Genomic DNA, 57,671 nt, shown 5'->3' with positions numbered 1-57,671 from the left:
CCCGCCAGTTTCCATGCGCTACGCAGTACCAGCAGGGAGACGACCACCGACAGGATGGGGTCGATCGGCGTCCAGCCCGTCAGGTAGATCACGATCGCCGCGCCCACGGCGCCGACCGAGCCGAGCAGGTCGCCCATGACGTGGAGCGCCGCGCCCTTGATGTTGACATGCTCGCTGTCGCCGCGCGTCAGAATCCAGAAGACGAGGATATTGACCAGCAGCCCCGCGATCGCGACCCCGAACATCGGGCCGGCAAGGATCGGCTGCGGCTCCTGAAAGCGCTGCCAGGCTTCATAGACGATCCAGCCGACGATCGCGAACAGGGTGACGGCGTTGACGAAGCCGGCGATCACCTCGAAACGCAGATAGCCGAAGGTGCGTTTGGAATCAGCCGCGCGCTGGCCGAAACGGAAGGCGGCATAGGCGAGCGCCAGCGCCGCCGCGTCGGTCATCATATGGCCGGCGTCCGCCAGCAGCGCCAGCGACCCTGAAAGCAGACCGCCCACGACCTCGACCGCCATGAAGGTGAAGATCAGGCCGAACGACAGCAGCACCTTGCGCTCATTGTCGCTGGTGATGGTCGGCGTGTGCGAATGATCGTGGTCGTGATCGTGGCCATGACCATGGTCGGCGTGCGAGTGGGCCATTATCGAGCTTTCATGACATATACATTAAACACATCAATATGTGTTCATATAATGTATGTCAATATGCCTATGTGCCGATGGATAATGACCCGGCCGACCTCTTGTTCTTTAGACAGTTTTGGGGATGAAAGCCGCATCGGTCTAGGAGCGGCCTGCATCCCATACCATCGTGTGCAATTGTCAGGCGGCCAGCCGTTGTGACGTTTCAGCTTGTGCTGTTGAGTCTTGATGGGGCGTCAGAAACCGAACCAACGCAGCCTTACGCGAGCCCCGATCAAGCGCATAATGTGTATGTGTCAGCTCAGCACCATTGAGCAGCGCATGGATGTAGCCGGACACCGTATCGGCCGCCATGACGAGGGCTGCATCGAGCGTATGCACATAACGGCTGGTGATAGAGCCGGTGGCATGGCCGAGAAGCGCCGCGATGGTGATCTCGGTGAAACCAAGGTCGTTCGCCAGGCTGGCGAAGCTGTGGCGCAGTACATGAGCGGTGATGTCCGCCAGCTCCGTCCCGGCGAAGATCTTTTCCCAATGCCGAGGGAAGCTGCCGAACGGCTTGGCCAGGTTCCGCTCGCCGGGAAACACATAGGGGCTGTCGCCGCTCATGTCCCGCTCGTCGAAATACTCCAGCACCGGCAAGCCCATCGGCCGCACGGACTGACCTTCCTTCGTATCCTCGAACCGGAAGCAACTCCCCACGGTGTCGAGTTCCGTTTTGCGCAGCTTGATGACCTCACTGCGCCGGCAACCCGACATGGCGATCTGACGGATCATCTCCACGGTGCGCGTGTAGCGTTCATCCTCGGCGGCATTGGCAAGGATGCGCCCGAGGGCGCGATACTCGTCCTCGTTCAGACGGCGCTGGCGCACGGCGTCCTTGGGCTTGCGGATGCCATGCGCCGGATTGACCTCGATGATGCCCAGGTCATCCCGTGCATAGGTGAAGATGCCACCCAGGAGACCGACGGTGCGGCTAGCGACGCCGATGCCGCCCCGTACGATCGACTTACCGCGCAGTTTCTCCGTCTTCTCGATCCCGCGCGTCTTGCCCGCCATGATGTCCTTCATCATGGTCGTCACGTCGGCCTTGGTGACGTGGGTGACGCGCTTCTTGCCCAGGAGTGGGATGATGTGGCGGTTGATCCGGCCGAGGTCGGTGATCTTGGTGCTGGCCTTCTTCGGCCGCCCGCCCTTGCCGAGGATGCGGCCGGCTTCGAGTTCCGCGATATACAGCTCGCAAAGCTCCTTTACCGAGATCGCCTTGCGCGCGCTGTTCCGGTTTTCGAGGGGATCGTTCCCCTTGGAGACTTCGGCCAGGGCTTGAATGGCCAGCGTGCGCGCTTGCTCGGCGGTGATCTGTCCGTGCCGGCCCAGCTTCATCCGCCGCCGCACATTGTTGGCGTTTCGATAATCGACGAAGTAGGTCCGGGTGCCGGAGGGCAGGACGAAGACGCCAAAGCCCTTCAGCTCGCCGCACCAAACGGTGTATTGACGGTCGCGTGGTTCGGACTTGTCCACGACGGTTTTCGTAAGTTTCGACATAAGTACCTCGCTAGTGCGGGCTCAAAAACTCACCAAAATCTCACCACCGTATCGAAAACTGTGGGTGTCGTTGGCGTAGCACAGAGAACCCTTACGATCAATAAAATGCTGTATAAACAGCGTGTTATCGTACTCTAGCGTTGGATTGGTAAGCCTGTCGTAGCGTTGTGGTTCTAGCTCCGAAGGCAGAGGCCACAGGTTCGAATCCTGTCGGGTGCGCCAGTTTTTTGCGGTTTTAGCGGTACGTCCGCTGCGAGCACGCGTCAGCGAAAATGCGGACATTGCGCCTCAATCTTCCCCTGTCGCCTCCTTGATCAATGAGGTGACCTCGTCAGGACGCGAGATCATCAGTGCGTGCGAAGCGCCCTCCACGACGATGGTCTTCCGCGCGTGGGCACGCTCGGCCATGAACTTCATCACCGCGGGAGGAATGTTCCGGTCGGCGGAGCCGTAGATCATGTAGGACGGCAAAGACTTCCATGAGGCGGTGCGGGAGGGTTCCGCGAGCGCGGATTGGGTTATCGGGCGCTGGGTCGCTGCCATGACCGCGGCCTGTGCGGCCGGAACGTCGGCGGCGAATTGCGCGCGGAACTTGTCGGTCCGGATATAGAGGTCCTGCCCGCCATCGGGCAGCGGAACGGGCATCAGGGCGCTTCCCAGCGTGCTTCCGGGGAATTTCGCGGAGAGCGTCGCGCTCGATTCGCCGACTTCGGGCGCGAAACCGGCGACATAGACCAGCGCCTTGACGTTGGCGTTGCCGTTGGCGGCTTCGGTGATGACCGGCCCGCCGTAGGAATGGCCGACCAGCACGACCGGTCCGGTCACCGACTTGACGACGGCCGAGACGGCGACGGCGTCGCTGGCGACGCTACGCAGCGGATTGGCGGCCGCGATGACGCGATAACCGTCCTTCTCAAGTCTGGCGATGACCGGACCCCAGCTCGACGATTCCGCGAACGCGCCGTGCACCAGCACGATCGTCGGCTTGGCCGTGCGAGTTCCGTCCTGCGCGGCTGCGCTCCCGGACAAGACGAGCGCGGCGGTCAGCAGGGCAGCGATGGGAATGCGCATTATGTCCTCCATTTCCTGTAGGGAATGATCCTTCTCAGTTCGCCGCCTTTGCGGCCCAAGCCGGCTGCAGGCTGTCGCGCAGCCAGTCGTCGAACCTCAGCGAGGCGATATGGGCACCCGCCCCGGGAAGCAGCGATCGTTCCGCAAGCTCGGCGCCGAAGTAGCGGGCGTGAACGTCGGCCACGATCCGGCGGCCGTCCTCATATGCGGTCGCGATCTCGGTCGCGACTTCGTCCATGCGGAACCGTTCCGGCCCGGCGACCTCGACGGCGGCATTGAACGGATCGCTGAACACGGCGTCCGCCAGCGTATCGGCGACGTCCTCGCCCGCGATCGGCTGCACCAGTGCCGGCGAAATCGGAATCTCGCGGGCGGTGCCGTCCTGTACGACGTCGGCGATGAACTCGAAGAACTGGGTCGAGCGGACGATCGTGAACGGGATCCCGGAGTCGCGGACCAGCTCTTCCTGGATCTTCTTCGCGCGGAAGTAGTCGCTGGAGAGCAGGCCGTCGACGCCCACGATCGAGAGCACGACGTGATGCCGCACGCCCGCCGCCCGTCCCGCCGCCAGAAGGTTGCGCCCCGAGGTCTCGAAGAACCGCAGAGCCGCCTCGCCGTCGAGCGACGGCGAGTTCGAGACGTCGACGACGACCTCGGCATCGGCCAGCGCCTCGGCCAGCCCGACGCGGGTCACGGTGTCGACGCCGAAGGTCGGCGACGCCTCGAACACGCGGAAATCCTCCTGGCGCAGGTTGCGGACCAGCCGCTCGCCGATGCGGCCGCTGCCGCCGATCACCACGATCTTCATGACGACAGCTCCGGAGACGCGATCTGGCTGGCGGGGCGGGCATCGGGCAGCCCTTCCTCGGCGAGGGCGCGGCGGACGGTCTCGCGCTCCGCGACCCGCTCGAAATAGCCGACCAGATCGGGCGACATGCGCACGCCGAACGCCCGCGCCCAGCGCAGCATCACGAACAGATAGGCATCCGCCACGGTGAAGCGCGGGCCGAACAGATAGAGCTCGTTGATGTGGTCGGAGATGAGGTCCAGGCGTTTCGCGATCGTCTCGGCCGCCCGCGCCTTCTCGGCCTCGTCGTCGCTACTCCACAGCGGCGTGAACGCCACATGCAGCTCGGTCGAGATCCACGACAGCATCTCGATCAGCCGCGTCCGCCCGAGCGGGCCGCCGGGCTCCAGGTCGGGGGCGCGATCGGCGATGAGCGTCAGGACGGCGATGTTCTCGGTCACGGCATTGCCGTCGTCGAGCACCAGCATCGGCACATAGCCTTTGGGATTGATCGCGGTGTAGTCATAGCCTCGCTCGGTGATCTTGGTCTTGATGTCGACCCGCTCGAAATCGGCGTCGAGCCCGGCTTCGTGGAGCGATATCCTGCCGGACAGGCTGCAAGCGCCCGGCGCGTAATAGAGCTTCATCGACGTGACTCCTCGACATGGGGTTTGGGTTGGGCGATGGCCGGCAACCGCAGCGTGACCGTGGTGCCGATCCCCGGCGTGCTGTCGATCGAAACGCTGCCGCCGGCGGCGCGGACGAAGCGCTCGACCATCGGCAGGCCGATGCCGCCAAGCCCGTCCTTCTTGGTTGTGAAGCGGGGATCGAAGACGCGCGCGATGGTGTCGCGCGACATGCCGATGCCATGGTCGGTGACACGAAGCTCGACGCCGCCCGGTGCGATCACCTGCACTCGGACAAGGACGATCCCTTTGCCGCCCATCGCATCGCGCGCGTTGAGGACCAGGTTCAGCAGCGCCCTGCGCAATCCGAGGGAGTCGCATCGCGCGTCGGGCACGCCTGGCTCGGCGCCGATGTCGAGGATCAGGCCCGGCTCGCCCATGGCCTCGACCAGCGCCGCGACGTCCGAGAGGCAGGCGGCGAGCCCGGTGCGTTCGTCGCCCGCTTCGCGGTCGCGGAGACGGCCGAGATTCTGGCGGACGAGGGACCCCGCATGCTCCAGGCAGGACCTCGCCCGATCGAGCATCGGCCCGGCGTGGACGGCGGGCATGTCCGGCGTCCGGGCGATGATGTTGATCGCCGAAGACGCGATCTGGATCAGGTTGCCCAGATCGTGGACGACGCTGGCCGCCGCGATGGTCGAAAGCTCGCCCCGTTCGTCGATCGGGGGAAGAATCTCGGCATCGACGGGGCCGGAGGCCTGAAAGAGCTTCACGGGCATCTTCCCTTCAAAAGGGGCTGCGAGGCGCGCGCGGAGGGAGCTGTCGCCACACCTCGCAGCCACCATCGGTCAGGCGGCCGCGGCCGCCGACGCCTCGACCGGATGCACGGCGCGCAGGCCGATCTGCACCCGGTTCCACAGGTTGATCGCGCCGATCAGCAGCGTGAGATTGGCGATCTCGGTCTCGTCGAACTGGCTCTGCAGCAATGCATAGTCGGCGTCCGGCGCATGGGTCTTGCCGACCCGTGTCAGCACCTCGGTCCAGTTGAGCGCGGCGCGCTCACGGTCGGTGTACAGCGGGGACTCGCGCCAGCCGTCGAGCATGTGGAGGCGGATCTCGCTCTCGCCGTTGTTGAGCGCGTCCTTGACGTGCATGTGGATGCAGAAGGCGCAGCCGTTGATCTGCGAGGCGCGCAGCCGCACCAGCTCGAGCAGGCCGTGTTCGATGCCGCTCTTTCCGATCGCTGCCTCGACGGCCATCATCGCCTTCGCCCCTTCGGGAGCGGCCTGGAAGATGTTCAAGCGGGGGGTCATGGTCTTCTCCTTGAACGGGAGCGTCAGCGCTCCGCGGGGTGGAAGGGTGAGGTCGAGGGGGTCGCCCGTCCGGCGCGGCGGTCGCCCAGAGCCCAGAGGACCAGCGCCGCCCCGATGAGCGCGGGGAGCGTTACGGCAGGGAAATCCCGCGCCAGCGCCGACGGTCCGCAGATGCCGGCCGCGACCTCCCAAAAATGGAAGAGCGCGTGGCAGGCCAGCCACAGCGTCGCCGCACTCCACAAGACGATCCGGTAGCCGGGTCGGAAGGCTCCGATCAGGAACGCCGCGCCCAGGAACAGGAAGATGATGCCGATGTCGCGGATGAAGTGCTGGTTGAACGGGCCGGTGGTGGTGACGCCCGGCACCGCGAAATACCAGCCGTCGGGCGACAGCAGCATGAAGCTGCCGTTCGCGACGGCGGCGAGGCCCATGATCGCGGCCAGCGAGATGCAGATCTGTTTCAGCATCGCGCGCCTCACTTCTTCGCCGGCGGAGGCACGTTGGCGATCCACCAGTCGAAGCTGGTGGCGCCGAGGCGCGCGCCCGGTCCCGGCATCAGCGAGGCGTCGTCCAGCCGGACGCCGAAATAGGGCGCCTCCGGATCGGCGATCACGCGCCGCGGGTCCTTGTCGTGGTCGAGCACGCGGGCAACCAACTCGTCGATGCGGAAGGCCTCCGGGCCCGCCACCTCGATCGTGCCGTTCGCGGGTGACGCGAGCGCTGCCTCGGCGACCGCCGCGGCGACATCCTGCGCCGCCATCGGCTGGAAGCGCGCGGGAGACAGACGGACGGTGTCACCCTCGGTCGCGGACGCGGCGATCCCGCGCAGGAACTCGAAGAACTGGGTGGCGTGGAGGAGCGTGTAGGGGATCGACGATCCTTTGATCAGCTGCTCCTGCGCGAGCTTGGCGCGGAAATAGCCGCTGTCCTGCAGCCGCTCGGTGCCGACGACCGACAGCGCGACGTGATGACGGACGCCCGCCGCCTTCTCCGCATTGGCGATGTTGCGGCCCGTCGTCTGGAAGAAGTCCATCGCCGGCTGGTCGTCGAACGAGGGCGAGTTCGAGACGTCGACCACCACCTCGGCACCGTCCAGCGCACGGTCGAGGCCTTGGCCGGTGAGGGTGTCCACCCCCGTGTTCGGCGCGGCGGCGAACGCGTCGTGGCCGTCTCGGGCCAGTGATGCGACCACCTTCGACCCGATCAGGCCGGTGCCGCCAATCACCACGATCTTCATGCGTTATTCCTTTCTGTCGTTGAAGGGCGTCAGGCCGGCGCCAGCGATCGCCGAAGCCAATCCTCGAATCCGGTCCCGGCGATCCGCGCACCGGCGCCCGCGGTGAGAGATGCGTCGTCCAGCCGCGCGCCGAAGAAGGACGCACCCTCGTCCACCAGCACCGGGCGATAGTCCTCGTCGGCGGTCAGGATCTGCTCCGCGAGGGTCGAGAGCAGGTAGCTGTCCGGGCCGGCAACCTCGACGATGGCATTCTCCGGAGGCCCCAGCGCGACGCGCATCAGTGCCGCGACCGCATCGTCCGCGGCGATCGGCTGAATCCGCACCGGCGGCAGCCGGACGGCATCCTCCTCGCGACCGGCATCGACGATGTTGAAGACATATTCGAAGAGCGGCGCCGAGCGGACGATGGTGAACGGGATGCCCGCGTCGGCGACCAACGCCTCTTGCGCGTTCTTCGCCACGAAATAGCCGCTGCTCACCCGGTCGGAGCCGATCGCGGAGAAGATGACGTGATGCCGGACCCGCGCTTGGCGTTCGGCGGCGAGCAGATGGGCGCCCGACGCCTCGAAGAACCGCAGCATCGCCGCGGGATCGGCATAGCCGGGATTGGAGACATCCACGACCACCTCGGCGCCGTCGAGAGCCCTGGCCAGCCCTTCTCCGGTGACCGTGTCGACACCTGTCGAGCGCGCAGCGACGACCGCCTCGTGGCCCGCTTGCTTCAGTTGCTCGACGAGCTTCGATCCGACCAGGCCGGTGCCGCCGACCACCACGATCCTCATGACCTCACCTCCCCGTGAGCGGCGCCGGCATGGCGCCTTCAGGAACGGGAGGAGGATCGCGGATCGGGCCCCTCGCCTCTATCGTGCCGAGGAATGCATGGGACTCGCCATTCGGCAGGAGACCCTCACCCAAGGTGCAGGTCCCGATACGCCGCGCCACCCGCGGGACCGCGCATAGGCACCGGACTCGTGCCGGATGCGCCGACCGCCCCATCCTCCGGCGGTCATGACCACACCCCAGGGAGAGGACTCCCCTCCCCTGGGTCCGATCGATCGCGAGGATGCCTCACCCTACCCCGGACGGGCGCCGGACGCGGTGGGTCGCGCGGCGCTCATCAAAGGAGGTTTTCCATGCCGACGATCACCACCAAGGACGGACACGAGATCTATTACAAGGACTGGGGCGAGGGCCCGGTCGTGACCTTCTCGCATGGCTGGCCGCTGAACTCCGACGCCTGGGGCATCCAGATGCAGTTCCTGGCCGAGAACGGCTTCCGCACCATCGCGCACGACCGGCGCGGGCATGGGCGTTCGGCGCAGACCGCCACGCGCAACGACATGAACGGCTATGCCGACGATCTCGCCGCGCTGATCGAGGCGCTCGACCTGCGCGATATCACGATGGTCGGTCATTCGACCGGCGGCGGCGAGGTCGCCCGCTACATCGGCCGTCACGGCACCGGCCGCGTCGCCAAGGCCGTGCTGCTCGGCGCGGTGCCGCCGATCATGGTGCGCAGCGACGCCAATCCCGAGGGCCTGCCGATCGAGGTGTTCGATGGCCTCCGCCGCGACATCCTCCGCAACCGCTCGCAGTTCTACAAGGACTTCGCGATCCCCTTCTACGGCGCCAACCGGCCGGGTGCCGACGTGGCGCAGAGCCTGCTCGACGAGTTCTGGCTGCTCAGCATGCAGGTCGGCCTCAAGAACGCCCATGACTGCATCAAGGCCTTCTCGCAGACCGACTTCACCGAGGACCTCAGGAAGTTCGACGTGCCGACGCTCGTGGTCCATGGCGACGACGACCAGATCGTGCCGATCAAGGACTCCGCCCATAAATCCGCCAAGCTCATCAAGGGGGCGCAGACGATTTTCTACCCCGGCCTGCCGCATGGCCTGACCGCGACGCACGCGGACCGGTTCAATGCCGACCTGCTCGCGTTCCTGCGCAGCTGAACACCGAGCCCGGCGGCGCTCTCGAGGCCGCCGGGCGTCACGCCTCAAGCGCGGGAAGCGTGAACTCGAAGCGCGCGCCGCCTTCATGATGATTGGAGGCGGAGATCGAGCCGCCATGCGCCGCGATGATCGACTGGCAGACGGCAAGGCCGATCCCCATCCCGTCCGCCTTGGTGGTGAAGAAGCCGTCGAAGATGCGATCGAGATTCTCCTCGGCGATGCCGGCGCCGTTGTCGCGGATCGAGAAGCGGATCGTGTCGTCGGCACCGGTTGCGGTGGTCAGCGCGATGCGCCCCTCCCCCGCGCTCTTCTGCGCCAGTGCCTGGAGGCTGTTGACGAGCAGGTTGACGATCACCTGCTGGAGCTGGACACGGTCCCCCAGCACGCGCGGCAGGGTGATGTCGAAGCGCACCGAAAGGACGATCGCGCGCGCCTCGATATCGTGACAGACGAAGAGCAGCGCCTCCTCGACCACGCCGTTCAGGTCGATGGGGACGCTCTCCGGCACATGCCGCGCCACCATCCCCCGGATGCGCTGCACGATCTCGCTCGCATGGCGCGCGCTGTCGGCGATGCGGGTGGTGAGCTGCGAGACCTTGGCGAGGTTGGGATCGTCGCGCGACAGCCATCGCAGACAGGTTTCCGCGTTCATCGCGATGGCGGACAGCGGTTGGTTGACCTCATGCGCGATCGAGCTGGCCATCTCGCCGAGCGTCGCAATCCGCGCCGTCCGGCTATAGTCCGCCTGCAGCTGCCGGAGCTGCGCTTCGGTGCGCAGCCGCTCGGTGATATCCTCGAGGGTGAGCAGGGTCACGTCCAGGCTTTCCGGCGGAGTCGGAAAGGTGACGGAAAGCTCGACGTCGATCAGGCGGCCATCGAACGTCCTGAGCTTCATCCGCTCGACATGGCTGCGGCGCCCTTCGAAATGGGCGACGACGATCCTTCGCGCGGCCTCGGGGGCGTTGGCGAACAGATAGGCGACCGAACCGACGAGATCCCCGACGCCGGCGACGCCGAACAGCAGCGCGGCGCCGCCGTTGCCATCGGTCACCCGCACGACCTCGCATGCGGTGGCGACCAGCTCGGGATGCTCGTCCAGATAGGACGCGATGTCGGTCACGCCCTCCGACCGCAGCCGGTAGAAGATCGCGCCCATCGGCCGCGCATCGACCTGCAGGAGCGCGCCGGGGAGATGGTGGATCAGCCTGCGGTAGCGCTGCTCGCTCGCCCGTACCGCCCAGAAGGAGCGGTCGTCGGCGATCTCGCCGTCGACCGCGATCCACAGCGTGTCCGGCGCCGCGCCCCCTGCCGCACCCCACACCATCAGGACCGCATCGCGCAGCAGGAACGAATTGACCCGGCTGGTCCTGACGGCATGATCCGGCCGATCCGACGCGACCGCGACGATCAGCTCGGCGAGGATGGGCCAGCTTTCGGGCGGGCAGAAGCTCGCGACCGGCTGGCCGACGATGATGTCGCGCGCGATCGGCGAGCCGACGAGCTCCAGGGCGCGTGCGTTGACCTCTATGATGCGCGCCCCGTGCAGCAGCGCTGCCACCCAGTCGATCCACGCGCCGCCATCGGCGACCGTGTCGATGAGCGTGCGGACCTGCGACAGGTCGACCCGCCAGCACGCCGCGGACTCCGCGGCCACGCCCATCGGCATGACGGTCGCGTCCGGGTCGGATATCGCGGCGGAGGACAGGGACCTCATGTCAATGGGCCAGGGGCAGCACCGTCCGCAGCGTGTGCAGCAGAGCCTCGTTGTCGACCGGCTTGGTGAACCAGGCGGTCGCGCCCTCTCGCAGCGCACGCGCGCGCGTCGCTTCCTCGGTGGAGGAGGTGATGAAGATCACCGGCATCGACGAGCCATAGGCGCGCAGGCGCCGCTGCAGCTCGGGTCCGTCGATCTCAGGCATCCGCACGTCGGTAATCACGCAGTCGAAGCCCCAGACGGCCATGTCAGTGAAAAAGGCGGCCGCGCAATCGAAGGTGCACGCCGCCAGGCCCTCTACCTGAAGGAAGTCGAACAGCGCCTCGCGCACGGCTTCGTCGTCATCCACGATCGCGATCACCGACGTTTTGGACAAGCAGAGGGCCCTTCTCGACGCGGCCGGCGCGGCCTCCTCCGGATGTCGCTGAATATCCAGCGGATTGTAACCATACCATGGTCTAGGTCGCCTCCCCGCGTAGCTCGGCGGGCAGCGTGTCCCAGGCGCGGATGAGCTCGCCGACCGTCGTCGCCGCCATCTTCTTCATCACGCCGCTGCGATGGAGCTTGACCGTGACCTCGGTGATGCCGAGATCGAAGGCGATCTGCTTGTTGAGGCGCCCCTGCGCCACCTGCCGGAACACCTGGCGCTCGCGCTGCGTCAGTGTGGCATAGCGGTCCGCATACTGCCCGATCCTCCGCGCGCCGATGCGCTGCGCGAGATCACGCTCGATCCCAGCGGCCACGGCGTCGAGCAGCGACTGGTCGCGGACCGGCTTGGTCAGGAAATCGATCGCGCCGGCCTTCATCGCCTGCACCGTCATCGGGATGTCGCCGTAGCCGGTGAGGAAGACGATCGGCTTCGCGTTGCCGCTGGCGGCGAGATGCTGCTGGAGATCGAGGCCGCTGGACCCGGGCATGCGGACGTCGAGCACCAGGCAGCCCGGCCGCTCCGGCACGTCCGCCGCGAGCAGCTCGCGCGTCGAGCCGAAGCCGACCGCGTCGATCCCCACCGACAGCATCAGCTCCTCGATCGAGGTGCGGACGGCCGCATCGTCGTCGACGATCAGCACCAGCGGGCGGTCCTCCGCTGCCGCGGCATCCGGCGCGGCCTCCCGCTCCATGTGATTCAGCTGCGATCCGTGGTTCATCGGGCGTGCTCCGACTGGAGACGATTGACTGTCTCATGGTGAACGTCGCGGCGGAATCCCCGGAACGGTTAGCCCGAGCCTCCCCGATCCGGGGAGCGCGGGTCGACCCGGATGACGCGGCGGCCGAAGCGGTGCGCGTCGATCGAATAGGCGCCGGGACCCAGCAGGACGAGCGCACCGGCGCCGCCGGCCGATGCCGCAAGGAGCAGGAACGCCTCTCCCCGGGCAGCGAGTAGGCTGGAGATGAGCGCCAGCACGAGCAGCGCGGCCGCCACGCGCGTGCCGAACCCCGTCGCGAGGGCCAGGATCACGACGACGCAAAGCGCCGCGACCGGCCACGGACGGGCAAGCCAGGAAAACGCGATCAGCGCATAGGACAACCGCATCAACAACAGGGCGGCGCCGGTGACGCCGTCCGGATAACTTAAGATCAGCTTGGGCACTGCCCCGCGATAGTCTCGCCGCGAGGTCGGGTCAGCCTTCGGTCCGGGGATGTTCCGATCCCCCATTCGGGGGTAGCATCCTTGAGGGCTCCCGGCGAAGGGCCGCATTGGCTAGGGCGTGGCGGAGGACCCACCGAAATTACGGGAACGGCGATGCAGCTGATCAGGGCGCTTCTCGTCGCGACGATGCTGCTGCAGCTGTTCGTCGCGTCGGCCGGCGTTCGGGGACGCAGTATCGCCGACTATACCCATCAGCGCTGGAGCGAAGAGAGCGACGCGCCGCGGCCGGTCTTCGCCCTGGCGCAGGACGGGCGCGGCTACCTTTGGGTCGCGACCGCGCTCGGCCTGTTCCGCTTCGACGGCATCCGCTTCGAGCCGGTCAGCACCGGCATCGACCTCGTCGAGCATGGCCCGCCGTCGGCGATACTGGTCCGGCGCAATGGCGAGGTCTGGACCAATTTCGAGCGCTCGGGGCGGTTCGCGGTCTATCGGAATGGTCAGCTGAAATTCCTCGACGCGCCACGGGCGCCGCATCGCGTCATCGCGATGAAGGAGACGCGGGACGGCACAATCTGGGTGCTCACCGAACGCATCGGGCTTCCGCTCATGCGTTTCCAAGGGGGACGTTGGACCTCGTTCGGGATCGAAGCCGGGGCGCCGCTCGACAATCCCTTCAGCATGGTGGTGACGCGCGACGGTACGGTCTGGGTTTCGTTCACCGCCTCGGTGGCGCGGCTGCCGCCCGGCGGCCGGCGCTTCGAGTTCGTGCGGCGCGAGAGGGGTGCCACCGGCCGGCTGTCGCTGGACCCGCAGGAGCGGATCTGGCTGACCGAGCGCCGCGGCACCTATCCCATCACCGGGCCGGGAGGGCGCGGCAGCCCGCCGCCGCTGCGCCATCCCTATGCGACCGACAGCGCCAAGATCCGCGGCTGGCCCATCTTCGACCGCGAGGGCAACCTGTGGATCGCCACCTATTATGACGGGCTGCAACGCGTGGCGGCACCCGATCCCCGCGGCGCCGCCTCGGCGGCCGAGGCCGTTTCCCGGGTCGAGCGCTTCACGGTGCACGAGGGCCTGTCCTCGAACGCGACGGCCCAGGTCTTCCAGGACGCGGAAGGCAATGTCTGGGTCGCCAGCGAGGACGGCCTGGACCGGTTCTGGCCCGCGACGCTGCGGTCCGAGCCCGAGCTTCGTCAGCCCGCGGCGTTCGGCGACCTGCTGCTGCAGGCGAGGGACGGCAGCGTCTATATCGGAGAGGCGTCGGCCGTGTACCGAGTCCGCCCCGGCGGACGTCCCGAGGCGATCTTCAGGACTAAGGTCGAACCCCGCACATTGTGCGAGGCGCCTGACGGTGCGATCTGGATCGGGACCGACGACAGGGAGGTCGTGATCTGGCAGGACGGCCGGACGCGGCGCCTGGGGCAGAAGGTGCCGGTGTCGGACACCATCTACGACTGCGCGTTCGATGCCGCCGGCAACTATTGGGTGACCGCGGCGCTCGGCGGAATGGCCCGGTTCGGCGCGGGCCGCTGGGAGCGAATGTTCGGACCGACCGGCGATGCGTTCCTGCCCAAGTCGATGACGGCCGACGAGCATGGCGGGATCCTCGTCCAGTGGAACGATCGCACCCTGAACCGCCTCGACGGATCGATGCGCAGCGCGGTGCCGATCCCGTTCGGCAGCTACCAGCCCTACGACGTGGCACTCTACCCGTTGCCGCCCGATACCGTGTACGTCGCCGGCCGGTTCGGGCTCGCCCGTCTCCGCGATGGTCGATTCCAGAGCATTTCCGCCCGCCGCCTGCCTCTGTTCAGCGGCCTGAGCGGTATGGTCCGGACGCCGGACGATCATTTCTGGCTCGCCGGTCCGGGAGGGATCGTGCGCATCGCGTCAGCCGACCTCGAGCGGACCTTCTCCAATCCGGACCGGACGCCGCCGATGCAGGTCTTCGGCCCCGACGACGGGCTGCGCAGCCGGCCCCATTCGCACAGCCGCCATTCGATCGTGCGTGGCGGCGACGGGCGGCTGTGGATCGCCACCCAGGCCGGAACGCTGTGGCTCGATCCGAACGACGTCAGCCGCAGCCGCACACCGCCCAAGGTGGCGGTGAGCGCCCTCGTCGCCGACAAGCTCTATCGCGACCCGACCGCCGTCACACTGCCCGCAGGCAGGTCGAGCATCCAGATCGACTTCTCCGTGCTGAGCTTCTCGAACCCGCACGCGGTGCGGGTCCGCTATCGGATCGAGGGGCAGGACGCCGACTGGATCGAGGCCGGAAGCAGGCGGCAGGCCTTCTACACCAATCTCGCGCCGGGCACCTATCGCTTCCGGCTGATCGCCACGAACGAGGACGGCGCCTGGACCGAGCAGGGAGCGGCGGTCGAGTTCGTCATTCCGCCGACCTTCGTGCAATCCCGCTGGTTCGCCCTGTTGTGCGGCCTCCTGATCCTGGCGGCGCTTTGGCTGATCTACCGGCTGCGCACGGCCCAGCTCGCCAGCCGGATCCGGACACGGCTCGAGGAGCGGATGGGCGAACGCGAGCGCATCGCGCGGGAGCTGCACGACACCCTGCTGCAAGGCATCCAGGGACTGGTCCTGCGGTTCCAGTCCGTGGCCAACAGGATGCCGGCCGAAACGGCGTCGAGGGCCCAGCTCGAGGCCGCACTCAAGCGCGCCGACGAGGTCATCGCCGACGGGCGTAACCGCGTGCAGGACCTGAGGGGTGCCGACGAGCCGGCCGACCTGCCCGATCTGCTCAAGCAACGCGCGGCCGCGGTGGATTTCGACCCCGTCCCGACGATCCGCATCGTCGTGGAAGGCAAGCCGCGCCGGGTCGACCCGCTCGTCTCGATCGAGCTCGGCCGGATCGCGGACGAGGCGCTGTTCAACGTCGCGCGCCACGCCAGGGCAGGCTGCGTCGACATCACCGTGCGCTTCGGCGCCCATCAGCTCGGCGTCGAGATCCGCGACGACGGGATCGGGATCGCCGAGGACGTGCTCGAGAACGGGCACAAGCCCGGCCATTTCGGCCTGATCGGAATGCGCGAGCGCGCGGAGCGGATCGGCGGCAGCTTCTCGATCCACAGCTATCGGGGCATGGGATCAGCGGTGACGATCGCGCTGCCCGGCCGCCTCGCCTATGCCGATCATGCGCCGAGCCGGCTGTTTTCCCGGCTTTTCCCGAGAAGGAAGGAACCGAGCCGTGGCTGACAGGGGTCCCTCGCCCATCCGCATCCTCGTCGTCGACGATCATCCGGTGCTGCGCGAAGGCGTCGCGTCGATCCTCGAGGACCGCACCGACATGGTCGTGGTCGGCGAGGCGCGCGACGGCGCCGAGGCCGTCGCACGCTTCCGCGAGCTCCGGCCGGACGTGACATTGATGGACCTCCAGATGCCGGTCATGAACGGCGTCGATGCGATCGTCGCGATCCGCGCCGACTATCCCGATGCACACATTCTAGTCCTCACCACCTATGCCGGCGACGTGCAGGCGGTGCGCGCGCTCAAGGCGGGAGCGACCGGCTATCTGCTCAAGAGCAGCCTCAGGACCGAGATGCTCGACGCCATCCACAACGTCCACCGCGGCCGCCGCCACGTCCATGGCGAGGTCGCCGCCGAGATCGCGCTCCATGTCGCCGACGACAGCCTGAGCGAGCGCGAGATCGCGGTGCTGCGCCTGGTGGCGATCGGCAAGGCCAACAAGGAGATCGCGCACGCCATGTCGCTCTCGGAGGAAACAGTGAAGGCGCATCTCAAGAACATCTTCGCCAAGCTCGACGTCACCGATCGCACCCATGCGGTGACGGTGGCGGCGCGACGGGGAATCATCGAGCTTTGATGGGCGATCACAGCAGGGCCATGCCGCCATCCACGCGGAGATTGATCCCGGTGATGAAGCTGCTGGCATCGGAAGCGAGAAAGAGCGCCGCCTGCGCCAGCTCCTCGGGTCGGCCGAGACGGCCGAGCGGGATCGCGGCGGCCATTCCCGCCTCGAAGTCGGCACGCTGTTCGGGAGCGACGCCGAGCTTGGCGAGGATTTCGGTGTCGGTGGGTCCCGGACTCAGCACGTTGACCCGGATGCCGCGATCCTTGAGCTCGAGTGCCCAGCTGCGGGCAAAGGCGCCGATCGCCGCCTTTGAGCCGGCATAGACGGCATGACCGTCGAGCACCTTCTCGCTCGCCAGCGATCCGGTCAGCACGATCGCACCGCCGTCGCGCATGATCGGCACCATCTTCTGCACACCGACGAAGACGCCGCGCGTGTTGACCGCGAACTGCGCGTCATATTCGGCTTCCGGCACCTCGGCGGAGTGGCGGATCGTATTGATCCCGGCATTGGCGACATAGATGTCCAGCCCGCCGAGCCGCCGGGCGATCTCATCGGCGAGCCGGTCATGATGTCTCGGATCCGCGACGTCGCCATCGAAGCCGATCGCGCCGGCCCCGATCAGCTGCACCGCGTCGTCCACCGCCTGGCGGCGGCGGCTCGAGATGACGACCTGAGCGCCTTCGACGGCAAAGGCCTTGGCGATGGCGAGGCCGATCCCGCTCGTTCCTCCCGTGATCATCGCGGTCTTGCCGGCCAGCATTCCCATTGTCGTCCTTTCAGGTCTGTCCGCCCGGAAGCTATGGTCGCCGACCGCTTCGATAACCTGGGCCTCGGTCGAGGCCGCCATCACCTAAGGTCCAGGGCAGGGGCGACCGAAGCCTCAGGCCGCTATGATCGCCGAGCAGGACAGGCACATCGATCGCACAGTGCCGTCTTGCCGATCCGGTGATACCCTCCGTCCCTTTCGTAGCGGCTCCGCCCTTCCAGGGCGCAGGTGGTCGCCGCCGACCTTCGGTGGGCAAAAGAACCGCGACGACGCGTGCTTGCTCCGTGTCCCGACCTCCGGCTCGGTCATGGAGGAGCTTGGGGAGCCGTGTTAATCGGACGCGACAGGGATGATGAACGCAGGGGTTTTTCCGATTTCACCCTGCGGCCGACGAAGCGGCAGTCGAGCATCCAACCTGTCCGGCTCTTCGAGAGATGACGGCCGCTTATGATCAGAAGGAACAGACGATGGCTTCCGCGATCCGCATCCTGCTGCAGACGACCATTCCGCCGATCGCGGACGATTGGCACATCGGCCGGTTCTCGATGCTCCGCGACTATCTCGCGGGACTCACAGACGAAGCCGGTGCGCCGCTGTGCGAGGTGACGGCGCGCGATCGCACGGCTCCGGGCAGTCCTGATCCGGTCCTGTCGACGATCGACCGGTCGAACTTCGACCAGCTCTGGCTGTTCGCGGTCGACACCGGCGACGGGCTGGACGCGGAGGATTGTGCTGCGATCAGCCGGTTCCGCCGGAACGGCGGCGGCCTGCTGGTGACGCGCGACCATATGGACCTGGGAAGCTCGGTCTGCACGCTCGGCGGCGTCGGCAACGCGCATTTCTTCCACAGCAAGAACATCGAGCCGGACGAGGCGCGCCACGTCATCGACGACAGCGAGACCAGCTACATCCTCTGGCCCAACTATCATTCCGGCGCAAACGGCGACTTTCAGGAGATCACGCCCGTCGGCCCGCTGCACCCGGTGCTGCTCGATCCCGCCGCGCCCGGCGGGTCGATCCGATTTCTTCCCGCCCATCCCCATGAGGGAGCGGTCGGAGCCCCGTCCGACGATCCTTCCGCCCGCGTGATCGCGACCGGCGTCAGCAAGGTGACCGGCAGACGCTTCAATATCTCCGTCGCATTCGAGCCTGCTGCCGGAGCAGGGCCGGCCGTGGCGGAATCGACCTTCCATCACTTTGCCGACTACAACTGGGACCCGGCGATGGGCTGTCCCAGCTTCGTCAGCGAGGCGCCGGGCGACGGTCTCGCGCAATCGCCCGAGGCGCAGCGTTCGATCCGCCGCTATGTCAGGAATCTCACCTTGTGGCTCGCCGGCCGATCCACGATCGACGGCGACTTGGAAGCTGATCGCGACGGTGAGCTGGACGAAGCGCTCGAAGAGAGCTTTCCGGCCAGCGATCCGCCGGCGATCCTTTGACGCGGGCGTTGTCGGCCGAACCGGAGGGCTACACCCTCCGGTTCGCCCCTGATCAAACGAGCGATCAATAATCCCAGAAGGCCGGCACCCAGCGGAAGGCGTCGCCGTCGACCGCCACCCGGCCGACGGACGGGAACGGCAGGTGGGTGGCCACCAGTTGTTCGCCGGTCGCTGCCAGCTCATTCAAAAGATCGATCCGGACGCGAGCTGCCTCCGCCGGATCGTGTTCGAAGCCGTTGTACCAGTCGGGATGCTCGAACCCGACCGCGAACACGGCGTCACCGGCGAAGATCAACCGATCGCCGCCGGACATCACGCGGACCACGCTGTGTCCGGGCGTGTGGCCGCCGGTGCGATGGACGACCACGCCCGGCGCCACCTCATGCTCGTCATCAAACAGCCGCAGCTGGCTGTAGTATTCCTGCGCGAACCGCTTCGCGGTCGCCCGCAGCGCATCCGGGAAGCCTGCCGGCATGTTGACGTGGGTGAAGTCGGGCGCCTCCCAGAACTTGACCTCGGCGGCCGCCACATGGATCCGCAGGTCCGGACGCAGCTGGTCCTTCACCCCGTCCACGAGCAGCCCACCGATGTGGTCCATGTGCATGTGGGTGAGCACCACGTCGGTCACGGATGCAAGATCGACACCGGCGGCCTCCAGTCGCTTGATCAGCTGCCCCGCCCGCGGCAGGTTCAGGTCCGGATCCAGGCCCAGCCCGGCATCGACGAGGATGATCTGGTCGCCGCTGCGGACCACGACCGCGTTCAGCGACCAGTCGAAAGCGTCCGGCGGCAGGAACATGCCGTTCAGCCAGGCCGCCCGGTCGCCCGGATCGGCATTGTATCCCAACATCTCGGTCGGGAGCGGCAGCACTCCATCGCTGACCACCAGCACGTCGATCTCCCCGATCCGCACCGCGTAGCGTGACGGAACCAGTTCTTCGGGGCCGGGCCTCATGGGGCGTGAGGCGATGTCTAGGCTCATGTTCGTCTCCTGCTGATTGCCGTCTACACACGGCATCCGCGGCGATAATATTTGGGCACGCATGCGGTCGATCGGGCCAAGGGAGAGGGCCGGCCACGCCCCGGTATAGGTTCTGTCGCCGTTGCCGGGTGTCGACTAGCCGGACGAAGAGATCGCATCGAAGCTATGCTTGAGCGCGAGTTTGCCATCGTGGACATGACCTCCATCGTGGAGACAATCCATGAACCAGGGCATGTCGGCGCTGCCTATTGGGGAAGCTCTCGTTCTTGAACTTCTCAGCGCTTCTCGATGAAGGCCTGGACGAGTCGAACCGTTGTGGCAGGGTTCTCCTGCATGACCCAGTGACCGGAGTTCGGGATCAGTCCGGCGGTCACATCGGAAGCAGCGGCACGCATGATGTCCGCCATTTGCATGCCGAGACCCTTTTCCGCGCCCAACGCCAGCACGGGCATCGCCAGCTTTCCGTGAGCGGCCACCCATGCTCGGTTGTCGTTCGCATCCTGATCGAAGGCACTATATTGCTCGAACACGGAGTGCATCGCACCGGGGAGCGCATAAAGCGCGGCATAATGGCGTCGCGACCGTTCCGTAAAACGCTCTGGGTTCGCCGAAAACTCGTTCCAGAAGCGATCGAGATAGATGCGCTCGCGCCCCTTCACGAGCCGCTCCATGTCGGGGCCGCCAAAACGGAAATGCCAGGTCGCCGGGCTCTTTACGATCTCTTCCCACGAGCCGATCCCGGGGATCGGCGCATCGATCACTACGAGCTTGGTAACACGGTCCGGGTATTTTTCCGCAAAGGCAAAGGCGACCATGTTGCCAACATCATGTGCAACGATGTCGGATTGCACGACTTTCAGCGCGTCCATCACCTCCGCGATGTCGGTAGCCTGGTTCATCTTCGAGAAGCCGCACGCCGGCTTCGACGATCGCCCCATGCCGCGAAGATCGGGCACGATGACGGTGTGATTGCGGACCAGGCTTGCCGCCAGCGGAGCCCACATATCGCCACTCTCGCCAAAACCGTGGATCAGGACAATCGCCGGCCCATTGCCGCCGATGCGCACGTGAATCGTCACGCCATTCGCTTCGATCTCCTCCGTGCGGAATTCGGCCGGATAGGGCAGCTCCTGTGCCTGGGCGGGTACAGATACCGCGAGCAAGGCAGCCACCATGAGAGCGAATGGAAACTTGTTCAAAAGGCGGTCGGGCAAGCTCGTCTCCTGGGCAGATCCGTTTGGTACGGCGCCGGCGCCCTCGAGACATCTATTCCAAAGCAGTGCCTTACCTCCACGCCGGCATGTTGCCACCTGGCGGAACGCCCGGCGGCCTGGTGCAGCGCTTGGTCAAGGAGGTGCGGATTCCGCCGCTTTTGCCGGGGCGGCTGCACGAGAAAGTCACGATCGGCCTCAGTTGGCATTACCGCTGGTAAGGTGCAGGATGTTGCCGTCGGGATCCTTGAACCAGATCACGCTGAACGCGCCGCTGACATGAACCCCGTCAACGACCCTGTCGAAGCCGTCGGGATATTCGTCCAGCGTCACCCCTTTAGCACGCAAGTCCGCGGCGATTGCCTCAAGTTCGTCGCCGACCGCCCAGACGACGGCGTTTGCCTGATTGGTGCCCGCGTAGTCGCTGAGATAGACGTTGAGCTTTGTCGCACCGGTTCCGAAGACAAAGCCGTTGCCGTGGTCGGCGACCAGCGGCAAGCCAAGTATCCTGCCATAGAAGTCCTTGGCCCGAGCGAGATCGGCGCACGGCACGATCGCCGACGATGCATGATCCTTGAGCATGTCCGTATCCTTCAGGTGATGGGCAGTTCCAGCGACGATCGCTCGCGCACTTCAAATTAAACTCGGCCGTTCGACACCGGCTCCTCAAGCTGATCCGGCGCTCGCGCCGAGCCGTGGCGTCTTTGCGGCGCGAATGCTCCGATCGCATCTGCCAAATGGCAGCACCCGACCTCGTCCAAGGGTGTGGTCCGCCTGCCGATTGGCGAGCGCCATGCAATCCTCGGGATGATGGCCGCGATCCACCCAACCGCGCCATTTTTCTCGTTGTCGCCGACAGGAAGGGGCAGCCCGCATGAAGATCGTCGTCATTGGTGGAACCGGCCTGATCGGATCGAAGATCGTCGCCTCGCTCGTCGGGCAAGGTCATGACGCGCTTGCCGCGGCGCCGAACACCGGTGTGAACACGCTGACCGGCGAAGGTCTCGACCGCGCGCTGGACGGATCGGACGTGGTCGTCGACGTCTCGAACTCGCCCTCGTTCGACGACAAGCCGGCAATGGACTTTTTCCTGACCGCAGGGCGGAACATCGCCGCGGCGGAAAAGGCCGCCGGCGTCCGCCACCATGTCGCGCTGTCGGTGGTGGGGACCGATCGCCTGCAGGACAGCGGCTATTTTCGCGCGAAGCAGGTCCAGGAATGGCTGATCAAGGATTCGGGTATCCCCTGGACGCTCCTGTACGCTACGCAGTTCTTCGAATTCCTCCGCAGTATCGCGCAGTCCGCCACCGAAGGGGATTTGGTCCGTCTCCCTCTGGCGCACTTCCAGCCGATCGCGGCACAAGAGGTCGCGGCGACGGTAGTCGAGACGGCGCTCGCAAGACCGATCGACGACATAGTCGAAGTGGCCGGACCCGAGGTTTTCCGCATCAACGAGCTGGTCGCGCGCTTACTCAGGCATGATGGCGATCCGCGGCGCGTGGTTGCCGATCCCGAAGCGCCCTATTTCGGCGTCAGGCTTGCCGATGACACGCTCCTCCCCGGGGCGGGCGCGCGCCTTGGCGCCATAGATTTCGACCGGTGGATCGCCAACCTACCCTCTCGGGACGGGCGTGCCCCCGTCGAGGTGGGCCGCGCCTCGCACGCGCTGATGGTCTCGCGTCCTGATGAGGTCGCTGCGCCGATCGAGGCGGCGGCAGGCGAGTAGCCAAGCCTGACGGACATACTGAAACCCCGGAGAGCGTAATCATGGTGATCCCGAAAGACAGTTTCCCGGTCACACGGGAGGCATTGCTGCACGCGCTGTACGAAGCGGCGGAGCTCGAGCAGAACCTGATGTGCACCTATCTCTACGCCGCCTTCAGCCTGAAGGCCGGCGAGGCGGAAGGATTGAGCGCGTCCGAGGCGGAAGCCGTGGCGCGCTGGCGTCATACGATTCTCGGTGTCGCGGTCGACGAGATGAGCCATTTGGCGGCGGTCTGGAATCTCACCTCGGCACTGGGCGGAGCGCCGCGGTTCGGCCGCACCAACTTCCCGCTCGAGGCCGGCTATCTGCCGGCGAACATCGTCGTAAAGCTCGCTCCCTTCAGCGAAGACGTAATCCAGCACTTCATCTATCTTGAGCGGCCCGACACGTCCGATGAGCCGGACGGTGAAGGATTTGCGGCACCGGTGACCGGCCCCCGCACGCCGGCTGCGCTGCGCCTGACGCCCACTGGTTTCGACTACGCCACGATCGGCGACTTCTACCAACGCGTGGAATCGGACTTGCGGGCGCTTGTCGCCGCATTGGGAGAGAAGACCGTCTTCTGCGGGGATCCTGCGCTCCAACTCACCGAAGCGGAGAACCGTCTCAAGGGCGCCAGGGCGGTCACCGATCTCGACAGCGCGCTGGCGGCGCTCACCGAGATCGTGGTGGAAGGCGAAGGCGCTCCGGACCACCGGGAGAATTCGCACTTCGCGCGCTTCCTGGCGGTACGATCGGAGCTGCGGCAGCTCAGGGCTGCGAACCCCGATTTCGCGCCGGCACATCCTGCCGCGGTCAATCCTGTTCTGCGCAAGCCTCCCCATCCCGATGGAAAAGTCTGGCTGGAGAATGCCGAAGCCGTCGCCACCGTCGACGCAGCGAACGCTATTTATGCGTTGGCACTCCGCCTTCTTGCCGGAGCTTATGCCGTTCCTCGACCGGATCCCCGTAAAGCGACCTACGTCGCCTGCGCGGTCGGGCTGATGCACGCCATCGGCGCAATGGGCGAGCGTGCTGCTCGCTTGCCTGCCGGTTCCTCGCATCCCGAATGCAAGGCGGGGATCTCGTTCACGGCACCGCGCGAGGCTGCCTCGCTTCCCCAAGGGACTAGCGCGCACGAGATATATACCGAGCGCCTCGATCAATTGCTGACTGCTGTCGAGGCGATGGACCCGGCCGATCCAAATTGTGTTCGGGTTGCGCAGATCCTGCAGAGCCAAGCCGATCGCCTTCGTGCCTTATGAAGGATCGAGCAGCGATAACGGCGTGTGTCGCGACCCAAGCTTTCGGCCAATCTCGATCACAGACCAACTGGCGAACAGCGTCAGCTTTCGGGCAGAGCCACGAGGATGCGGAATGACCGCTATGAGGCGCGTGGCCGTCAGATCCGGGTGTCCACGGTCGAGCGTTCGCTCACGCCCCAGTTGCGGACGCTTTCGTCTTCGTGCAGCCTTCCCGAAAGCGGACGGAGTTGGTTGATCGTATGTGGTGGAAGCTCGGGATTCTCGTAATCGTGACGGCCGGACTGATCTTTTTCATCATCCCAATCCGCACCCACGCCGTTTTGTTCGATCCGGCCAACCCGCCACCACCGACGCGGTGGACCTTATCGTCCGCTGTTTCGAATATGTATTTGACCCCCGGCGCCATCGCTCTGATCTGTGCGGTGCTAGCAGTGGCGGGCTATTTAGCTTTCAGGATCGTGCGTAGCGGTTAGTCGGAGCAGCGTCCGCTTACTTCGCTAAGACGCAAATGCCGCACGTCGGCAATCCACCCAATAACGGACGGTCGATCGTCACCTGAACGAACGGCAGGTTTCGGGATCGCGGGCGACCCGGCGGAATGACCGAAATGAGGGCGCAAAGCGGTCGTCAGCGGTTCACCGGTACAGAGATTCCCCAATGATTTGAGTGCCCACCAAATTCACGCCGGGCGCGCCAGTTTTCTGCGGTTTTTGAAGATTGCCCGTTCGGCCCTGTGGCAGTTATGTAATCGTAACGACCCAAATCGCGTTGCAACCGAGCTGCCAGTGAGCGTCGGCATAGACCGCAACAAGCAGAAGCTCTTTGAATTTCGAGACCGTCTAGCAGGTCGAGACCTTGGCAAACTCTACGGCCAGGTTTTTCTCATTACACAAGAAGAACCTCCCCACCGAGGCTTCGGTAAGAGCGATCAAATTGCTCCTTCAACGAGGTTTCCGCGCGCAAGGCAGCATCGCCGTCAGGCAGCGGTCGCGAGCGTAGGAGTAACCGCCATCGCAACTTCGCGGCCGGGGGAGGCAGGCATTTGCACGCGCGATCGACTTCGTGGTCGGCGAGCGCCTCGCCGAATGGACGAAGGTAGGAGGACGGGCGTCTCTCCAGCTCACCCAGAAAGGACTGACGCCGCCAGCGAAATCGAAAAGGTCGAGGACAGCCGCCGCCTCAAGGCTGCTGAGGAAAGCCAATTCCACTCGCGAATTCTCAGGCGGCCGCGTAACAGCGTGGAGATCGCGAATGCTTGGCCTTGGCGAGCCAAATCAAGATAGATAGGATAGTATCCTTGTCTACTCAATTGTAAAATAAGCTAAAAAATATGAGAGCGCTAACTGTTCCTTAGCTCAAATTTCGTTCAATATCGCTGCCAAGCAAAGGATCGGCGATGTGCAGGCCCGTGATGTGCGTATCAAGGTTGCTGGACGCGGCGAGCGCCTCTACCGCCTCAACAGCCAAATCATCATAAGCATCTGATCATGCAGCGAATTCCAGTTTGCTCGCCGCGCCGGTCCCTACCCATGAACATGGTGGCTTGAATGCGTATCATCGTTCTTGAAGAGGGGGCGGGTTCCGATGAGCCATTGCACAAACGCCTGCGGCGTGAGGGCTTCGAGGCTGAAGGCGCCGGGTCGGCGCTGGAGTTCTATCGAAGCATGGCGATGGACAGCTATGACATCGTCGTGATCGATGCCGGCCCGTCCGATCAGGTCGGGCTGGAGATCGCGTCCTGGCTGCGCCGAAAGGGCGGTGTCGGCATCATTCTGCTTACCGTCGGCAACCGGCCGCAGGATCGGATCGGAGCGTTCGAGAGCGGCGTCGATCTCCACCTGGCGAAACCAGTCGCCGGCGATGAGCTGGTTCACGGGGTGCACAGCCTCGCCCGGCGGATCGTCCGCGGCGAAATGCGTGTTCCGGCACCCGTGACAGCGGAGCCGCGCTGGTTCTTCGATCCGGTCCATTGGACGCTGCAGGCTCCGAACCGAAGGCTGGTGAAGCTGACCGCTGTGGAAACGCGGTTCGTCCAGCGACTGCTGATCCAATCCGGTGCGGTGATCGCGCGTGCGGAGCTTCGCGCGGAGCTCGGTTACGGCACCGACCAGGCCGGCGACAAGAATCTGGACGCCGTGATCCGCCGGCTCAGGCGCAAGATCGAAAAGGCGACCGGCGATCCCGCCCCGATCCAGACCGTGCATGGCCGCGGCTACCTCTTCTCCGCTCCGATCCGGCTGGAACGGCGCAGGACGCCCGCCCGCTAGCGCTCCGCAGAAGCCGCGGCTACCGTTCTCCGCCATATCGGAGTCGATCTCCGATCCGGCCCTTCTTGGCATTCGCGCAAGTCCGTCGATCGCCCGAGTCGTCGGCTCATATGCACTTATTCGCAACAAAATGTGTCGCGGAAGAACAGTAGAATTTAGTAGGAAATAGTATGCAATCGTATACAGTTGATATTGTCTAGCTAATTCCTACTTGGTTTATTACACATTTACTAATGTCGATTGAAAAATTTTGTAACACCATATTGAACTTCTCCCGAAGATGGACCTAGTCTGAATGTATCCGATCTGGATAAAGGGGCGGGTCATGGCGAAAGCAGGGTTTCGCGCTCATCCATCCCCTTCGACGGGTCGATCCTAGACGTCAGTCTGGCAACAAGGGGGTTTGTCTGCATGACCGAACGATCTTCCAAGGTCTGCACTTCATCGCATCAAGAAGAACGCGTGGACGTCTCTCGCCCGCGGGCCCGGCGCCTGGTTGCCGCCGTGCTCGCCATATCCCTCGCCGCCGGCGCATCGGCCGAGACCCGCCCGCCCTCCGCGGCCAAGGCTCCCGCGGGCAACGTCAACGTCTTTCAAGAGCAGGCGGGGCGGCTGGGCGTGCGCAAGTGCGCCAATCTCTTCGCCGCCATGGGCCAGACCGTCTCCCACGGCGCCGCCTACACCGTCCAGGCACAGACCGAAGGCAGTGCGCCGGATGGCCATGGCGTACAGGGCGTGGTCGGCATGACCTACAACACGCCCGGCTATAGCGCCCAGGCGGCCGGCATCGTCATGGCGGCACCGGTCGGCGGGAAGTGCGAGGGCCAGCTGGTCCGCGTCGCGCCGTTCCAGCGCGCGTGCAGGGACGTCGTCGCTCTGCTGCCAGCGGGCAGCACCGCGGCGGGATCGCTGTCCGGCGTGCCGCTCTACAACCTCGGCGGCAACCAGGGGCAGGCGATGCTGGTCTCCAGCGGCGGCGCCTGCGTGGTGGTGACCGTCGCGCGAGGGGCAGACTTCGGATGAATGGGGGGGCGGGATGAGCTGAGGCTCGTCGCGCCGCTCCCGATCGGACTGAACTGAATTTCTGAATTTCGTGGAAGCGTCCTCGCACCTCGGGGCGGCGGGGAAACTGTGTCTGTTCGCTCCGTGCCATCGGCCGAGGTGCCGTGGCCAGTTCAACAAGGGGAAGTGGCATGTCCGGATTTGAGTCGCAGAACGTTCGTCGCGCCCGCTTTGCCGCGAACTGGGTCGTCGGCGCCGAGGGCGCGAGCTGGTCGCAGCGGCGCCGGCTGATGGCGGTGCTGCGCCGGGCGCATCGGGTGTTGGGCGTCGATCGCAAGGATATGGGCGTCGGATCGCTGGGCTTCGGCGGCGGCGTGCGTTCCGCGCTGCTCGGGTCGGCTGGCTCCTCGGGGATGATCGGCGGTCTGGCGGCAGTCGCAATCGGCATTGCTGTGATGCCGCAGATTGCAAGTGCCCAAAACTACCAAGCGGGCGGCGGAACCGCGTCGGGGAATAACTCGGTGGCGATCGGCGCGAGCAGCGCGGCGACCACCACGACCGGCGGCAATGCCGTAGCCATCGGAGGCGGCGCGAAGGCAGCCGTGACCGGATCCGGCTCTCCGGTCGCCATCGGGGCGAACGCCAATGCCAGCGGCGCCGCCGGCACTGCGCTTCCAGGCGGCTTCACCTCTTTTGAGGCGGTGGCAGTGGGCAACAGCGCGACGGCGACGGGACAGGGCGGCACGGCGATCGGTGTTTCAGCCGGTGCGACGGGGCTCTGGTCCACCGCCCTGGGCGTGAGCGCCACTGCGTCGAATCAGCGGGCGATAGCGCTCGGTGCCCAGGCTGCGGCGTCCGGAACGGATTCCATTGCCCAGGGCTCCAGCGCCAGCGCAGGTGCCCAAAATGCCGTCGCGATCGGCTTCGCGGCCCGCGCGACCACGATCAATTCCGTCTATCTCGGCTCCCGCACCGTCCCGACATCAGGCGCTCTCGCGCAGAGCGCCATTGCCATCGGCACGGATGTGACGGCATCTCAGAACGATGCCACCGCGATAGGACGCCAAAGCGTGGCGTCGGGACAGAATTCCACCGCCACCGGCTTGAGGGCGGCCGCGTCGGGAACCAATTCCATCGCGATCGGCAGCGACACTATCGCGAGCAGCACCAACGGTACCGCGATCGGCGCCAACACCAGCGCGACCGGCGATCAGGCAGCGGCGCTGGGCCGCGATTCCCATGCGACTGGCCTCGCTTCGCTGGCAGGCGGCAATCAGGCGCAGGCGCAGGGCGACTACACGGTCGCCTTCGGATCGGGAGCAAGGGCTGTCGGCCAGGCTGCCGTCGCGGTCGGCCAAGGTGCGGGTTCCGGTTCGACCACCAATGCCAATTCGGTCGCGCTCGGCGTGGCAGCGGGTGGCTTCGTGAGCGGCGCCCAGAACACCGCGATCGGCGGCGGCGTCGCCAACGCCATACGAGGCGCGGGCTCGGGCGTCACCGGCACGCGCAACATTGCCCTCGGGACCGGCGACGGCACGGTCGCCTATGACGCCACCGGCGACGCCTCGGCGGGCAATCTGGTGACGGGCGACGACAATATCGCGATCGGCACCAATGCGGGCATCGGTGTCGCCACCAACAGCACGACGTCGATCGGCCTCAATGCCAATGCGACCGCCGACAACGCGGTCGCCCTCGGCACCGCGACCGTCGCCGATGCGGCCGAATCGGTCGCGATCGGCAACGGATCGAGGGCGACCGGCGGCAAGGCGGTCGCGGTCGGATCGGGCAACGTCGCGAGCGGCGACGGCGCGGTCGCGATCGGCGATCCCAACACCGCTTTCGGCGACGGCGCGATCGCGAGCGGCAAGGACAATACCGCGAACGGCAACGGCTCGGTCGCGATGGGCAACACCAACATGGTCGGCGGTGGCGGCCAGGCGGTGAGCACGCCCGGCATCGCCGCGCAGGGCGCGGTCGGCATCGGCTATCAGAACACGGTGGTCGGCCAGGGCGCTGTGGCGCTGGGCAACACCAGCAGTGCGCAGGGCAACGGCGCGCTGGCCTTCGGCGACACCGCCGCTGCGAGCGCCGACGCCGCCATCGCACTGGGCAATCAGTCGAAGGCCAGCAATGGCAGCGCCATCGCCGTCGGCCGCAACAGTTCGGCCAGCGGCCTCGATGCCATTGCCCTCGGCGTCGAGGCAGGCGCCGCGGGCGTGAATGCCCTCGCGCTCGGGCCGGGCGCCAAGGCGGTCGCCGACGAAACGGTTGCTCTGGGACTCTTTGCGACGGCCAACGGCACCGGCGGCCTCGCGTTGGGCAGCGGGGCAACCGCGACCAGCGCCGATGACGTGGCATTGGGCTCGGGCTCGGTGACGGTTGCGGCCACACCGACCGCCAGCACGACGATCCGCGGCACGACCTACACGTTCGCCGGTACCACGCCGACCAGCGTCGTCTCGGTCGGCGCTCCGGGCGCCGAGCGGCAGATCCAGAACGTCGCAGCCGGACGGATCGACGGCAGCTCGACCGACGCGATCAACGGATCGCAGCTCTTTGCCGTGCAGCAATCGCTGGAATCGGCGGTGACCGGCGCGGCGGCACATTATTACAGCGTCAACGACGGCGGCAGTGTCACGGGCAACTACAACAATGACGGCGCCACCGGGACCAACGCGCTTGCGGCCGGCGTGCAGACCGTAGCCAGCGGCGCCAACTCGGCTGCGGTCGGCGTGACCTCGACCGCCTCGGAAGCCGGCGCTCTCGTTTTCGGCAACAACTCGACCGCCTCCGGCGTCAACTCGCTCGCGCTGGGTACCAGCACCGTCGCGAACAATCTCAATGCCATCGCGGTCGGCACGCAGGCCCAGGCAGCGGGAGTAGCGGCCACGGCGATTGGCGCGCTCGCCCAGGCGAGCGGCGGCACCAGCGTCGCGGTCGGCAGCCAGGCCAACGCGAGCGGGCTGGAGGGCGTCGCGATCGGCAATCTGGCCCAGGCGACCGCCACCAACGCGACCGCCCTCGGCAATCAGATCGTGGCGGCAGGCGACGGCAGCGTCGCGATCGGGGCGAACACCGGGCTGGCCGTCGACACGGCTTCGACCAACGGCATCGCGGTCGGCTGGGGCTCGACCGTCGCCAATGCGGCCTCCGGGATCGCCTTGGGCGACACGGCGAGCGCCAGGGCGGCCAACGCAGTCGCCTTGGGTACGAACGCCAGTGCTTTCGGCAATGGCTCGATCGCCCAAGGTCAGGGCGCGGTGGCAGGCGTGAGCGGCAGCGCGATCCAGACCGCCAATGCCGTCGCCGTCGGCACCGGCGCACAGGCGCTGGCGCTCAACACCATCGCGCAGGGCACGGATGCCAGCGCGGACGGTTCCGGCGCGATCGCGCTGGGCTGGGACGCGACGGCCGGCGGAGATGGAACGCCGAGCAATGTCGCGATCGGCCGGGCCTCGACGGCCCGGGGCGGCGCCAGCGTCGCGCTGGGCAACAACGCCAATGCCGCGCTCGACTTCAGCACGGCGATCGGCAACGGCGCCAGCGCGCTCAACGTCTACAGCGTCGCGGTGGGCACGCAGGCCATCGCCAACGGCCTGGCATCCGTCGCGCTCGGCGAAAACGCGATCGCCAACAACACCAACGACGTCGCGCTGGGAAGTGGCTCGACCTCGGACGCAGCAGTCGGCACGGCCGGTACCGTCATCAACGGCGCCACCTATTCCTTTGCTGGCGCCACGCCGACCAGCACGGTGAGCGTCGGCAGGGCGGGCGCGGAGCGGACCGTCACCAACGTGGCCGCCGGTCGGATCAGCGACGTCTCGACCGATGCGGTCAACGGCTCACAGCTCTTCGCCACCAACCAGGCGGTCGAATCGCTGGCGGACACGGTCGAGGCGACGGCCGTCCATTATGTCAGCGTCAACGACGGCGGCACGGCCGGCGGCAACTACAACAACGACGGCGCGCTCGGGGTCGGTTCGATCGCGCTGGGCGTCGGCGCCTCGACGGACGCCAGCGGCGTCGATTCGATCGCGTTCGGAACGGGTGCCTCGACGGCCGGGGCCAACTCGATGGCGTTCGGCACCAGTGCCTCGGTAAACGGACCAAATGCCATCGCCATCGGCAATGGTGCCAGCGCTTCGAACTTGACCGGCGGAACGATCGGATCGGTGGCGATCGGCAATTCGGCGAGCAGTTCGTCGGACACCAGCACCGCGGTTGGCGGCAACGCCAATGCGGGCGCCGCCGCCACCGCCGTGGGCAGCAATGCTAACGCGTCGACCAGTAGTGCGGTTGCGATCGGCGGCGGCGCGGGCGGCGCGCAAGCGACCGGCGTCGGCGCCATCGCGATCGGCGGTGGTGGCAGTACCGGTGTTCAGGCCGCGGCGTCCGCCACCGGGCTCCAGGCCGTCGCGATCGGGCAGAATAGCGTCGCCGCTTTCGGCCGGTCGGTTTCCATGGGCTATGCGGCCGTCGCAGGCAGTTCGTCCTCGGTCGCTATCGGCGCCAGCGCCACAACCGGCGCGACCGGGCAGAACGTCGCGGTCGGCAGCGGCAGTACGGCCAACTCCGCCGCAGCCGCTGGCGGCGCCGTGGCTGTCGGACGCGCCAATACCGCGACCGGCGACGGTGCGGTGTCGGTCGGCATGAATAACACCGCCACAGGAGACGGCTCTGTGGCGCTTGGCCGTCTCAGTCGCGCCAGCGCGGAGGGGTCGCTTGCGTCCGGCGACAGTACCAACGCCACCGGCCGCCGCGCCGTCGCTCTGGGCTCGACGTCGCAGGCGACGTTCGACAGCGCCGTGGCGATCGGCAATGGTGCCGAAGCGGGCACCGGCTTGGGCGCCGTTGCAATCGGTCGCCTGGCCGAGGCCGCAGGCGCAGGGGCTATCTCGCTCGGCAACAGTGCAACAGCGACCGCCGAGGGAGCGCTGGCCTTCGGCGAAAATGCGCAGAGCGCCGGCGAGAACAGCATCGCTATCGGCGGCGAGAGCCAGGTCACCGGCGAACGGTCCATCGCCATAGGCGTGGGCCATCAGGTCACGGGCAATAATTCCGGCGCGATCGGCGATCCCAACACGGTCAACGGCAGCGGCTCCTACGCGCTCGGCAACAACAACACGATCAACTCCAACAACACCTTCGTCGTCGGCAGCAACGTGAGCGTCGCCGCCGGCCTCGACGGTGCAGTGGCGCTGGGCGCGGGCAGCACGGTGACGGCATCGAGCCCGACTCCGAGCGCGACGATCAACGGCACGGCCTATACCTTCGCCGGCGGCAGCCCGGCGGCAGGTGCGGTGGTGAGCGTCGGCGCGGCCGGGGCGGAGCGGCAGATCCAGAACGTCGCGGCGGGCCGGATCAGCGGCGGCTCGACCGACGCGATCAACGGGTCGCAGCTCTATGCCACCAACCAGGCGGTCGACAATCTCGGCACGCAGGTGACCAACCTCGACGGCCGCGTGACGACAATCGAGGGCGATCTTACCAACATCACGACCGGCGGCGGGATCAAGTATTTCCACGCCAACTCGGCGCTGCCGGACAGCCAGGCACTGGGGACGGACTCGGTCGCGATCGGTCCCAATGCAGTGGCCAATAACGCCGGCGATGTCGCGATCGGCCTGAATGCCGTGTCGGGCGCCACCACCGCGGTCGGCGGGGCGACGATCGGCGGCACCGCCTACACCTTCGCCGGGGCGACGCCGAGCGGGGCCTTCTCGATCGGCGCGGCCGGGGCCGAGCGGCAGATCCAGAATGTCGCGGCCGGACAGTTGAACGGAGGCTCGACCGACGCGGTCAATGGCTCCCAGCTGTTCGCGACCAACCAGAAGGTGGACCAGAACACCACCGACATCGCCAACCTCGACGGCCGCGTGACCACGGTCGAGGGCGACGTGACCAATCTCGACGGTCGCGTGACGACGATCGAGGGCGATCTCACCAACATCAACAACGGCGGCGGGATCAAATATTTCCACGCCAACTCGAGCGATCCGGACTCGCAGGCGCTTGGGACGAACTCGGTGGCGATCGGCCCCAATGCGGTGGCCAACAACGCCGGCGACATTGCCCTCGGCAGCGGCTCGACCACGGACGTTGCGGTGGCCACGGGCGGCACGACCATCAACGGCACGGCCTATACCTTCGCGGGGACGACGCCCACCTCGACGGTGAGCGTCGGCGCGGCCGGAGCCGAGCGGACCATCACCAACGTCGCCGCCGGACGGGTCGACGGCGGTTCGACCGATGCCATCAACGGCTCGCAGCTGTTCGCCACCAACCAGGCCGTCGACGGCCTCGGCACGGAGGTGACCAACCTCGGCAACACCGTCACCAATCTGGGCAACAGCTTCACCAGTCTCGACGGCCGGGTGACGACGGTCGAGGGCAGCCTCACCAACCTCGGCAACACGATCACCAACATCGCCGGGGATACCAACTCGGTCTTCACCGACGCGAACGGTGACGGCATCCGCTACGCCCGCACCAACGAGACGGGCCTCGCGCCGACCGACGCCTTCGCCCAGGGGGTAGGATCGACGGCGCTCGGCTATCAGGCGCAGGCGAGCGCCGGCAATGCAGTGGCGCTGGGCCGCGGCGCCCAGGCCACCGTCGACGGATCGCTGGCGCTCGGCGCCGGCTCGGTCGCGGATCGCGCCCTGGCGCCGACCGTCGGTCAGATCCCGGCGACCACCGGCTACATTCCCTACAATACCAGTGATCAGACGCTGCTCGGCGCCATCTCCGTCGGCAGTGCCGGTGCCTATCGCCAGATCACCAACGTCGCCGACGGCACCCAGGCGCAGGATGCGGTGACGATCCGTCAGCTGGCGGGGGCGCTGTCGTCCTTCGCGGTGACGCCGATCATGTATTTCCATGCCAACTCGACGGCGGCGGATTCGCTGGCGATTGGCCAGGAATCGGTCGCGATCGGGCCGCAGACCGTGGTCAACGGCAACAACGGCATCGGCATGGGCAATGGCGCGATCGTCCAGGCGACCGCACCGGGCGGCACCGCGATCGGTCAGAACGCGCAGGTCGCCCAGGCCGACGCCATCGCCCTCGGTACCAATGCCCAGGGCAACGGCATCCAGTCGGTCGCGATCGGCGCTGGGGCGAACGCCACCCATTCGGGCAGCGTCGCGCTGGGCGCCGGGGCGACGACTTCGGTCGGCTCCGAGAGCGGCTACACCGGCTATGGCCTCACCGCGCCGCAGAACTCGGCCGGCGAGGTCTCGGTGGGCAGCGCGGGCGCCGAGCGGAAGGTCACCAACGTCGCCGCCGGCTCGGCGGCGACCGATGCGGTCAACGTCAGCCAGCTTCAGGCGGTCGACAACAAGGTGACCAACCTCGACAACCGCGTCACCAACGTCGACAACCGGGTGACCGAGGTCGCCAACAATGTCACCAACCTCGGCGACAGCGTCGCGAACAGCTTGGGCGGCGGCTCGACCTATGATCCGACCACGGGCACGGTGACCACCCAACTCAACGTCGGCGGCAACACCTACAACAACGTCAACGACGCGCTGCAGTCGCTGAATCAGACGGCGAGCGCGGGCTGGAACATCCAGGCCAACGGCGGTCCGTCGACCAACATCGGGTCGAACGGCACGCTCAACGTCACCGCCGGCTCCAACACCGTCGTGACCTTGAACGGCAACCAGCTCCAGGTCGGGGTGGTCGACAATCCGACCTTCGCCGGCATGGTGACGGCGAACGGCGGGCTTACCGTCGGTGCCAACACCAGCGTCAACATGGGCGGCAACGTCGTCCAGAACGTCGGCGCGGGCGCGGTCAACGCCACCTCCACCGATGCGGTCAACGGCGCGCAGCTCCATCAGGTGCAGCAGGTCGCCAACAATTCGGTGCAATATGACGCCGACCATAATTCGGTGACGCTCAATCCGGGCGGGTCGGCGGCGACCATCCACAATGTCGCGGCTGGCGTGGCGCCGACCGACGCGGTCAACGTCCAGCAGCTCAACGACGGGCTGTCGAAGACGCTGCAGTCGGCCAATGCCTACACCGACCAGAAGGTCGCCGGGATCCAGTACGACCTCTCGCAGGTCCGGCGCGAGGCCAATGCCGGAACCGCCGGCGCGCTCGCTGCGGCGGGCATGCCGCAGGCGTTCGAGCCGGGTCGCGGGATGCTGGCGTTCGGCGGCGGCACCTATCGCGGCCAGTCGGCATTCGCGCTCGGCCTGTCGCGGGTGATGGATGATGGCGTGACCGTGGTGAAGGCAGGCGCCACCTACGACACCCAGCAACATGTCGGCGCGAACGTCGGCGTCGGCTTCCAGTTCTGATCCTCGTGAACCCCATCATCTCAAGGAGGACACAATGACCCTCAAGCTCCTCGCCCTTCCGCTTCTGGCCACCCTCGGTCTCTCGCCGGCCATCGCCGGGGAGAAGGCCGGCACCACCTCGGCTTATGTCGGCAGGGTCGATCCCAGCGCGTTCCACCCGACGCCGCTCGAGCACAAGAAGCTGGGCGTGGTCGTCGATCCCGCCGCGGTCCGGATGATCACGCCGGGCGTCGACAAGTTCACCGTCTACCGGCTGATCGGCACGCCCCACTTCGACGAGGGCATCACCCGGCGATGGAACTATGTGCTGTTCTTCCCCACCGCGCCGGGGAGCACGGAGCGGGTGCGTTGCCGGATGGAGATCCGCTTCACGCGCCAGCGCGGCCTCTACAACGTCTCCGTGTCGGAAGTGATCTGGCAGGACCAGGCCTGCGCAGACCGGGTTGCGGCCGCGGACTGATTGGGCGAGAGGCGGCGATATGCGCTCGATCAGCCTCATCGCCGCCTCCCTGCTTGCCTGCGCCGGGATGCCGGCCCAGGCCCAGACCTTCGGCCCGCCGATCCAGGGCCTGTGCCTGCTGTCGCGCGCCGGTGCGATTGCCGCCTCCCGTGCAGGCCAGTCGATGCAGGCGCAGCTCAAGCAGATGCAGGGCTCGCTGAACGGCGATCTTGCCCAGCGCCGCGCGGCGCTGGATCAGCAGCGCCGGCAGCTCGAGGCGCGGCAGAGCGCGATTGCGCCGATCGAGTATCAGCGTCAGCTCACCGCCCTCAATCAGCAGGCGCAGACGCTCGAGCAGCAGCAGAACGCGCGCTTCATCGCCGTTCAGCAGCGCGGTCAGCAGCAGATCGACGGCGCGCTCGGCCAGGCGCTCAGCCGCGTCGTCACCCGCACCGCCTGCAGCGTCGTCATGGAACGCGACCACGCCTATGGCTGGAATAACGCGATGGACGTCACCGGGGCGGTGACCAAGGAAATGGACGCGATCCTTCCCGCAATCGCACTGCAATAGGTCGGGCGGCCACGCCCGCGCCTCACGTCAAATCGGCGCGTCGCGATTTCGCTTGCGCGGCGGCACGGCTGCTATAGGCTAAAGACGCTTTCATATGTGAAATAGCGGAGACGGAGAGGCGATGAGGGCAATCGTGTGCGAGCAGCCGCGTCGGCTCGACATCACGGAGCGCCCAATTCCCGCTCGCGGGCTGGGCGAGGTACTGATCCGCATCCGCCGGGTCGGCCTGTGCGGCACCGATTATCACATCTTCGCCGGCGACCAGCCCTTCCTCAGCTATCCGCGCGTGATCGGGCACGAGCTCGCCGGCGAGGTCGCCGAGGCGGACGAGGACAGCGGGCTCCGGCAGGGCGAACTCGTCACGATCAATCCCTATCTCGCCTGCGGCGACTGCGTCGCCTGCCGCAAGGACAAGCCGAATTGCTGCGTGTCGATCCGCGTGCTCGGCGTGCATGCCGACGGCGGCATGTGCGATTATCTCGTCGTTCCCGAACGAGCGGTGATCCCGGTGGGCTCGCTGACGCTCGATCAGGCGGCGATGGTCGAGTTCCTGTCGGTCGGCGCTCATGCGGTCCGCCGCGGCGAGGTGCAGTCGGGCGACCGGGTGCTGGTGGTCGGCGCCGGGCCGATCGGCGTTGCAGTTGCGCTGTTCGCGGCGCAGACGGGAGCGGCGGTGACGCTCGCCGACACGAGCCGTCAGCGACTGACTTATGCGCGCGACACGGTCGGCATCGCCGATGTCGTCGCGGTCGACGACGATCTCGACGCGATGCTCGCTTCTCGGACCGACGGCGATTTCTTCGACGTCGTGTTCGACGCCACCGGCAATCGCGCGGCGATGGAGCGCGGGTTCGGTTTCGTCGCCCATGGCGGCAGCTATGTGCTGGTCGGCCTCACCAAGCAGGCCGTCGCCTTCGCCCATCCCGAGTTCCACAAGCGCGAGATGCGCCTGATCGGCAGCCGCAATGCGACGGCGGAGGATTTCCGCGCGGTCATCGCCGCGATCGAGAGCGGAGCGATCCCGACGGAGGCGATCATGACCCATGCCTTCCCGCTTGCTGAGGTTCCCGAGCGGATTCCGGCGCTGATCGATGAACAGGGATCGGTCATGAAGGCGATCGTGACGGTATAGGGAAGAGAGAATGGCAGGCACCAGCATTCCCATCGACACGGATACGTCGCCAGCGCCGCGCGGCGCCTTCATCACGCCCGGCTATCTCGCCGGCTTCGCGCTGGTGACCAGCCTGTTCTGCCTGTGGGCGATCGCCAACAATTTCAACGACATCCTGATCCGCCAGTTTCAGAAGGCGCTCGATCTCAACCGCACCGAGGCGGGGTTCATCCAGTTCGTCTTCTACCTCGGCTATTTCACCATGGCGCTGCCGGCCGGCCTGCTGATGCGGCGGTTCGGCTATCGCGCCGGCATCCTCGCCGGGCTCGGCCTCTATGCCTCAGGTGCGCTGCTCTTCTATCCCGCGGCCGAGGTGCGCCAATACGCCGTGTTCCTGACTGCGCTGTTCGTGATCGCATCGGGCGCGGCGTTCCTGGAGACCGCGGCCAACCCCTATATCGTCGCGTTCGGCGACCCGAGCCGCGCCTCGCAGCGGCTCAACTTCGCGCAGGCGTTCAACGGCTTCGGCGGGTTCATCGCGCCGATCATCGGCGGCCGGTTCATCTTCTCCGGAGTCGAGCACAGCCGGGGTCAGCTCGCGGCGATGGCCCCCGCCCAGCTCGAGGCCTATCGCCTCGCCGAGGCGCGGATGGTGCAGGGGCCTTACCTCACGCTGGCATGCGTCGTCGTCCTCGTCGCGATTGCCGTGGCTCTCGTCCGCCTGCCGGAGATCGGCGCGGGCCCGGCACGGCAGACCGAACGCACCTCGCTGTGGCAGGTCCTGAAGGTCCCCAGTCTGGCGGGCGCGGTGGCGGCGCAATTCTTCTACGTCGGCGCACAGGTCGGCATCTGGAGCTTCTTCGTCGATTTCGTGAAGGAGCTGGTGCCGGCGACGCCGGAGCGCACCGCCGCCTATCTGCTGTCGGTCAGCCTGATCCTGTTCATGTCGGGCCGCTTCATCGGCACGCTGCTGATGCAGCGGATCGCGGCGAGGCGGCTGCTCCTGGTGTTCGCGCTGGCCAACATCGCGCTCACCGCCGTCGCCATCGTCGCGTCCGGATGGGTGGCGGTCGCGGCGCTGGGGCTCACCAGCTTCTTCATGTCGATCATGTTCCCGACGATCTTCTCGCTCGGCGTCAAGGACCTCGGCGACAAGGCGATGCTGGGATCCTCGCTGATCATCATGGCGATCATCGGCGGCGCGGTGTTCCCGCCGCTGATGGGGTTGGTCTCGCACTGGGCGGGGACGATCCAGGCTGCGGTCGCGCTGCCGCTGGCCTGCTTCGTCGCGGTCGCGGTCTATGCGCGGGCCCGGACGGTGTGATGAGCGGCGACCGGCAGCCCAGAGCGCTCAAGAACACCTATTCGGCGCCTGCGCTCGAAAAGGGTTTCGACGTGTTCGAGCTGCTCGCGGACCATCCCGACGGGCTGACGCTGTCGGAGATCGCCTCCGGGCTCGGCCGCTCGATCAGCGAGCTGTTCCGGCTGATCGTGGTGATGGAACGCCGCGGCTATCTCCGCAAGGAGCCGGAGTCGGACCGCTACCGGGTCACCTATCGCGTGCTCGACCTCGCCCATCGCGCGACGCCGGTGCAGGACCTGACCCATGTCGCGGCGCCCGTCATGTACGATCTGGCCCACGCGGTCGGTCAGTCATGCCACCTCGTCGTGCCGGCGGAAGGGCAGGGGCTGGTGGTGCTGCGGCAGGAGAACCCGGGGCCGACCGGTTTCGGCGTCCGGCGCGGCGCGACGATCGACCTGTTCAGCAGCTGCTCGGGGAACCTGCTGCTGGCGCTGACCGATGCGGAGCGGCGCTTCGCGCTGCTCGGCCCACGCGCGGAAGAGGCCGAGTCTGTGCTGCCGAAGCTGGAACCGACGCTGGCGGCGATCCGCGCGCGCGGCTTCGAGCGGCGGCCGAGCGCGATGACCTATGGCGTGATCGACATCAGCTATCCGGTGTTCGGCTTCGATGGCCGGCTGGCGGCGGCGCTCACCATCCCGTTCCTCGAGCGAATCGACGGATCGCAGCCGGTCGCGATCGACGCGAGCCAGGAGCACCTCGCCGCCGCCGCCCGTACGATTTCAGCGGGCCTGGGCTGGTTCGGGCGCGGCGACGGCTAGACCGTCACGCCCTGCTTCCACAGCGCGATCTCGCGCTCGCCGTTGCGTTCCGAGCGGGTCGGAGCGCCGGATGCCGTGGCGACGACCAGATCGAGCAGCCGCCCGGTCGCGTCCTCGGCGCTCTCGCCTGCGAGCAATGTGCCGGCGTCGAAATCGATCCAGTTGGGCTTGCGCTCCGCCAGCGCGCTGTTCGACGCGATCTTGAGCGTCGGTGCCGGAAAGCCCATCGGCGTGCCGCGGCCGGTGGTGAACAGGATCACCGTCGCCCCCGCAGCGGTCAACGCGGTCGAGGACACCGCGTCGTTGCCCGGCGCCTCGAGCAGTGTCAGCCCGTGCGCGCCGACCCGCTGGCCGTAGCGCAGCACCTCGACCACCGTCGAGCGGCCGGCCTTCTGCACGGCGCCGAGCGATTTCTCGTCGAGCGTGGTGATCCCGCCTGCCTTGTTGCCGGGCGAGGGGTTCTCGTAGATCGGCTGGCCGTGGGCGATGAAATAGCCCTTGAAATCGTCGACCACGCTCCGGATCTTCTCGAACACATCCTCGTCGCGCGCGCGGGCCATCAGGATGCGTTCGGCACCGAAGATCTCGGGGATTTCGGTCAGCACCGGCGTGCCGCCCGCTGCGGCGACCGCATCGGCGACGCGGCCGACCAATGGGTTGGCGGTGACGCCGGAGAAGCCGTCCGAGCCGCCGCACTTGAGGCCGATCACCAGCTCCGACAGCGGCACCGGCTCGCGCCGGTCCTGCTCGGCGCGGGCGACCAGCTCTTCGATCATCGCCAGGCCGGTCTCATATTCGTCCGCCACCATCTGCGTAGTGAAGGAACGGACGCGATCGGGAGCGAGATCGGTCGCTTCGGCGAGCAGCGCGCCGAGCTGATTGTTCTCGCAGCCGAGCCCGACGATCAGCACGCCGCCGGCATTGGGATGCTGCGCCAGAGCGGCGAGCATCTGCCGCGTATGCGCGAGATCGTCGCCGAGCTGCGAACAGCCATAGGGATGCGGAAAGGCGTGGATGCCGTCGACGCGCCCGGCGAAGCGCGCGTTGGCGAGCTCGGCGAGCCGCCGCGCGGTCGCGCCGACGCAGCCGACGGTGCAGAGAATCCAGATCTCGTTGCGCGTGCCGACGCGGCCGCTCTCGCGGCGATAGCCGAGGAAGGTGCGCGGCGGCGCGACGGTCGCCTCCTCCTCGCCGGCGGCAGGGCGGAACTCATAGGTCTCGACCCCGTCGAGCAGCGTCGCGACGTTCTGGACGTGAACATGCTCGCCCGCGGCGATCGCGCGGGTGGCGCGGCCGATCGGCCAGCCGAACTTCAGCACCTCCTCGCCTTCGCCGATCGGACGGATGGCGATCTTATGGCCGGTCGGAATCTCGTCCCGCACCTTGATCGGCCCGTCGGGCGCGGCGACCCGCTCGCCCGAAAGGAGGTCGCGGAGCGCGGTGGCGACATGATCGCGCGCGTCGACACGATGGATGGCGTGCGGTGCGGCTTCGAGCGTGAGAGTCATCGTGGTCCTGGAATGGGAACGCCTGGGGAAATGTCAAATGCCCGTTCGGCAATGACCGGCCCGCGGACAATTTGAGATGTTATAATCGCGAATTGAGATATTAGCTACTGTATGAAGCGACGCGACCTTCTCCATGCTCTGGCTGCCACTGGTGTTTCGGCTGCGCTGCCGCGGGCCGCGTCTGCCCAGACCGAGGGTGAGATATCGATTGGCGCCCAGGCGACCGGACCGACGATCCCGCCGGACTATGTCGGACTGTCCTATGAGGCGGCGCAGCTCGCCAATCCCGATTTCTTCGCGCCCGCAAATGCGGCCCTGGTCACGTTGTTTCGGGAGCTGTCGCCCTCGGGCGTCCTGCGCATCGGCGGCGGATCGAGCGAATATACGCGCTATTCCGATGCCGATCCCGCCGGCCCGCCGCCGTTCGAGATCTTCGGCCCCGACACCTCCAAGACCGTCAAGCACGGCACCGTCACCAGCGCCCGCGCGCTCCGCAATCTGCGCGGCTTTCTCGATGCGGCCGGATGGCGGTGTCTCTATGGCCTCAACTTCGGGCAGGGCAGCAGGGAGAATGCCGCGATCGAGGCGGCCGCGGTTCAGCGCACCCTTGGGGATCGCCTGATCGCGCTCCAGATCGGTAACGAGCCCGACTCGTTCCGCCGGCGCTACCGCCCGGCCGGATGGACGCCGGACGACTTCATCCGCGAATGGCGCGACTTTCACGATGCGGTCGCCGCCGCGGCGCCGGGCGTGAAGTTCGCCGGCCCCGATATCTCGAACAAGCTCGATTATCTCACCGCCTTCGCCGCCGAGGCGCCGCGCCATCCCGACGTGATCATGCTGAGCGGCCATTATTATGCGATGGGACCGGCCGGCTCGCCCGATGCGACACTCGACCAACTGATGGAGCCCGACCCGAAGACCGCGACGATGCACCTCGCCGGCATGGACGTGGTGCAGGGTGCGGTGCGGACCGCCGGGCTGCCCTTCCGCATGACCGAGGGCGGCTCGTGCTGGGATGGCGGCAAGCCGGGGGTGTCGGATACGCTGGCGTCGGCCTTGTGGTGCGCGGACGCGATGCTTCGCTTTGCGCAACGGGGTTGGATCGGAGTCAATTGGCACGGCGGCGGCAACGGCTTCTACACGCCGATCGCCGGGGCGCCTTCGACGGGCTTCACGCGCCGGCCGCAATATTTCGGCATCCAGTTCGCGCAGCTGCTTACGGGCGGGCGCTTCCTGCCGCTGACGGCGAGCGGTCTCGATCCCCATGTCACTGCCTATGCGCTGCAGCAGGATGGTCGGCGCCGGCTCGCGGTCATCAACAAGGCCGAGAGATCAGCCCGGATCACTCTTCCCGGGGCCGTAGGCGCGAAGGCGGAGATGCTGACCGGCCCGGCGCTCGACAGCAAGGAGGCGACCTCGTTTCGGACCGTCGCCGTCGTGCCGACGCGGACCATTACGGTGCCGCCGCACACGGCAATGCTGTTCGGCCTTTAGAGGCTCCGGCGAGCGCCGAGCTCAATGCCCGCGGCAACCGAGCGCGTCGATGATGTCCTCGATCCGCGCCGGGTCGCCGGCGGCGATCACCTCGCCGGTACTGCCGGCGTGGAGCGGATCGCCCGCCCAGTCGCACATCCGGCCACCCGCGCCCTCGACCACCGGCACCAGCGCGGCGAAATCGTGGAGCTTGAGATTGGCCTCGACCACGATATCGAGGTGCCCCGAGGCAAGGCAGGCATAATTGTAGCAGTCGCCGCCGAGCACGGTCGAACGCACCGCGCCGTCGAGATGCTCGAAGGCATGGAGCTGGGCGTCGTCGAAGCAGGCAGGTGAGGTCGTGCCGAGCAGCGCCCCGGCGAGATCGCGGCAGGACCGGGTGCGCGCCGGCGCGCCGTTGAACTCGGTCGGCCGGCCCGTGACGCCGATCCAGCGCTCCTTGAGGATCGGCTGGTCGATCACCCCCAGCACCGGCCAGCCGTCCGCGACCAGCGCGATCAGCGTGCCGAAGATCGGGCGGCCGGCGATGAAGGCGCGCGTGCCGTCGATTGGATCGAGCACCCATTGGCGGCCGCTCGATCCCTCCTCGATCCCATATTCCTCCCCGGCGATGCCGTCGCGCGGCGCCTCGGCCTTGATCAGCCGCCGCATCGCGGCCTCGGCCTCGCGATCGGCGCGGGTGACGGGGGTCTCGTCGGATTTCATCTCCAGGCCGAACTCGGCGCGGAACAGTGGGCGGATCGCGGCGCCCGCGGCATCGGCGAGCCGGTGCGCAAGCGCGACGTCTGAGGGGGTGACAGCCATGACCCCCGCCTAGCGCGCCTGTCGGCGGACGGCTAGGAGTTCCGCCCGCAATGCGCCTCCTTCCCTTGATTCTCGCCGCCGCCGCGACGCCCGCCGCGGCTCAGGTCCGACAGTTGCCTGCCCCGATCGCCTCCGCGGAGGCGGCGCGGCAGGGCGTCGACATCTATCTGGTCAACGAGGGCGAGGCCGCCCAGAGTTCGGTGCCCCCTGCGCGGCTCGAGATCACCGCCGCGGACGGCACACGCCTCGTCCTCGAGCCGGTGAGCGGCTCGCCGGCTGAGGTGCCGGCGCACGGCTTCGTCAAGCTCGGCTATCGCCTGGCCGAGACCGGCGTCGCCGCGGCTCAGCCGGCGCCGCCCGCCGCCGCGCCGATCGCGCGGGAGACCGTCGTCGCCTCAGGCAATGGCGAAGCTTCCGGTTTCCTCGACCGCTTCGCGCCCTATGAGCCGATCTACGGCGTCGTCGGCGCCGACGACGCGGGCGCCAAGCTGCAGGTGAGCTTCGCGCTCAAGCCGTTCGGCGGCGACGGACTGCTGTCGCGCTTCACCTTCGCCTATACCCAGACGATGTTCTGGGCGATCGACCGCCCGTCCGCCCCGTTCCGGAGCACCACCTACAGCCCCGAGGCCTTCTTCGACATACCGGTGGCCCACGATCTCAACGTCGCCGCAGGCTTCCGCCATGACTCGAACGGCGAGGACGGCCCCGGCTCGATCTCCGTCAACCGGCTGACCCTGCGCGCGGCCAAAAGATTCGACCTCGGCGACGGATGGCACGCCGAGCTGGTGCCGCAGGTCTGGGCGTTCCTCGACGACACGTCCGGGCTCGACCGTTACTGGGGCTATACCTCGCTCAAGGCCGCGATCGGCCAGGCCGACGGGATCAAGCTATCCGTCACCGCGCGCGGCAATCCCGGCACCGGCAAGGGCGGGGCCGAGCTGTTCGCGTCCTATCCGCTCGCGGGCGTGGGCGACGGCATCGGCATCTATCTCTTCGGCCAGGCCTTCACCGGCTATGGCGAGGCGCTCGACGACTATCGCATCAACGATACCCACGCCCGCTTCGGGATCGCGCTCACGCGGTGATGACTCGCGCCCGGCGAAGGCGTATCCGAAGGGGCGTTCCCAGCGAAGGACCTGCCCCATGCGCCTGCCCCTGATCGCCGCCGCCGTCGCCGCCCTGCTCGCCGTTCCCGCCGAGGCGGCGCTTGCCCCCGGCGCGAAGGCCCCCGACTTCGCCACGCGCGGCGCGGTCGCCGGCAAGATCGTCAACGTCCGCTTGCACGACCTGCTGAGGAAGGGCCCGGTCGTGCTCTATTTCTTCCCCGCCGCCTATACCGGCGGCTGCAACGCCGAGGCCGCCGCCTTCGCCGAGAAGATCCCCGAGTTCACCCGCGCCGGCGCGACCGTGCTCGGCATGTCGGCCGACTCGGTCGATGTGCTGCAGAAATTCTCGTCGGAGAAATGCGCCGGCAAGTTCACCGTCGCCAGCGCAGGGCCCAATGTGGTGAAGGGCTATGACGTGGCGCTCGGCCGCTCGATCAAGACGCCGGGCGGCGCGACGATCAACGCGACCAGCCGCACCAGCTACGTCATCGCGCCCGACGGCCGCGTTGCCTATGTCCACGACGATCCCAGCCCGACGGGGCATATCACCGGCACGCTCGCCGCGGTACAGGGCCTCGGTAAGCGGCGGTCGTGACCTCACTGATATATCGTAGCGACAACCCGATGTTAGCAGTTCGGCATTAGACGCGTGCCTGAGCGGCCGCGCCGGGCTGGGCTGGCCGCGAGGGGATCGGAAAAGATCATGAAGGGGGCTCACGTCGTCCGCTCCGAACAGGCCGGCTCAGCGCCGCGCCAGCTGTTCGACCGGATCGGCGATTTCCTGACGGCACAGCGGCTCGACCCCGATCCGGCCAACTACGCCTTCGCCTATGCGATCCTCGCCTATCCCGATGCGCCGCTGGCGCAGGCAGTGGCCCGACTGACCGACGGCGGCGTGCGGCTGACGCTGCGCGATATCGAGGCGCTGGGGGGCGAGGTCACGCCCGGCACGGGCAGCGAACGCGATCGTGCCGACGGGCTGATCGCGCAGACGCAGCTCCAGGTCGAGGGCTTCGCCGACATCATCCAGGGCCTTCATGCCGAGACCCATGGCTTCGGCCGGGAGCTTGCCGAGAGCGCCGACCGCATCCGCCAGCAGCAGGCCGCGCTCGATAACGGGTCGGCGGCGGTGGCGGAGGTCGCGCGGATCACTGCCGCGATGGTCGCGCGCGTGCGTACCGCCGAGGCACGGCTGGAGAGCGCGACCCGCGAGGCCGCGGAGCTGCGCGCCAAGCTCGAGGAGGCGCGCGACAACGCCCGGCGCGATCCGCTGACCGACCTTCCCAATCGCCGCGCCTTCGAGGAGGCGTTCGCCAGCCATGCCGCGACGGATGCGACGATGTGGCTCGCCGTGTGCGACATCGATCATTTCAAGTCGGTCAACGACCGCTTCGGACATGCGGTAGGCGACCGGGTGCTGAGGGCGATCGCCGCTGCGCTGCGCGAGGCCTGCGGCAACCATCTCGTCGCCCGCTACGGCGGCGAGGAGTTCGTCGTGCTGTTCACCGACATGGACGCCGGCTCGGCCCGCGCGACGCTGGAGATCGCGCGCGAGCTGGTCGCGACCAAGCGCTATCGCCTGCGCGAGACCGACGAGCCGCTGGGTGCGGTCACCTTCTCGGCTGGCCTGGCGCCGGTAGCAAAGGGCGACACGGCCCGCGCCGCCTTCGGCCGCGCCGACCGTCTGCTCTACCGGGCCAAGAACGAGGGCCGGAACTGCATTCGCGTCGGCTGAGCGAAGGGCGTCCGTTCAGCCGTTGACGACTGTTCCGCCATTGGGGTGCAGCACCTGCCCCGACATGTAACTCGAATCCTCACACGCCAGGAACAGGAAGGCCGGTGCGACCTCGTTGGGCTGGCCGGCCCGGCCCATCGGGGTGTCCTTGCCGAAACCCTTCATCTTCTCGGGGCGCGTCCCGCCGAACGGGTTGAGCGGCGTCCAGATCGGCCCTGGCGCCACCGCGTTGACGCGGATGCCCTTGCCGATCAGGTTTTCCGACAGCGAGCGGGTGAAGGCGGTGATCGCCCCCTTGGTCGACGAATAGTCGAGCAGTTCCTTCGATCCCTGATAGCCGGTGATCGAGGTGCAGTTGACGATGCGCGCGCCCTCCTTCAGGTGCGGCATCGCCGCCTGCACCATGAAGAACATGCCGAAGATGTTGGTCTGGAAGGTGCGCCTCAGCTGCTCCTCGGTGATGTCGGTGATGTCCGGGTCGGGATGCTGCTCGCCGGCATTGTTGACCAGGACGTCGAGGCGCCCGAACGCGTCGATCGTCTCGGCGACGACGCGCTCGCACATCTTCTTCGAACCGACATCGGCGGTCAGCGTGATCGCGCGGCGGCCCTCCGCCTCGACGATGCGCTTGGTCTCCAGCGCGTCCTCGGTCTCGCATAGATAGACGATCGCGATGTCGGCGCCCTCGCGGGCGAACAGCGCGGCGACGGCGCGGCCGATGCCGCTGTCGGCGCCGGTGACGATCGCGACCTGGCCCTGGAGCCGCCCCGATCCGGGATAGCGCGGCCGCCAGTCGGGCTTGGGCTCCAATGCGCTCTCCTGTCCGGGAAGCGCATCCTCATGGATCATTTCGATTGTGTCGGTCATCGCTCCCATGTCCTCGGCCGGGAATGATCGTCCAACCGGCGGGAGCGCGACGTTGTTCCTCCCGTTGCGGGAGGGAAGCGGCAGCCCGGGGCTCAGGCCGCGATGAGATGAACCCCGGGGGCGGTGGCGCTGGCGAGGATCAGCACCGCGGTGAAGGCGAACGAGACGGCGCCGATGGCGAACGAACGAAGCATGACGTGAACTCCTGGATCAGCGTTGGGGGTCGGGGGCTCCGACGTTCCGGTCAGGCGAGCGGAACGTGCGGAGCCGAAGCGACGACCAGCATCATGGTGGCGATCAGCGCACCGAACACCGCGACGGCGCTGCGCTGGAAGGTCTCGAAACGGATAGCCATGGTAACGAACTCCCTGTCTTGTCTTCGGTGCCGGACCATCCGGCGCCGATGCCAAGTGTTTTGCAGGGGTCGTGCCAATTTTCTAAGTTATTGATTTTGCTAAGGGCGCGATTTGGATGTGGTGTCAAGCGCCAACATCTTCCGCAAATCACGCCAACTGTTGGCGATCAGGCGGCGGCAACCGATCCCACGCGCCCGGTCGGCGCCGGCTCGCCGCGCGAATAGGTGCCGGTGATCAGCCCGGCGGCGAGCACGCGCCCGCGCATCGCCGCGATGGCGTTGCCGCGGCTGGGGGTCTCGCCGGGCGTGTCGCTCGGCGCGAGCGCGAACAGCTGGAAGACGTAGCGGTGCTCGCCGTGGCCCGGCGGCGGGTCAGGCGGCAGCCAGCCTTCGCGGCGGAAGCTGTTGCGGCCGACGTCGCCGCCTTCGCCGCCCGGTCCGTCGGCGACGATCGCGCCTTCGGCCAGCCGCCCGTCCTCGCCGGGCATCCCCCAGATGATAGCATGGACGAGCGGGCTCGGCGCCGGTGCGTCGGGGTCCTCGACGATCAGCACCAGGCTGTCGGTGCCCTCGGGCACGCCGGTCCAGAACAAGGGCGGCGACACGCCCGCGCCGTCGGCGGTGAAGCGTTCGGGCAACCGCCCGCCATCGGCGAAGGCGGGGCTGCGCAGCTCGAGTGCGGCGAAATTGCCGAGGTCCGGCTGGACGATGGTGAGCTTGTCCGCGCCCGCCCGCACCCCCTTGAGCACGGCGCCGAGCCAGCGGGGAACGTGTTCGAGCATCGCTTGCCCCCTTACTACAGGTCCAGCTTCTCGTAATCGGCGGGCGGGCTCACCAGTTCCATCCGCTCGGCGAGCAGCGGGCGGAAGCTCGGCCGGCTCTTCATACCGACGTACCAGCGCTTGGCCTGCTCATGGCTCTTCCAGTCGATCCCGCCGAGATAGTCGGCGACCGAGATCTGGGCGGCGGCGGCGAGGTCGGCCAGGCTCATCGTCGCGCCGGCGAGCCAGGTGCGGTGGTCGAGCAGGTAATCGATATAGTCGAGATGGCCGACCACCGCCTTCATCGCCTCGCGCAGCGCGGCGCCGTCGGGCGTGCCCTGGCGCGTCACCCGCTTCAGCATCCGCTCGTTGAGGAACGGCGCGGTGATGTCGCGATAGAATTGGGTGTCGAACCACGCGACCAGCCGGCGGATCTCGGCGCGGTTGGCGGCGGTGCCGTTGATCATCGCCGCCTTCTCGACCGTCTCCTCGAAATATTCGCAGATCGCCATCGAATCGATCAGCACGGTGCCGCGCTCGACGTCGACCATCACCGGCGTCTGGCCGGCGGGATTCATGTCGATGAATTCGTCGCGCCTCAGCCAGGGCGATTCGCGCACCGGCTCATAGCCGACGCCCTTCTCGCCGAGCAGCAGACGGACCTTGCGGGAGAAAGGACAGAGCGGGAATTGATAAAGCTGCCACATCCCCGCCACTCTTACGGCGAGCGCGGCGCGCGTCTAGGCGTGGACATCAATAATGATCGTCGTCGGATGCGGCGGAATAGGACCTCAGCGCGGCGACCATCGGGGCGAGCGCCGCCTTGAGCCGCGCGCCGGTCGCCTTGAGCTCGGCCGCCATCGCGCCGGCGTCGCGCGCCGCCTGGCCCGCCATCGCCACCGACTTGCGGGTACGATCCTGAAGGTGGCGGCGGTAATCGGGATCGCGCCGCGCCTCGAGATCGGCAAGCGTGTCGTCGGGGCGGATGTCGCCGTCCGGATCGGCATAATGCGCGAGCGGCCCGATCCGTGTCGCCAGCAGCACGTCGGCGAGGTTGGTCACCGCCTGGGCGGCGCCTTCCTGCACCATCGGATTCGACAGCGCCTCACCGACCTTGGCGACGGGTGGCGCCGTTTCATGGTCCTGCGCGGCGGCAGGGGCAGCGACGACGAGCGCGGCAGCGCCAAGAGCGATGACTGGGGTCAGAACGAGACGCATGACATCCTCACTCCTTCGGGAGCGAATCGGGGGCGCTCCCTAGCTCCGGCCGGCTGAGCCGAAGCTGAACACCCGTGCGATCATAGCCGGTCGATCGCCGGGAACCTAGCCTGTTCAGGTCTGAGTGGCGGTCAACGCGCATAGAGGCTCACCCAATCCGCCGGCTTGCTGCCCGTGCGCGACGCCAGCGCCGCGGCGACGTCGCGATAGGCGGGATCGACCAGCGCCGCCATCGCGAAGGTGTTGACCGCGCTGCCCGCCTTCCAGGGACGTGGCACATAGGCGCTCTCGCCCGCCGCCGCGCGCTGGCGGTCGAACGGCACCGTCGAATTGACGAAATCGACATGCGCCTTCCCGCCCGTCGCATAGGGTTCGAGCCAGTCGAGCGCGCCGGCGAGGCTCGATCCCGCCGGGCTCTTCCAGTCGATCCAGTCCTCGCCGTGCGCCTTGGCCGCGAGCGCCGCCATCAGCAGCGGATCGAGATCATAGGTGACATAGTGGAGCGCATCGCGCTGCTCGAAATCGAGCGTCGATCCGTCGGGCCGGATATTGGCCGTCACCTGCCGCCGGAACGCCTGACGCGCTCGCGAAATCAGTCCGGGATCGCCCACCGCATAGGCGGCCATGGTCGCGAGCTTGACGCGATGGCTCTGCCAATTGTTGGCGCTGTTCCTGGCCTTGCCTTCCATCGCGTCGAGATAGCCCGACGCCATCCGGCGCCAGAAATCCTGGAGCTTGTCCTGGAGCGGCGCCGGCAGGTCGGCCTCGGTCAGGTCGGTGGCGAGGATCAGCGCGTCGAACCCGGTCTCGTCGATCGGGTTGAACGACATCCGATAGGTATCGACCCAGGCTTCCAGATAGCGGCCCGCCTGGTCGAGATAGCGCCGGTCGCCGGTCAGCCGCCATGCCAGCGCGAGGTCGAGGACGATCGGCTGGTCCTGCTTCGCCTGCAGGCTGGCGTCGCGGATGCCCTGGCCGGGCAGCGTCCCTTCGGTATGGAGCTGCGGAACCGCGCCGGGCGGACGGTCGAGCGCGGCACCCGCGCGGCGGATGACCGCGCGGGCGGCGGGATCGTTGCCGGCGTCCTGCCCGAACCGGGGGCCGAGGATCGCGTGATCCTGCGCCATGGCGGGAGGGATGGTACCCAGCGCGAGCGCGAGGGTGCAGCAGACGGCGGAAAGCTTCATGCGGGCCAGCCTTCAAGAGCGACGCGAAGCGCGGCCCCTGCCGCTCCGCATCCGGGAGCCGCTACAAACCTCCGAATTGGCCGATGGGTCCAGCCGAATGCGACGAACCGAAACGCATACGAACCAATGCCCGGACAAACGGCACCGGTGCTCCTGCGAAGGCAGGAGCGCTGGCAAGCCGGGATGCTCGTGGCCAAGGCTCCTGCCTTCGCATGAGCACGATTCAGACCTGGCGCCCTACTCCGCCGCGATCACCTCCACCTCGTCGTCGAGCGGATAGGCGAGCCGCGTCACCATCTCCTTCGGGCACACCTGCCAGAACTGGCCGCGCACGCGGTCCCAGTCCTCGAGCAGACCTGCCGCCCAGGCGCTGTCGGTCGCGTCGACATGCGCGCGGATCATCGCCAGCAGCACCGATTCCCAATGGCGCGAGGCGAGCCGCTGCCAGACGATGCTCTCCGGATTGGCGCGCCGCTCGAAGCTGCCGTCGGCGTTATAGACGAAGGCCATGCCGCCGGTCATGCCCGCGCCGAAGTTGGCGCCGACGCGGCCGAGCACCACGGCGGTGCCGCCGGTCATATACTCGCAGCCGTTGGCGCCGCAGCCCTCGACCACCACCTCGGCGCCCGAGTTGCGGACGGCGAAGCGCTCGCCCGCCTGGCCCGCCGCGAACAGCCGGCCCGAGGTCGCGCCGTAGAGCACGGTGTTGCCGATGATGGTGTTGTCCTGGCTCGCGAGCGGCGAGGACACCATCGGCCGTACCGCGATGATGCCGCCCGACAGCCCCTTGCCGACATAGTCGTTGGCGTCGCCGAACACCTCGAGCTTGACGCCCTTGCACAGGAAGGCGCCGAGCGACTGGCCGGCCGAGCCGCGCAGGCGGATGGTGACATGGCCGTCGTCGAGCGCCGACATGCCGAAGGTGCGCGTGATCTCGCTGGAGAGCCGCGTGCCCACCGCGCGGTGGGTGTTCCGCACCGAATAGGTGAGCTGCATCTTCTCACGCCGGCTGAACACCGCAGCCGCGTCGCGAATCATCTGCGCGTCGAGACTGTCGGGCACCTCGTTGCGGAAGGTCGACAGGCTGAAGCGCCGTTCGGCATCGGTCGCGTCGACCTTGGCGAGGATCGGGTTGAGGTCGAGGTCGTCGAGATGCTCGGCGCCGCGGCTGACCTGGCGGAGCAGCTCGGTGCGGCCGATCACCTCGTCGAGGCTGGTGACGCCGAGGCGCGCCAGGATCTCGCGCACCTCCTCGGCGATGAAGGTCATCAGGTTGATGACCTTCTCCGGCGTGCCGGTGAACTTGGCGCGCAGCCGCTCGTCCTGGACGCACACGCCGACCGGGCAGGTGTTCGAATGGCACTGGCGCACCATGATGCAGCCCATCGCCACCAGGCTCAGCGTGCCGATGCCATACTCCTCGGCGCCCAGGATCGCGGCGATGACGATGTCCCGCCCGGTCTTGAGCCCGCCGTCGGTGCGCAGGCGCACGCGGCCGCGCAGGCCGTTGAGCGTCAGCGTCTGGTTGACCTCGCTGAGGCCCATTTCCCACGGCGTGCCGGCGTATTTGATGCTCGTCTGCGGGCTGGCGCCGGTGCCGCCATTGTGTCCCGCGACCAGGATCACGTCGGCATGCGCCTTGGCGACGCCCGCCGCGACGGTGCCGATGCCGGCGGCGCTCACCAGCTTGACGCAGACCCGCGCGCGCGGGTTGATCTGCTTGAGGTCGTAGATGAGCTGCGCCAGATCCTCGATCGAGTAGATGTCGTGGTGCGGCGGCGGCGAGATCAGGCCGACGCCCGGAGTTGCGTGGCGCAACTTCGCGATCAGCTCAGTGACCTTGAAGCCGGGGAGCTGGCCGCCCTCGCCGGGCTTGGCGCCTTGCGCCACCTTGATCTCGATCTCATCGCAGGCGTTGAGATATTCCGCGGTGACGCCGAAGCGGCCCGAGGCGATCTGCTTGACGCTCGAGTTGGCGTTGTCGCCGTTCTCATAGGGCTTGTAGCGCGACGCATCCTCGCCACCCTCGCCCGACACCGCCCGCGCGCCGATCCGGTTCATCGCGATCGCCAGCGTTTCGTGCGCCTCGGGGCTGAGCGCCCCCAGCGACATGCCCGGCGTCACGAAGCGCTTCCGTATCTCGGTGATCGCCTCGACCGAATCGATCGCCACGCCCTCGCGCGGATAGTTGAACTCGAGCAGATCGCGCAGATAGACCGGCGGCAGATCGCGCACGCCGCGCGCGAACTGCAGATAGGTCGAATAGCTGTCGGTCGCGACCGCGGTCTGCAGCGTGTGCATCAGCTGCGCCGAATAGGCGTGCGTCTCCCCGCCGTGCCGCTGGCGGTAGAAGCCGCCGATCGGCAGCGTCGCCACCGCGCTGTCGAACGCCGCGTCGTGGCGAAGCTTCGCGCTCAAATGCAACGAGGCATAGCCCTCGCCTGAGATCTTGGCCGGCATCCCCGGGAACAGGTCGTTGACCAGCGCGCGGCTGAGCCCGACCGCCTCGAAGTTGTAGCCGCCGCGATAGCTGGAGATCACCGCGATCCCCATCTTCGACATGATCTTGAGCAGCCCCTCGTCGATCGCGGTGCGATGGCGCTGGAGGCATTCGTCGAGGCTCAGGTCGCCGAACAGCCCGCGCGCGTGGCGGTCGGCGATGGCGGCTTCGGCGAGATAGGCGTTCACCGTGGTGGCGCCGACGCCGATCAGCACCGCATAATAATGGGTGTCGAGGCACTCGGCGCTGCGGATGTTGACGCTGGCGTAGCTCCTGAGACCGCGGCGGACGAGATGCGTGTGCACCGCTGCCGCCGCCAGCACGCCGGCGATGGCGACGCGGTCCGGGCCGATATGCTCGTCGGTCAGGAACAGCTCGCTCTTGCCCTGGCGCACCGCCTGCTCGGCCTGGGCGCGGATGTCGGCGATGGCGGCGCGCAGCGCCTCCGGCCCGGCATCGGCGGGGAAGGTGCAGTCGATCTCGGCCGCATGCGTGCCGAAATGCGCCTTCAGGCGATCCCAGTCGCCGTTGGTGAGCACCGGGCTCTCGAGCACCAGCACCTTGCTCGGCGCCGCCTGGGTGTCGAGGATGTTGGCGAGGTTGCCGAACCGCGTCTTGAGCGACATCACGTGCCGTTCGCGCAGGGAATCGATCGGCGGGTTCGTCACCTGGCTGAAGTTCTGGCGGAAGAACTGGCTGATCAGCCGCGGCTTGTCCGAGATGACGGCGAGCGGCGTGTCGTCGCCCATCGATCCGATCGCTTCCTTGGCCCCCTCGACCATCGGCGACAGGATCAGTTCCATGTCCTCCAGCGTCTGCCCCGCCGCGACCTGGCGGCGCGCAAGCTCGGCGCGGTCGAAGCGCAGCGGCTCGCTCTTCGCCCGGGGAAGGTCGTCCACGCTCAGGAACTCGCCGATCATCGATCCGTAATCGGCCTCGCCGGCGAGGCGGTCCTTGACCTCGCGGTCGTGGAGCAGCTGGCCCTGGTCGAGGTCGACCGCGATCATCTGGCCGGGACCGAGCCGGCCCTTCTCGACCACTGTGCTCTCGGGCACCACCACCATGCCGGTCTCCGACCCGACGATCAGCAGCCCGTCGCCGGTCAGCGTATAGCGCAGCGGCCTCAGCGCATTGCGGTCCATGCCCGCGACCGCCCAGCGGCCGTCGGTCATCGCCAGCGCGGCGGGGCCGTCCCACGGTTCCATCACGCTCGCCAGATACTTGTACATCTGGACATGCGCGAGCGGCATCTCGCCCTTCGGCCCCCAGGCCTCGGGGATCAGCATCAGCTTGGCGGTCGGCGCGTCGCGGCCGGAGCGGCAGATCGCCTCGAACACGGCGTCGAGCGCGGCAGTGTCGCTGGCGCCGGCCGGGATCACCGGCTTGATGTCCTCCGATCGCTCCCCGAACGCGATGCTGGCCATCTTGATCTCGTGGCTCAGCATCCAGTTCTTGTTGCCGCGGATCGTGTTGATCTCGCCGTTGTGCGCGAGGCAGCGGAACGGCTGCGCCAGCCACCATTGCGGGAAGGTGTTGGTCGAATAGCGCTGGTGGAAGATCGCAACCCGGCTCTCGAACCGCTCGTCCTTGAGGTCCGGGTAGAATTCGCTGAGGCTCTCGGCGAGGAACAGCCCCTTGTAGACGATCGACCGGCAGCTCAGCGAGCAGACGTAGAAGCCGCTGATCTGCGCCGCGATCACGCGCTTCTCGATGCGGCGGCGGATCAGGTACAGGTTCTTCTCGAACTCGGCCGCGTCCTGCTCGTCGGGGAGCGGGCCGGCGATCATGATCTGCTCGATCTCCGGGCGCGTCGCCTGCGCCTTCATCCCGATCACCGACACGTCGACCGGCACCTGGCGCCAGCCGTAGATGGTGTAGCCGGCCTCGATGATCTCGCTCTCGACGATGGTGCGGCACGTCTCCTGCGCGGTCAGGTCGGTGCGCGGCAGGAACATCATGCCGACCGCGAGCCGGTTCGGCAGCACGCGGTGGCCCGAGGCGACCACGGCGTCGTCGAAGAACTTGGCGGGCAGGTCGACATGGATGCCGGCGCCGTCGCCGGTCTTGCCGTCGGCGTCGACCGCGCCGCGGTGCCACACCGCCTTCAGCGCGTCGATCGCAGCGGCGACGACGCGGCGCGAGGGCACGCCGTCGGTGGCGGCGACCAGGCCGACGCCGCAGGCGTCGCTCTCGAACTCGGGGCGGTACATGCCCTCGCGGGCGAGGCGGAGGCGTTCGGTGTCGAGCTGGCTCATTGGGAATCCTTCGCGGGAAGCAGCAGCGCCTCGAGGCGTGCCCGCTCCTCCTTCGACAGTGACTTGGCGTCGCGCGTCTTGGGCAGGTCGGCCGTGGCCGCGGTCACCTTCGTGATGATGCCGGGCATGGCCTGCATGATCTTCGGCATCAGCGTCTGCATCCGCCGCATCATCGCCGGATCGGCATAGATCGCCATCGACTGCGAAGCGTAGGCGCTGCCGGTCGGCGTCGCGAAGAAACGATCGAGCTCGGCGAGCTGATTGGCGGAGAAGCGCGTGGCATAAGCCTCCGCCAGACCGGCGCGATACTCCGGCTCCATCTGAGTCATCAGCTCACTCATCTCGTCGCCCATGACCTTCATTGTGATGCGCATCCGCTGATCGAATGCCGGGTCCATGATCTCGGCGATCTGCCGGATCGTTCCAGGACCGAGCTTCGCCGCCTGCTCTTCCGAAAGGCCGCCCGCCTTGACCAGGTCGCGAACCGGCATCGCTCCGATCTGATCGGTGAACATCGACGTCACCTGATCCATGGTCGCCTTCATGATCGTGCGGTAGGTGCCGTCGGGAAGAAGGCGTCCCGCGATGCGCTGGCCGAGGGCGAGCTTTGCCGGATCGGTCGCGGCGGCCGAAGAAGGAACCGGCGGGGCGGCCGTCGTCTGCGCGGCCGCCGGCGTCGCCAGCGCAACCAACAAGGCTCCGGTCATCCCCCTCATGCCGCCACCTTCCCCTTGACCTTGAGATACTGGTGCATCTTCGCCGCAACGTCGCGGCCGTCGCGGATAGCCCACACCACCAGGCTCGCGCCGCGCACGATGTCGCCGGCCGCGAACACGCCGTCGAGGCTGGTCATCATCGTCTTGTTGTCGGTCCTGAGCGTCCCCCAGCGGGTGACGCCCAGCTCCGGCGCGTCGAACAGCCGCGGCAGGTCCTCGGCGTCGAAGCCGAGCGCCTTGATGACGAGATCGGCTTCCAGCCGGAAGTCGCTGCCCGGGTCCGGCTCGGGGGCGCGGCGGCCGGTGGCGTCGGGGGCGCCGAGCCGCATCTTCTCCGCACGGACCGCCGTCACTCGTTCCGCTGCCTCGAATGCCTGCGGGGCGGAGAGCCAGACGAACTCGACGCCTTCCTCCTCGGCATTGGCGACCTCGCGCTGCGAGCCCGGCATGTTGGCGCGGTCGCGGCGGTAGAGGCACTTCACCGACGCCGCGCCCTGGCGGACGGCGGTGCGCACGCAATCCATCGCGGTATCGCCGCCGCCGATCACCACGACATGCTTGCCCTTGGCGTCGAGGCTGCCGTCCTCGAACTCGGGCACCGCATCGCCGAAACTCTTGCGGTTGGAGGCGGTGAGGTAGGTCAGCGCCTCGACCACTCCGGCCGAGCCCACGCCGGGCGCCTTGATCGCGCGCGGCTTGTAGACGCCGGTAGCGATCAGCAGCGCGTCGTGCCGCTCGCGCAGTTCGTCCAGCGTCGCGTCGCGGCCGACCTCGAACCCCTCGTGGAAGACGATGCCGCCCTGCTTCAGCCGGTCGACGCGGCGCATCACCACCGGCTTCTCGAGCTTGAAGCCCGGGATGCCGTAGGTCAGCAGCCCGCCCATCCGGTCGTGGCGGTCGTAGACATGGACGTCATAGCCATAGCCGCGCAGATACTCGGCCGCGCTGAGCCCCGCCGGACCCGCGCCGATGATGCCGACCGACTGGCCCCGCGCCGGCCCCACGGCGACCGGCTCGACCCAGCCCTCTTCCCAGGCGGTGTCGGTGATGAACTTCTCGACCGATCCGATCGTCACCGCGCCGTGGCCAGAGAACTCGATCACGCAATTGCCTTCGCACAGCCGATCCTGCGGACAGATGCGGCCGCAGATCTCGGGCATGGTCGAGGTGGCGTTGCTCAGCTCATAGGCCTCGCGCAGCCGCCCCTCGGCGGTGAGCCGCAGCCAGTCCGGGATATGGTTGTGCAGCGGGCAGTGCACCGAGCAATAGGGCACGCCGCATTGCGAGCAGCGGCTTGCCTGCTCCTCGGCGGCGGGCACGCCGTAGCGCTCCGCGATCTCGCGGAAATCCTCGGCACGCGCCTGCGCCTCCCGCTTGGCGGGGTACGCCTGCGTCCGGGTCACGAATTGAAGAAGCTTTTCGCCTGCCATGATCGACCTTTCGCCGCCCGGTAACGCGAAAGGCCGCCAAGGGCATAGGTCAAATCGGCAGATATGGCATCAATCCTGCCCTATCTCCGTGGCCGAAATGGTCTTTTCGGTCGTCGAGACGAAATGACCTTTCAAAAATAGTTCCGATTATTGACCTATCTGAATTGCAACCACACCAGCGCCA

47 protein-coding genes and 2 pseudogenes (2 of these 49 only partly in view) are annotated in these 57,671 nt (G+C 67.4%); 20 read left to right on the top strand and 29 right to left on the bottom strand.

Annotated features, from left to right (window positions below):
- The 10 genes from LZK98_RS00835 to LZK98_RS00790 form a co-directional block, all read right to left on the bottom strand.
- On the bottom strand, positions 1–647 hold the 5' portion of the coding sequence (locus LZK98_RS00835; RefSeq protein ID WP_017502060.1) for a cation diffusion facilitator family transporter. It extends 379 nt beyond the left edge of the window; only the first 647 of its 1,026 coding nucleotides appear in the window; its start codon is at positions 645–647; the stop codon falls past the left edge of the window.
- Between the two features lie 180 nt (positions 648–827).
- Positions 828–2,192: a tyrosine-type recombinase/integrase gene (locus tag LZK98_RS00830; RefSeq protein WP_017502059.1), complete on the bottom strand. Its 1,365-nt coding sequence runs from the start codon at positions 2,190–2,192 to the stop codon at positions 828–830.
- Between the two features lie 288 nt (positions 2,193–2,480).
- Positions 2,481–3,263 (bottom strand): alpha/beta fold hydrolase, encoded by a 783-nt coding sequence (locus tag LZK98_RS00825; RefSeq protein WP_233784509.1) that lies wholly within the window; start codon positions 3,261–3,263, stop codon positions 2,481–2,483.
- A gap of 34 nt (positions 3,264–3,297) precedes the next feature.
- A complete protein-coding gene (locus tag LZK98_RS00820; protein WP_233784508.1) occupies positions 3,298–4,071 on the bottom strand; it encodes an SDR family oxidoreductase in 774 nt (257 codons plus the stop codon).
- Positions 4,068–4,697, bottom strand: a complete 630-nt coding sequence (locus LZK98_RS00815) for a glutathione binding-like protein (protein WP_233784507.1) — start codon at positions 4,695–4,697, stop codon at positions 4,068–4,070. Before LZK98_RS00815 ends, LZK98_RS00820 begins: the two co-directional genes overlap by 4 nt.
- Positions 4,694–5,449, bottom strand: a complete 756-nt coding sequence (locus tag LZK98_RS00810; RefSeq protein ID WP_233784506.1) for a sensor histidine kinase — start codon at positions 5,447–5,449, stop codon at positions 4,694–4,696. The genes LZK98_RS00815 and LZK98_RS00810 overlap by 4 nt, the downstream gene beginning before the upstream one ends.
- A gap of 75 nt (positions 5,450–5,524) precedes the next feature.
- Positions 5,525–5,989 carry a carboxymuconolactone decarboxylase family protein gene (locus LZK98_RS00805; protein ID WP_233784505.1) on the bottom strand — a complete coding sequence of 155 codons (465 nt, stop codon included), beginning with the start codon at positions 5,987–5,989 and terminating at the stop codon, positions 5,525–5,527.
- Positions 5,990–6,012: 23 nt separating this feature from the next.
- Complete coding sequence (locus tag LZK98_RS00800; RefSeq protein ID WP_233784504.1) at positions 6,013–6,456, bottom strand: hypothetical protein; 444 nt, start codon at positions 6,454–6,456, stop codon at positions 6,013–6,015.
- Between the two features lie 8 nt (positions 6,457–6,464).
- Positions 6,465–7,226, bottom strand: coding sequence for an SDR family oxidoreductase (locus tag LZK98_RS00795; RefSeq protein ID WP_233784503.1), 762 nt, complete (start codon positions 7,224–7,226; stop codon positions 6,465–6,467).
- A gap of 29 nt (positions 7,227–7,255) precedes the next feature.
- Entirely contained in the window at positions 7,256–8,008 is a 753-nt protein-coding gene (locus LZK98_RS00790; RefSeq protein WP_233784502.1) for an SDR family oxidoreductase, read from the bottom strand.
- A gap of 351 nt (positions 8,009–8,359) precedes the next feature.
- Here LZK98_RS00790 and LZK98_RS00785 point away from each other — a divergent pair, with 351 nt between their 5' ends.
- On the top strand, positions 8,360–9,181 hold the full coding sequence (locus LZK98_RS00785) for an alpha/beta fold hydrolase (RefSeq protein WP_233784501.1): 822 nt from the start codon (positions 8,360–8,362) through the stop codon (positions 9,179–9,181).
- A gap of 37 nt (positions 9,182–9,218) precedes the next feature.
- On the opposite strand, the gene LZK98_RS00780 is transcribed toward LZK98_RS00785, so the two are convergent.
- The 4 genes from LZK98_RS00780 to LZK98_RS00765 form a co-directional block, all read right to left on the bottom strand.
- Entirely contained in the window at positions 9,219–10,895 is a 1,677-nt protein-coding gene (locus tag LZK98_RS00780) for a PAS domain-containing sensor histidine kinase (RefSeq protein WP_233784500.1), read from the bottom strand.
- Between the two features lies 1 nt (position 10,896).
- Entirely contained in the window at positions 10,897–11,256 is a 360-nt protein-coding gene (locus LZK98_RS00775) for a response regulator transcription factor (protein WP_233784499.1), read from the bottom strand.
- 97 nt (positions 11,257–11,353) lie between these two features.
- Positions 11,354–12,043 (bottom strand): response regulator transcription factor, encoded by a 690-nt coding sequence (locus tag LZK98_RS00770; protein ID WP_233784498.1) that lies wholly within the window; start codon positions 12,041–12,043, stop codon positions 11,354–11,356.
- A gap of 68 nt (positions 12,044–12,111) precedes the next feature.
- On the bottom strand, positions 12,112–12,486 hold the full coding sequence (locus tag LZK98_RS00765; RefSeq protein ID WP_233784497.1) for a hypothetical protein: 375 nt from the start codon (positions 12,484–12,486) through the stop codon (positions 12,112–12,114).
- Positions 12,487–12,639: 153 nt separating this feature from the next.
- On the opposite strand from LZK98_RS00765, the gene LZK98_RS00760 reads away from it, so the two are divergent.
- Complete coding sequence (locus tag LZK98_RS00760) at positions 12,640–15,696, top strand: sensor histidine kinase (protein WP_233784496.1); 3,057 nt, start codon at positions 12,640–12,642, stop codon at positions 15,694–15,696.
- A complete protein-coding gene (locus LZK98_RS00755) occupies positions 15,689–16,324 on the top strand; it encodes a response regulator transcription factor (protein WP_233784495.1) in 636 nt (211 codons plus the stop codon). The genes LZK98_RS00760 and LZK98_RS00755 overlap by 8 nt, the downstream gene beginning before the upstream one ends.
- A 7-nt stretch (positions 16,325–16,331) precedes the next feature.
- Here the strand turns inward: LZK98_RS00755 and LZK98_RS00750 are convergent, their stop codons facing one another.
- Positions 16,332–17,081: an SDR family NAD(P)-dependent oxidoreductase gene (locus LZK98_RS00750; RefSeq protein WP_233784494.1), complete on the bottom strand. Its 750-nt coding sequence runs from the start codon at positions 17,079–17,081 to the stop codon at positions 16,332–16,334.
- Positions 17,082–17,548: 467 nt separating this feature from the next.
- On the opposite strand from LZK98_RS00750, the gene LZK98_RS00745 reads away from it, so the two are divergent.
- Positions 17,549–18,520, top strand: coding sequence for a hypothetical protein (locus LZK98_RS00745; protein ID WP_233784493.1), 972 nt, complete (start codon positions 17,549–17,551; stop codon positions 18,518–18,520).
- 64 nt (positions 18,521–18,584) lie between these two features.
- Here the strand turns inward: LZK98_RS00745 and LZK98_RS00740 are convergent, their stop codons facing one another.
- The 3 genes from LZK98_RS00740 to LZK98_RS00730 all read right to left on the bottom strand — a co-directional run bounded on the left by LZK98_RS00740 (position 18,585) and on the right by LZK98_RS00730 (position 21,295).
- Entirely contained in the window at positions 18,585–19,502 is a 918-nt protein-coding gene (locus LZK98_RS00740; RefSeq protein WP_233784492.1) for an MBL fold metallo-hydrolase, read from the bottom strand.
- A gap of 275 nt (positions 19,503–19,777) precedes the next feature.
- A complete protein-coding gene (locus tag LZK98_RS00735) occupies positions 19,778–20,716 on the bottom strand; it encodes an alpha/beta fold hydrolase (RefSeq protein ID WP_233784491.1) in 939 nt (312 codons plus the stop codon).
- Between the two features lie 195 nt (positions 20,717–20,911).
- Positions 20,912–21,295, bottom strand: a complete 384-nt coding sequence (locus tag LZK98_RS00730) for a VOC family protein (RefSeq protein WP_233784490.1) — start codon at positions 21,293–21,295, stop codon at positions 20,912–20,914.
- 292 nt (positions 21,296–21,587) lie between these two features.
- Between LZK98_RS00730 and LZK98_RS00725 the strand changes: the two genes are divergently transcribed.
- From LZK98_RS00725 to LZK98_RS00680, 12 genes and pseudogenes are all read left to right on the top strand, one after another.
- Positions 21,588–22,439 carry an SDR family oxidoreductase gene (locus tag LZK98_RS00725; protein WP_233784489.1) on the top strand — a complete coding sequence of 284 codons (852 nt, stop codon included), beginning with the start codon at positions 21,588–21,590 and terminating at the stop codon, positions 22,437–22,439.
- A gap of 41 nt (positions 22,440–22,480) precedes the next feature.
- Positions 22,481–23,722 carry a ferritin-like domain-containing protein gene (locus LZK98_RS00720; RefSeq protein ID WP_233784488.1) on the top strand — a complete coding sequence of 414 codons (1,242 nt, stop codon included), beginning with the start codon at positions 22,481–22,483 and terminating at the stop codon, positions 23,720–23,722.
- 1,547 nt (positions 23,723–25,269) lie between these two features.
- On the top strand, positions 25,270–25,989 hold the full coding sequence (locus LZK98_RS00715; protein ID WP_233784487.1) for a response regulator transcription factor: 720 nt from the start codon (positions 25,270–25,272) through the stop codon (positions 25,987–25,989).
- 462 nt (positions 25,990–26,451) lie between these two features.
- Positions 26,452–27,012: a hypothetical protein gene (locus LZK98_RS00710; RefSeq protein ID WP_233784486.1), complete on the top strand. Its 561-nt coding sequence runs from the start codon at positions 26,452–26,454 to the stop codon at positions 27,010–27,012.
- A 170-nt stretch (positions 27,013–27,182) separates the two neighbouring features.
- Positions 27,183–32,615, top strand: a pseudogene (locus LZK98_RS00705) (beta strand repeat-containing protein); the annotation flags it as partial.
- A 129-nt stretch (positions 32,616–32,744) separates the two neighbouring features.
- A pseudogene (locus LZK98_RS20640) lies at positions 32,745–32,859 on the top strand (hypothetical protein); the annotation flags it as partial.
- Positions 32,860–32,870: 11 nt separating this feature from the next.
- A complete protein-coding gene (locus tag LZK98_RS20635) occupies positions 32,871–35,306 on the top strand; it encodes a YadA family autotransporter adhesin (protein WP_406694245.1) in 2,436 nt (811 codons plus the stop codon).
- 34 nt (positions 35,307–35,340) lie between these two features.
- Positions 35,341–35,766: an outer membrane protein assembly factor BamE domain-containing protein gene (bamE, locus tag LZK98_RS00700; RefSeq protein ID WP_233784484.1), complete on the top strand. Its 426-nt coding sequence runs from the start codon at positions 35,341–35,343 to the stop codon at positions 35,764–35,766.
- A 19-nt stretch (positions 35,767–35,785) separates the two neighbouring features.
- The gene (locus tag LZK98_RS00695; RefSeq protein WP_233784483.1) at positions 35,786–36,316 is read left to right on the top strand and encodes an OmpH family outer membrane protein; all 531 of its coding nucleotides are present in this window, start codon (positions 35,786–35,788) and stop codon (positions 36,314–36,316) included.
- A gap of 121 nt (positions 36,317–36,437) precedes the next feature.
- Positions 36,438–37,448, top strand: coding sequence for a zinc-binding alcohol dehydrogenase family protein (locus tag LZK98_RS00690; RefSeq protein WP_233784482.1), 1,011 nt, complete (start codon positions 36,438–36,440; stop codon positions 37,446–37,448).
- Positions 37,449–37,458: 10 nt separating this feature from the next.
- Complete coding sequence (gene fucP, locus LZK98_RS00685; RefSeq protein ID WP_233784481.1) at positions 37,459–38,751, top strand: L-fucose:H+ symporter permease; 1,293 nt, start codon at positions 37,459–37,461, stop codon at positions 38,749–38,751.
- The gene (locus LZK98_RS00680) at positions 38,751–39,548 is read left to right on the top strand and encodes an IclR family transcriptional regulator (RefSeq protein ID WP_233784480.1); all 798 of its coding nucleotides are present in this window, start codon (positions 38,751–38,753) and stop codon (positions 39,546–39,548) included. Before fucP ends, LZK98_RS00680 begins: the two co-directional genes overlap by 1 nt.
- Here the strand turns inward: LZK98_RS00680 and LZK98_RS00675 are convergent.
- Positions 39,545–41,056 (bottom strand): UxaA family hydrolase, encoded by a 1,512-nt coding sequence (locus LZK98_RS00675; protein WP_233784479.1) that lies wholly within the window; start codon positions 41,054–41,056, stop codon positions 39,545–39,547. The two genes, LZK98_RS00680 and LZK98_RS00675, sit on opposite strands and share 4 nt — an antisense overlap.
- Before the next feature lie 111 nt (positions 41,057–41,167).
- Between LZK98_RS00675 and LZK98_RS00670 the strand changes: the two genes are divergently transcribed.
- Entirely contained in the window at positions 41,168–42,553 is a 1,386-nt protein-coding gene (locus LZK98_RS00670) for a hypothetical protein (RefSeq protein WP_233784478.1), read from the top strand.
- Between the two features lie 21 nt (positions 42,554–42,574).
- Here the strand turns inward: LZK98_RS00670 and hisN are convergent, their stop codons facing one another.
- Positions 42,575–43,357: a histidinol-phosphatase gene (hisN, locus tag LZK98_RS00665; RefSeq protein WP_233784477.1), complete on the bottom strand. Its 783-nt coding sequence runs from the start codon at positions 43,355–43,357 to the stop codon at positions 42,575–42,577.
- A 50-nt stretch (positions 43,358–43,407) separates the two neighbouring features.
- Between hisN and LZK98_RS00660 the strand changes: the two genes are divergently transcribed.
- From LZK98_RS00660 to LZK98_RS00650, 3 genes are all read left to right on the top strand, one after another.
- On the top strand, positions 43,408–44,442 hold the full coding sequence (locus LZK98_RS00660) for a phospholipase A (RefSeq protein ID WP_233784476.1): 1,035 nt from the start codon (positions 43,408–43,410) through the stop codon (positions 44,440–44,442).
- Positions 44,443–44,500: 58 nt separating this feature from the next.
- Positions 44,501–45,058, top strand: a complete 558-nt coding sequence (locus tag LZK98_RS00655; protein ID WP_233784475.1) for a peroxiredoxin — start codon at positions 44,501–44,503, stop codon at positions 45,056–45,058.
- 108 nt (positions 45,059–45,166) lie between these two features.
- Positions 45,167–46,198, top strand: coding sequence for a GGDEF domain-containing protein (locus LZK98_RS00650; RefSeq protein WP_233784474.1), 1,032 nt, complete (start codon positions 45,167–45,169; stop codon positions 46,196–46,198).
- Positions 46,199–46,213: 15 nt separating this feature from the next.
- Here the strand turns inward: LZK98_RS00650 and LZK98_RS00645 are convergent, their stop codons facing one another.
- The 9 genes from LZK98_RS00645 to LZK98_RS00605 all read right to left on the bottom strand — a co-directional run.
- Positions 46,214–47,065, bottom strand: coding sequence for an SDR family oxidoreductase (locus LZK98_RS00645; RefSeq protein ID WP_233784473.1), 852 nt, complete (start codon positions 47,063–47,065; stop codon positions 46,214–46,216).
- Between the two features lie 522 nt (positions 47,066–47,587).
- Complete coding sequence (locus LZK98_RS00640; RefSeq protein WP_233784472.1) at positions 47,588–48,202, bottom strand: YbhB/YbcL family Raf kinase inhibitor-like protein; 615 nt, start codon at positions 48,200–48,202, stop codon at positions 47,588–47,590.
- A 14-nt stretch (positions 48,203–48,216) separates the two neighbouring features.
- Positions 48,217–48,888 carry a glutathione S-transferase family protein gene (locus LZK98_RS00635; protein WP_233784471.1) on the bottom strand — a complete coding sequence of 224 codons (672 nt, stop codon included), beginning with the start codon at positions 48,886–48,888 and terminating at the stop codon, positions 48,217–48,219.
- A gap of 46 nt (positions 48,889–48,934) precedes the next feature.
- On the bottom strand, positions 48,935–49,399 hold the full coding sequence (locus tag LZK98_RS00630; protein WP_233784470.1) for a hypothetical protein: 465 nt from the start codon (positions 49,397–49,399) through the stop codon (positions 48,935–48,937).
- A 131-nt stretch (positions 49,400–49,530) separates the two neighbouring features.
- A complete protein-coding gene (locus LZK98_RS00625) occupies positions 49,531–50,586 on the bottom strand; it encodes an alginate lyase family protein (protein WP_233784469.1) in 1,056 nt (351 codons plus the stop codon).
- Positions 50,587–50,823: 237 nt separating this feature from the next.
- A complete protein-coding gene (gltB, locus tag LZK98_RS00620; RefSeq protein WP_233784468.1) occupies positions 50,824–55,341 on the bottom strand; it encodes a glutamate synthase large subunit in 4,518 nt (1,505 codons plus the stop codon).
- Positions 55,338–56,057 (bottom strand): DUF2059 domain-containing protein, encoded by a 720-nt coding sequence (locus LZK98_RS00615; protein WP_233784467.1) that lies wholly within the window; start codon positions 56,055–56,057, stop codon positions 55,338–55,340. The genes gltB and LZK98_RS00615 overlap by 4 nt, the downstream gene beginning before the upstream one ends.
- A complete protein-coding gene (locus LZK98_RS00610; protein WP_233784466.1) occupies positions 56,054–57,487 on the bottom strand; it encodes an NAD(P)-dependent oxidoreductase in 1,434 nt (477 codons plus the stop codon). The genes LZK98_RS00615 and LZK98_RS00610 overlap by 4 nt, the downstream gene beginning before the upstream one ends.
- Positions 57,488–57,642: 155 nt before the next feature.
- On the bottom strand, positions 57,643–57,671 hold the final stretch of the coding sequence (locus LZK98_RS00605) for an undecaprenyl-diphosphate phosphatase (RefSeq protein ID WP_233784465.1). 769 nt of this gene lie beyond the right edge of the window; the window shows 29 of its 798 coding nt (coding positions 770–798); the start codon falls outside the window, past its right edge; its stop codon occupies positions 57,643–57,645.

Origin of the sequence: Sphingomonas cannabina (assembly GCF_021391395.1) — a bacterium.
Lineage (GTDB): Bacteria > Pseudomonadota > Alphaproteobacteria > Sphingomonadales > Sphingomonadaceae > Sphingomonas > Sphingomonas cannabina.
The sequence above is the reverse complement of the archived record's forward strand: the minus strand, read 5'-3'. Positions and strand labels throughout refer to the sequence as shown.

Excerpts from the sequence above, each read along its gene's own strand:
- LZK98_RS00830 (WP_017502059.1), bottom strand. The coding sequence starts at position 2,192 with ATGTCGAAACTTACGAAAACCGTCGTGGACAAGTCCGAACCACGCGAC.
- LZK98_RS00825 (WP_233784509.1), bottom strand. The coding sequence starts at position 3,263 with ATGCGCATTCCCATCGCTGCCCTGCTGACCGCCGCGCTCGTCTTGTCC.
- LZK98_RS00820 (WP_233784508.1), bottom strand. The coding sequence starts at position 4,071 with ATGAAGATCGTGGTGATCGGCGGCAGCGGCCGCATCGGCGAGCGGCTG.
- LZK98_RS00815 (WP_233784507.1), bottom strand. The coding sequence starts at position 4,697 with ATGAAGCTCTATTACGCGCCGGGCGCTTGCAGCCTGTCCGGCAGGATA.
- LZK98_RS00805 (WP_233784505.1), bottom strand. The coding sequence starts at position 5,989 with ATGACCCCCCGCTTGAACATCTTCCAGGCCGCTCCCGAAGGGGCGAAG.
- LZK98_RS00800 (WP_233784504.1), bottom strand. The coding sequence starts at position 6,456 with ATGCTGAAACAGATCTGCATCTCGCTGGCCGCGATCATGGGCCTCGCC.
- LZK98_RS00795 (WP_233784503.1), bottom strand. The coding sequence starts at position 7,226 with ATGAAGATCGTGGTGATTGGCGGCACCGGCCTGATCGGGTCGAAGGTG.
- LZK98_RS00790 (WP_233784502.1), bottom strand. The coding sequence starts at position 8,008 with ATGAGGATCGTGGTGGTCGGCGGCACCGGCCTGGTCGGATCGAAGCTC.
- LZK98_RS00785 (WP_233784501.1), top strand. The coding sequence starts at position 8,360 with ATGCCGACGATCACCACCAAGGACGGACACGAGATCTATTACAAGGAC.
- LZK98_RS00780 (WP_233784500.1), bottom strand. The coding sequence starts at position 10,895 with ATGAGGTCCCTGTCCTCCGCCGCGATATCCGACCCGGACGCGACCGTC.
- LZK98_RS00770 (WP_233784498.1), bottom strand. The coding sequence starts at position 12,043 with ATGAACCACGGATCGCAGCTGAATCACATGGAGCGGGAGGCCGCGCCG.
- LZK98_RS00760 (WP_233784496.1), top strand. The coding sequence starts at position 12,640 with ATGCAGCTGATCAGGGCGCTTCTCGTCGCGACGATGCTGCTGCAGCTG.
- LZK98_RS00750 (WP_233784494.1), bottom strand. The coding sequence starts at position 17,081 with ATGGGAATGCTGGCCGGCAAGACCGCGATGATCACGGGAGGAACGAGC.
- LZK98_RS00745 (WP_233784493.1), top strand. The coding sequence starts at position 17,549 with ATGGCTTCCGCGATCCGCATCCTGCTGCAGACGACCATTCCGCCGATC.
- LZK98_RS00740 (WP_233784492.1), bottom strand. The coding sequence starts at position 19,502 with ATGAGCCTAGACATCGCCTCACGCCCCATGAGGCCCGGCCCCGAAGAA.
- LZK98_RS00730 (WP_233784490.1), bottom strand. The coding sequence starts at position 21,295 with ATGCTCAAGGATCATGCATCGTCGGCGATCGTGCCGTGCGCCGATCTC.
- LZK98_RS00725 (WP_233784489.1), top strand. The coding sequence starts at position 21,588 with ATGAAGATCGTCGTCATTGGTGGAACCGGCCTGATCGGATCGAAGATC.
- LZK98_RS00720 (WP_233784488.1), top strand. The coding sequence starts at position 22,481 with ATGGTGATCCCGAAAGACAGTTTCCCGGTCACACGGGAGGCATTGCTG.
- LZK98_RS00715 (WP_233784487.1), top strand. The coding sequence starts at position 25,270 with ATGCGTATCATCGTTCTTGAAGAGGGGGCGGGTTCCGATGAGCCATTG.
- bamE (WP_233784484.1), top strand. The coding sequence starts at position 35,341 with ATGACCCTCAAGCTCCTCGCCCTTCCGCTTCTGGCCACCCTCGGTCTC.
- LZK98_RS00695 (WP_233784483.1), top strand. The coding sequence starts at position 35,786 with ATGCGCTCGATCAGCCTCATCGCCGCCTCCCTGCTTGCCTGCGCCGGG.
- LZK98_RS00690 (WP_233784482.1), top strand. The coding sequence starts at position 36,438 with ATGAGGGCAATCGTGTGCGAGCAGCCGCGTCGGCTCGACATCACGGAG.
- fucP (WP_233784481.1), top strand. The coding sequence starts at position 37,459 with ATGGCAGGCACCAGCATTCCCATCGACACGGATACGTCGCCAGCGCCG.
- LZK98_RS00680 (WP_233784480.1), top strand. The coding sequence starts at position 38,751 with ATGAGCGGCGACCGGCAGCCCAGAGCGCTCAAGAACACCTATTCGGCG.
- LZK98_RS00675 (WP_233784479.1), bottom strand. The coding sequence starts at position 41,056 with ATGACTCTCACGCTCGAAGCCGCACCGCACGCCATCCATCGTGTCGAC.
- LZK98_RS00670 (WP_233784478.1), top strand. The coding sequence starts at position 41,168 with ATGAAGCGACGCGACCTTCTCCATGCTCTGGCTGCCACTGGTGTTTCG.
- hisN (WP_233784477.1), bottom strand. The coding sequence starts at position 43,357 with ATGGCTGTCACCCCCTCAGACGTCGCGCTTGCGCACCGGCTCGCCGAT.
- LZK98_RS00660 (WP_233784476.1), top strand. The coding sequence starts at position 43,408 with ATGCGCCTCCTTCCCTTGATTCTCGCCGCCGCCGCGACGCCCGCCGCG.
- LZK98_RS00655 (WP_233784475.1), top strand. The coding sequence starts at position 44,501 with ATGCGCCTGCCCCTGATCGCCGCCGCCGTCGCCGCCCTGCTCGCCGTT.
- LZK98_RS00650 (WP_233784474.1), top strand. The coding sequence starts at position 45,167 with ATGAAGGGGGCTCACGTCGTCCGCTCCGAACAGGCCGGCTCAGCGCCG.
- LZK98_RS00645 (WP_233784473.1), bottom strand. The coding sequence starts at position 47,065 with ATGACCGACACAATCGAAATGATCCATGAGGATGCGCTTCCCGGACAG.
- LZK98_RS00640 (WP_233784472.1), bottom strand. The coding sequence starts at position 48,202 with ATGCTCGAACACGTTCCCCGCTGGCTCGGCGCCGTGCTCAAGGGGGTG.
- LZK98_RS00635 (WP_233784471.1), bottom strand. The coding sequence starts at position 48,888 with ATGTGGCAGCTTTATCAATTCCCGCTCTGTCCTTTCTCCCGCAAGGTC.
- LZK98_RS00630 (WP_233784470.1), bottom strand. The coding sequence starts at position 49,399 with ATGCGTCTCGTTCTGACCCCAGTCATCGCTCTTGGCGCTGCCGCGCTC.
- LZK98_RS00625 (WP_233784469.1), bottom strand. The coding sequence starts at position 50,586 with ATGAAGCTTTCCGCCGTCTGCTGCACCCTCGCGCTCGCGCTGGGTACC.
- gltB (WP_233784468.1), bottom strand. The coding sequence starts at position 55,341 with ATGAGCCAGCTCGACACCGAACGCCTCCGCCTCGCCCGCGAGGGCATG.
- LZK98_RS00615 (WP_233784467.1), bottom strand. The coding sequence starts at position 56,057 with ATGAGGGGGATGACCGGAGCCTTGTTGGTTGCGCTGGCGACGCCGGCG.
- LZK98_RS00610 (WP_233784466.1), bottom strand. The coding sequence starts at position 57,487 with ATGGCAGGCGAAAAGCTTCTTCAATTCGTGACCCGGACGCAGGCGTAC.